This window comes from Comamonas humi (assembly GCF_054782535.1).
The window spans coordinates 54521-107680 of record NZ_BAAGSH010000017.1 but is presented as its reverse complement, the minus strand read 5'-3'; the positions used below and the strand labels follow the sequence as shown (position 1 = coordinate 107680).

Annotated in this window: 60 protein-coding genes (2 of these 60 only partly in view); 31 read left to right on the top strand and 29 right to left on the bottom strand. The window is 67.2% G+C overall.

Going from position 1 to position 53160, the window contains the following annotated elements; genetic code table 11:
- A protein-coding gene (gene mltG / locus ACYVKR_RS18030; RefSeq protein ID WP_460482335.1) for an endolytic transglycosylase MltG crosses the window boundary here: on the bottom strand, positions 1-44 show its beginning. It extends 928 nt beyond the left edge of the window; 44 of the gene's 972 nt are visible here — the first part of the coding sequence; the start codon lies at positions 42-44; the stop codon falls past the left edge of the window.
- A 61-nt stretch (positions 45-105) separates the two neighbouring features.
- Between mltG and ygfZ the strand changes: the two genes are divergently transcribed.
- The gene (ygfZ, locus tag ACYVKR_RS18025; RefSeq protein ID WP_460482334.1) at positions 106-1032 is read left to right on the top strand and encodes a YgfZ/GcvT domain-containing protein; all 927 of its coding nucleotides are present in this window, start codon (positions 106-108) and stop codon (positions 1030-1032) included.
- A 257-nt stretch (positions 1033-1289) separates the two neighbouring features.
- Here ygfZ and ACYVKR_RS18020 read toward each other — a convergent pair whose 3' ends face one another.
- Positions 1290-2147: a LysR family transcriptional regulator gene (locus ACYVKR_RS18020; RefSeq protein ID WP_460482333.1), complete on the bottom strand. Its 858-nt coding sequence runs from the start codon at positions 2145-2147 to the stop codon at positions 1290-1292.
- Between the two features lie 83 nt (positions 2148-2230).
- Here ACYVKR_RS18020 and ACYVKR_RS18015 point away from each other — a divergent pair, with 83 nt between their 5' ends.
- Positions 2231-2611, top strand: a complete 381-nt coding sequence (locus tag ACYVKR_RS18015) for a tautomerase family protein (RefSeq protein WP_460482332.1) — start codon at positions 2231-2233, stop codon at positions 2609-2611.
- Positions 2612-2630: 19 nt separating this feature from the next.
- On the opposite strand, the gene ACYVKR_RS18010 is transcribed toward ACYVKR_RS18015, so the two are convergent.
- The 7 genes from ACYVKR_RS18010 to ACYVKR_RS17980 form a co-directional block, all read right to left on the bottom strand.
- Complete coding sequence (locus tag ACYVKR_RS18010) at positions 2631-3506, bottom strand: YbgC/FadM family acyl-CoA thioesterase (protein ID WP_460482331.1); 876 nt, start codon at positions 3504-3506, stop codon at positions 2631-2633.
- Between the two features lie 7 nt (positions 3507-3513).
- Complete coding sequence (locus tag ACYVKR_RS18005; protein ID WP_460482330.1) at positions 3514-4491, bottom strand: alpha/beta hydrolase; 978 nt, start codon at positions 4489-4491, stop codon at positions 3514-3516.
- A 127-nt stretch (positions 4492-4618) separates the two neighbouring features.
- The gene (locus ACYVKR_RS18000) at positions 4619-5482 is read right to left on the bottom strand and encodes a 2-keto-4-pentenoate hydratase (RefSeq protein ID WP_460482329.1); all 864 of its coding nucleotides are present in this window, start codon (positions 5480-5482) and stop codon (positions 4619-4621) included.
- A 55-nt stretch (positions 5483-5537) separates the two neighbouring features.
- On the bottom strand, positions 5538-6659 hold the full coding sequence (locus ACYVKR_RS17995; RefSeq protein ID WP_460482328.1) for a CaiB/BaiF CoA transferase family protein: 1122 nt from the start codon (positions 6657-6659) through the stop codon (positions 5538-5540).
- Between the two features lie 71 nt (positions 6660-6730).
- Positions 6731-7735 (bottom strand): tripartite tricarboxylate transporter substrate binding protein, encoded by a 1005-nt coding sequence (locus ACYVKR_RS17990; RefSeq protein ID WP_460482327.1) that lies wholly within the window; start codon positions 7733-7735, stop codon positions 6731-6733.
- Positions 7736-7780: 45 nt separating this feature from the next.
- A complete protein-coding gene (locus tag ACYVKR_RS17985) occupies positions 7781-8773 on the bottom strand; it encodes a Bug family tripartite tricarboxylate transporter substrate binding protein (protein WP_460482326.1) in 993 nt (330 codons plus the stop codon).
- Between the two features lie 85 nt (positions 8774-8858).
- Entirely contained in the window at positions 8859-10568 is a 1710-nt protein-coding gene (locus tag ACYVKR_RS17980) for an acyl-CoA dehydrogenase family protein (protein ID WP_460482325.1), read from the bottom strand.
- Positions 10569-10677: 109 nt separating this feature from the next.
- On the opposite strand from ACYVKR_RS17980, the gene ACYVKR_RS17975 reads away from it, so the two are divergent.
- Entirely contained in the window at positions 10678-11568 is an 891-nt protein-coding gene (locus tag ACYVKR_RS17975; RefSeq protein WP_460482324.1) for a LysR family transcriptional regulator, read from the top strand.
- A gap of 22 nt (positions 11569-11590) precedes the next feature.
- Here ACYVKR_RS17975 and ACYVKR_RS17970 read toward each other — a convergent pair whose 3' ends face one another.
- Positions 11591-12100 carry a MarR family winged helix-turn-helix transcriptional regulator gene (locus tag ACYVKR_RS17970; protein WP_460482323.1) on the bottom strand — a complete coding sequence of 170 codons (510 nt, stop codon included), beginning with the start codon at positions 12098-12100 and terminating at the stop codon, positions 11591-11593.
- Complete coding sequence (locus ACYVKR_RS17965; protein ID WP_460482350.1) at positions 12006-12236, bottom strand: hypothetical protein; 231 nt, start codon at positions 12234-12236, stop codon at positions 12006-12008. The genes ACYVKR_RS17970 and ACYVKR_RS17965 overlap by 95 nt, the downstream gene beginning before the upstream one ends.
- Here ACYVKR_RS17965 and badH point away from each other — a divergent pair.
- From badH to bfr, 5 genes are all read left to right on the top strand, one after another.
- Positions 12235-13002 (top strand): Rossmann-fold NAD(P)-binding domain-containing protein, encoded by a 768-nt coding sequence (badH, locus tag ACYVKR_RS17960; RefSeq protein ID WP_460482322.1) that lies wholly within the window; start codon positions 12235-12237, stop codon positions 13000-13002. The two genes, ACYVKR_RS17965 and badH, sit on opposite strands and share 2 nt — an antisense overlap.
- A 37-nt stretch (positions 13003-13039) precedes the next feature.
- Positions 13040-13822, top strand: a complete 783-nt coding sequence (gene badI / locus ACYVKR_RS17955; protein WP_460482321.1) for a Clp protease/crotonase-like domain-containing protein — start codon at positions 13040-13042, stop codon at positions 13820-13822.
- Between the two features lie 18 nt (positions 13823-13840).
- On the top strand, positions 13841-14998 hold the full coding sequence (aliB, locus tag ACYVKR_RS17950) for a cyclohexanecarboxyl-CoA dehydrogenase (RefSeq protein WP_460482320.1): 1158 nt from the start codon (positions 13841-13843) through the stop codon (positions 14996-14998).
- 130 nt (positions 14999-15128) lie between these two features.
- Positions 15129-16772 carry a cyclohexanecarboxylate-CoA ligase gene (gene aliA / locus ACYVKR_RS17945; protein ID WP_460482319.1) on the top strand — a complete coding sequence of 548 codons (1644 nt, stop codon included), beginning with the start codon at positions 15129-15131 and terminating at the stop codon, positions 16770-16772.
- Between the two features lie 141 nt (positions 16773-16913).
- Positions 16914-17378 (top strand): bacterioferritin, encoded by a 465-nt coding sequence (bfr, locus tag ACYVKR_RS17940; protein ID WP_460482318.1) that lies wholly within the window; start codon positions 16914-16916, stop codon positions 17376-17378.
- 52 nt (positions 17379-17430) lie between these two features.
- Here bfr and ACYVKR_RS17935 read toward each other — a convergent pair whose 3' ends face one another.
- Both ACYVKR_RS17935 and ACYVKR_RS17930 read right to left on the bottom strand, forming a co-directional pair.
- Positions 17431-18105, bottom strand: coding sequence for a 7-cyano-7-deazaguanine/7-aminomethyl-7-deazaguanine transporter (locus tag ACYVKR_RS17935; protein WP_460482317.1), 675 nt, complete (start codon positions 18103-18105; stop codon positions 17431-17433).
- A 227-nt stretch (positions 18106-18332) separates the two neighbouring features.
- Positions 18333-18755 (bottom strand): hypothetical protein, encoded by a 423-nt coding sequence (locus ACYVKR_RS17930; RefSeq protein ID WP_460482316.1) that lies wholly within the window; start codon positions 18753-18755, stop codon positions 18333-18335.
- Between the two features lie 134 nt (positions 18756-18889).
- Here ACYVKR_RS17930 and ACYVKR_RS17925 point away from each other — a divergent pair, with 134 nt between their 5' ends.
- Positions 18890-19720 carry a helix-turn-helix domain-containing protein gene (locus tag ACYVKR_RS17925; RefSeq protein ID WP_460482315.1) on the top strand — a complete coding sequence of 277 codons (831 nt, stop codon included), beginning with the start codon at positions 18890-18892 and terminating at the stop codon, positions 19718-19720.
- A gap of 65 nt (positions 19721-19785) precedes the next feature.
- On the opposite strand, the gene acnB is transcribed toward ACYVKR_RS17925, so the two are convergent.
- The 5 genes from acnB to ACYVKR_RS17900 form a co-directional block, all read right to left on the bottom strand.
- A complete protein-coding gene (gene acnB / locus ACYVKR_RS17920; protein ID WP_460482314.1) occupies positions 19786-22377 on the bottom strand; it encodes a bifunctional aconitate hydratase 2/2-methylisocitrate dehydratase in 2592 nt (863 codons plus the stop codon).
- A gap of 96 nt (positions 22378-22473) precedes the next feature.
- On the bottom strand, positions 22474-23070 hold the full coding sequence (locus tag ACYVKR_RS17915; protein WP_460482313.1) for a hypothetical protein: 597 nt from the start codon (positions 23068-23070) through the stop codon (positions 22474-22476).
- Positions 23071-23107: 37 nt separating this feature from the next.
- Positions 23108-24103 carry an HpcH/HpaI aldolase/citrate lyase family protein gene (locus ACYVKR_RS17910; protein WP_460482312.1) on the bottom strand — a complete coding sequence of 332 codons (996 nt, stop codon included), beginning with the start codon at positions 24101-24103 and terminating at the stop codon, positions 23108-23110.
- Positions 24103-24897, bottom strand: a complete 795-nt coding sequence (tam, locus tag ACYVKR_RS17905) for a trans-aconitate 2-methyltransferase (protein WP_460482311.1) — start codon at positions 24895-24897, stop codon at positions 24103-24105. Before tam ends, ACYVKR_RS17910 begins: the two co-directional genes overlap by 1 nt.
- A 9-nt stretch (positions 24898-24906) precedes the next feature.
- Positions 24907-25893 carry a malate dehydrogenase gene (locus tag ACYVKR_RS17900; RefSeq protein ID WP_460482310.1) on the bottom strand — a complete coding sequence of 329 codons (987 nt, stop codon included), beginning with the start codon at positions 25891-25893 and terminating at the stop codon, positions 24907-24909.
- 188 nt (positions 25894-26081) lie between these two features.
- Here ACYVKR_RS17900 and ACYVKR_RS17895 point away from each other — a divergent pair, with 188 nt between their 5' ends.
- The 12 genes from ACYVKR_RS17895 (at position 26082) to ACYVKR_RS17840 (ending at position 36641) form a co-directional block, all read left to right on the top strand.
- Positions 26082-26876 carry a GntR family transcriptional regulator gene (locus ACYVKR_RS17895; protein ID WP_460482309.1) on the top strand — a complete coding sequence of 265 codons (795 nt, stop codon included), beginning with the start codon at positions 26082-26084 and terminating at the stop codon, positions 26874-26876.
- Positions 26877-27008: 132 nt separating this feature from the next.
- Positions 27009-27443, top strand: coding sequence for a succinate dehydrogenase, cytochrome b556 subunit (gene sdhC / locus ACYVKR_RS17890; protein ID WP_460482308.1), 435 nt, complete (start codon positions 27009-27011; stop codon positions 27441-27443).
- A 31-nt stretch (positions 27444-27474) separates the two neighbouring features.
- Positions 27475-27840 (top strand): succinate dehydrogenase, hydrophobic membrane anchor protein, encoded by a 366-nt coding sequence (sdhD, locus tag ACYVKR_RS17885; protein ID WP_460482307.1) that lies wholly within the window; start codon positions 27475-27477, stop codon positions 27838-27840.
- 22 nt (positions 27841-27862) lie between these two features.
- Positions 27863-29668 (top strand): succinate dehydrogenase flavoprotein subunit, encoded by a 1806-nt coding sequence (gene sdhA / locus ACYVKR_RS17880; RefSeq protein ID WP_460482306.1) that lies wholly within the window; start codon positions 27863-27865, stop codon positions 29666-29668.
- A gap of 27 nt (positions 29669-29695) precedes the next feature.
- On the top strand, positions 29696-30397 hold the full coding sequence (locus tag ACYVKR_RS17875) for a succinate dehydrogenase iron-sulfur subunit (protein ID WP_460482305.1): 702 nt from the start codon (positions 29696-29698) through the stop codon (positions 30395-30397).
- Between the two features lie 21 nt (positions 30398-30418).
- Entirely contained in the window at positions 30419-30715 is a 297-nt protein-coding gene (locus ACYVKR_RS17870) for an FAD assembly factor SdhE (protein ID WP_460482304.1), read from the top strand.
- Between the two features lie 11 nt (positions 30716-30726).
- Positions 30727-32037, top strand: coding sequence for a type II citrate synthase (locus ACYVKR_RS17865; RefSeq protein WP_460482303.1), 1311 nt, complete (start codon positions 30727-30729; stop codon positions 32035-32037).
- A gap of 214 nt (positions 32038-32251) precedes the next feature.
- Positions 32252-33079 (top strand): type 2 periplasmic-binding domain-containing protein, encoded by an 828-nt coding sequence (locus ACYVKR_RS17860; protein ID WP_460482302.1) that lies wholly within the window; start codon positions 32252-32254, stop codon positions 33077-33079.
- Between the two features lie 67 nt (positions 33080-33146).
- Positions 33147-33842: an amino acid ABC transporter permease gene (locus tag ACYVKR_RS17855; RefSeq protein WP_460482301.1), complete on the top strand. Its 696-nt coding sequence runs from the start codon at positions 33147-33149 to the stop codon at positions 33840-33842.
- 9 nt (positions 33843-33851) lie between these two features.
- Positions 33852-34565: an amino acid ABC transporter permease gene (locus ACYVKR_RS17850; RefSeq protein WP_460482300.1), complete on the top strand. Its 714-nt coding sequence runs from the start codon at positions 33852-33854 to the stop codon at positions 34563-34565.
- Positions 34562-35308, top strand: coding sequence for an amino acid ABC transporter ATP-binding protein (locus ACYVKR_RS17845; RefSeq protein WP_460482299.1), 747 nt, complete (start codon positions 34562-34564; stop codon positions 35306-35308). The genes ACYVKR_RS17850 and ACYVKR_RS17845 overlap by 4 nt, the downstream gene beginning before the upstream one ends.
- A 31-nt stretch (positions 35309-35339) precedes the next feature.
- Complete coding sequence (locus ACYVKR_RS17840) at positions 35340-36641, top strand: DEAD/DEAH box helicase (RefSeq protein WP_460482298.1); 1302 nt, start codon at positions 35340-35342, stop codon at positions 36639-36641.
- 8 nt (positions 36642-36649) lie between these two features.
- Here the strand turns inward: ACYVKR_RS17840 and ACYVKR_RS17835 are convergent, their stop codons facing one another.
- Positions 36650-37675, bottom strand: coding sequence for a GlxA family transcriptional regulator (locus ACYVKR_RS17835; RefSeq protein ID WP_460482348.1), 1026 nt, complete (start codon positions 37673-37675; stop codon positions 36650-36652).
- 64 nt (positions 37676-37739) lie between these two features.
- Here ACYVKR_RS17835 and ACYVKR_RS17830 point away from each other — a divergent pair, with 64 nt between their 5' ends.
- From ACYVKR_RS17830 to fghA, 6 genes are all read left to right on the top strand, one after another.
- Positions 37740-38666 carry a LysR family transcriptional regulator gene (locus ACYVKR_RS17830; protein ID WP_460482297.1) on the top strand — a complete coding sequence of 309 codons (927 nt, stop codon included), beginning with the start codon at positions 37740-37742 and terminating at the stop codon, positions 38664-38666.
- 90 nt (positions 38667-38756) lie between these two features.
- Entirely contained in the window at positions 38757-39743 is a 987-nt protein-coding gene (locus ACYVKR_RS17825) for a PDR/VanB family oxidoreductase (RefSeq protein WP_460482296.1), read from the top strand.
- A gap of 32 nt (positions 39744-39775) precedes the next feature.
- The gene (locus ACYVKR_RS17820) at positions 39776-40846 is read left to right on the top strand and encodes an aromatic ring-hydroxylating dioxygenase subunit alpha (protein ID WP_460482295.1); all 1071 of its coding nucleotides are present in this window, start codon (positions 39776-39778) and stop codon (positions 40844-40846) included.
- A 30-nt stretch (positions 40847-40876) separates the two neighbouring features.
- Complete coding sequence (locus ACYVKR_RS17815) at positions 40877-41875, top strand: xylose isomerase (RefSeq protein WP_460482294.1); 999 nt, start codon at positions 40877-40879, stop codon at positions 41873-41875.
- Between the two features lie 160 nt (positions 41876-42035).
- Positions 42036-43154: an S-(hydroxymethyl)glutathione dehydrogenase/class III alcohol dehydrogenase gene (locus ACYVKR_RS17810; RefSeq protein WP_460482293.1), complete on the top strand. Its 1119-nt coding sequence runs from the start codon at positions 42036-42038 to the stop codon at positions 43152-43154.
- Between the two features lie 126 nt (positions 43155-43280).
- Positions 43281-44150: an alpha/beta hydrolase family protein gene (fghA, locus tag ACYVKR_RS17805; RefSeq protein WP_460482292.1), complete on the top strand. Its 870-nt coding sequence runs from the start codon at positions 43281-43283 to the stop codon at positions 44148-44150.
- 21 nt (positions 44151-44171) lie between these two features.
- On the opposite strand, the gene ACYVKR_RS17800 is transcribed toward fghA, so the two are convergent.
- The 3 genes from ACYVKR_RS17800 to ACYVKR_RS17790 are packed head-to-tail and all read right to left on the bottom strand — an operon-like array spanning position 44172 to position 45642.
- Positions 44172-44603, bottom strand: coding sequence for a VOC family protein (locus ACYVKR_RS17800; RefSeq protein ID WP_460482291.1), 432 nt, complete (start codon positions 44601-44603; stop codon positions 44172-44174).
- Between the two features lie 2 nt (positions 44604-44605).
- Positions 44606-45079 carry a helix-turn-helix transcriptional regulator gene (locus tag ACYVKR_RS17795; RefSeq protein ID WP_460482290.1) on the bottom strand — a complete coding sequence of 158 codons (474 nt, stop codon included), beginning with the start codon at positions 45077-45079 and terminating at the stop codon, positions 44606-44608.
- Entirely contained in the window at positions 45076-45642 is a 567-nt protein-coding gene (locus ACYVKR_RS17790) for a dihydrofolate reductase family protein (protein WP_460482289.1), read from the bottom strand. The genes ACYVKR_RS17795 and ACYVKR_RS17790 overlap by 4 nt, the downstream gene beginning before the upstream one ends.
- 146 nt (positions 45643-45788) lie before the next feature.
- On the opposite strand from ACYVKR_RS17790, the gene ACYVKR_RS17785 reads away from it, so the two are divergent.
- The 3 genes from ACYVKR_RS17785 to ACYVKR_RS17775 are packed head-to-tail and all read left to right on the top strand — an operon-like array spanning position 45789 to position 48158.
- Positions 45789-46433, top strand: coding sequence for a DUF1326 domain-containing protein (locus ACYVKR_RS17785; protein ID WP_460482288.1), 645 nt, complete (start codon positions 45789-45791; stop codon positions 46431-46433).
- Positions 46430-47221 carry a DUF2182 domain-containing protein gene (locus tag ACYVKR_RS17780; protein ID WP_460482287.1) on the top strand — a complete coding sequence of 264 codons (792 nt, stop codon included), beginning with the start codon at positions 46430-46432 and terminating at the stop codon, positions 47219-47221. The genes ACYVKR_RS17785 and ACYVKR_RS17780 overlap by 4 nt, the downstream gene beginning before the upstream one ends.
- Before the next feature lie 37 nt (positions 47222-47258).
- The gene (locus ACYVKR_RS17775) at positions 47259-48158 is read left to right on the top strand and encodes an alpha/beta hydrolase (protein ID WP_460482286.1); all 900 of its coding nucleotides are present in this window, start codon (positions 47259-47261) and stop codon (positions 48156-48158) included.
- A gap of 65 nt (positions 48159-48223) precedes the next feature.
- Here ACYVKR_RS17775 and ACYVKR_RS17770 read toward each other — a convergent pair whose 3' ends face one another.
- The 5 genes from ACYVKR_RS17770 to ACYVKR_RS17750 form a co-directional block, all read right to left on the bottom strand.
- Positions 48224-48841: a YdeI/OmpD-associated family protein gene (locus tag ACYVKR_RS17770; RefSeq protein WP_460482285.1), complete on the bottom strand. Its 618-nt coding sequence runs from the start codon at positions 48839-48841 to the stop codon at positions 48224-48226.
- A gap of 69 nt (positions 48842-48910) precedes the next feature.
- Positions 48911-49330, bottom strand: coding sequence for a VOC family protein (locus tag ACYVKR_RS17765; protein WP_460482284.1), 420 nt, complete (start codon positions 49328-49330; stop codon positions 48911-48913).
- A 259-nt stretch (positions 49331-49589) separates the two neighbouring features.
- Positions 49590-50072: an SAM-dependent methyltransferase gene (gene tsaA, locus ACYVKR_RS17760; protein ID WP_460482283.1), complete on the bottom strand. Its 483-nt coding sequence runs from the start codon at positions 50070-50072 to the stop codon at positions 49590-49592.
- 24 nt (positions 50073-50096) lie between these two features.
- Entirely contained in the window at positions 50097-50378 is a 282-nt protein-coding gene (locus ACYVKR_RS17755) for a hypothetical protein (protein WP_460482282.1), read from the bottom strand.
- A gap of 91 nt (positions 50379-50469) precedes the next feature.
- Positions 50470-50898, bottom strand: coding sequence for a TOBE domain-containing protein (locus ACYVKR_RS17750; protein WP_460482281.1), 429 nt, complete (start codon positions 50896-50898; stop codon positions 50470-50472).
- Between the two features lie 375 nt (positions 50899-51273).
- Between ACYVKR_RS17750 and ACYVKR_RS17745 the strand changes: the two genes are divergently transcribed.
- On the top strand, positions 51274-52440 hold the full coding sequence (locus tag ACYVKR_RS17745) for a DUF2325 domain-containing protein (protein WP_460482280.1): 1167 nt from the start codon (positions 51274-51276) through the stop codon (positions 52438-52440).
- Here ACYVKR_RS17745 and ACYVKR_RS17740 read toward each other — a convergent pair.
- A complete protein-coding gene (locus ACYVKR_RS17740) occupies positions 52437-52763 on the bottom strand; it encodes a winged helix-turn-helix domain-containing protein (RefSeq protein ID WP_460482347.1) in 327 nt (108 codons plus the stop codon). The two genes, ACYVKR_RS17745 and ACYVKR_RS17740, sit on opposite strands and share 4 nt — an antisense overlap.
- A 188-nt stretch (positions 52764-52951) precedes the next feature.
- A protein-coding gene (locus ACYVKR_RS17735; protein ID WP_460482279.1) for an IclR family transcriptional regulator crosses the window boundary here: on the bottom strand, positions 52952-53160 show its 3' portion. Its footprint extends 586 nt past the window's final position; 209 of the gene's 795 nt are visible here — the last part of the coding sequence; the start codon falls outside the window, past its right edge — the gene reads right to left on this strand; it ends in the stop codon at positions 52952-52954.

Below are 53160 nucleotides of genomic sequence, written 5' to 3'. Positions count from 1 at the left end.
TAGGCACCGCCGGCCGCGGCCAGTGCCAACAAGACCAATGCCATCAGAAAACGCTTCACAACCCCACCAACTCCAAGCCAAGCAGCGCGCATCATAATTCACGCCATGATTGAAGCGCTCCAAGGACATGTAACGCTGACGCATCTGGGCGTCATCCGCGTCGAAGGCGAAGACGCCGCCACTTTTCTGCAAGGCCAGCTCACCAACGATGTGCAGCTGCTGCCCGCCGGCCAGGCCCGGCTGGCGGGCTTTCTGTCGGCCAAGGGGCGCATGCAGGCCAGCTTCATCGTGGTCAAGCGCTCGGCCAGCGAGTTCTGGCTCGTCACCAGCCGCGACCTGCTGGCGCCCACGCTCAAGCGCCTGTCCATGTTCGTGCTGCGCGCCAAGGCCAAGCTGAGCGACGCCGGCGACGCCATCCGCCTCGTGGGCCTGGCGGGCGCCATCGCCGAGCGCTGCGCGCCCGATGCCGCGCCCTGGCAGACCAGCGCCGAGGGCGAGGCCTCGGTGGTGCGCCTGTACCCGGCCGACGGCCAGGCCCGCGCGCTGTGGGCAGCGCCCGCCGCCGCAGCGCTGCCTGCGGCCATCGCCGACAGCCCCGTGCTCGCCCCGGCCGCCTGGCTGCTGGGCGAGGTGCGCAGCGCCGTGCCCACCATCACCACGCCCGTCGTCGATGCCTTCGTGCCGCAGATGGTCAACTTCGAATCGATTGGCGGCGTGAGCTTCAAGAAGGGCTGCTACCCCGGCCAGGAGGTGGTGGCGCGCAGCCAGTTCCGCGGCACGCTCAAGCGGCGCCTGTACCTGGTGCAGTCCGCCGCCGGTGATTTGCAGCCAGGCCAGGAGGTCTATGCGGCCGCCGATGCCGAGCAGCCCGTGGGCACGGTCGTGCAAGCCGCGCCGCGTGCCCAGGGTGGCAGCGACGCCCTGGTCTCGATGCAGATGGCCGCCGCCGCGCAAGAGCTGCGCGCAGGCTCGGCCGCCGGGCCGGCGTTGCAGGTGCAGCCGCTGCCCTATGCGCTGCTCGAAGACATTTAGTGCAGCGTAATTACCACAGTTTTTGGCGCACGCCGGCCGCCGCCGACACAAAGATTGCACAAAAAATGCGCACAAGCCCTCTGCCCATTGGTACACTTAAGGGGTTTGTGAACAAGTGCAAGACTCTGTCATCATTTGCACGGTTCGCACCGCGACAACAAACAAGCGCATCTTGACCATCACTTCTCACCGGGTCCTGGCGGTTTTGCAAAAAGCCTCCAGACCCGGTTTTTTATTGCCCGCGCAATCCCTCTAACCTAGCTGCGCACGGCGCTGCGGAAGGCCGCCGACAGCGCGGCCAGCGCATCGCGCGAGCGGCCGTCGCCCACCCGGGTGTGCAGCAGCACCGGCACGCGCGGCAGCCCGGGCAGGCCCAGCCGGGCGCCCACGTCCACCGCGCCCCAGGGCAGCATGCGCGGCGCTAGGGCCGCCATGCCCAGGCCCGCCATCACCGCGGCGGCCACGGCAGCCACGCCGCCGCCGACGAAAGCCTCCGTCCAGCGCACCCCGGCCGCGTCCAGCAGTTGCCCGGCCAGCGCCCGCACACCGCAGGGCTCGGCCAGCGTGGCCAGCGGCAGCGGCTCGCCCGCACGGTGCTGCCAGCCGGGCGCGGCGAACCAGCCCAGCGGCTCCTCGGCGATCAGCTCCCCGTCGTCGCGCCCCGCGTGCAGGCGCACGATCACCGTGTCCAGCTCGCGCCGGTCGAAGCGCTGCAGCAGCTCGCCCGACGAGCCGATGCGGATCTCGATCAGCAATTGCGGGTCCTGCGCGTTCATGCGCGCGATCAGCGCGGGCAGCTCCGGCCCCGCCACGTGGTCGCTGATGCCGATGGTCAGGCGCTGGCGGGCCTCGGCCAGCGCGGCCAGCGCGCGGTCGTGCGCCGCCAGCAGCTCGCGCGCATGGCCGAGAAAGGCGCTGCCGCGCGCCGATAGCTCCACATAGCGCGGCGTGCGCTCGATGAGCCGGCAGCCGAGCCGCTCCTCGAGCCGCTTGAGCTTGAGGCTCGCGCCGGCCTGCGTGGTGCGCATGGCATCGGCCGCCAGCGTGAAGCTGCCCAGCTCGGCGATGCGAACGAAGGCCTCGACGGCATCCAGGTCCAGGGGGCGTTCAGCCATTTCAGATCGTTATCTATGAAATAAATATGCATAGCATACCGAAATAGCTATCCTACAGCCAGGCCCATCACGAAAGGAAAACCATGCCCCTGGTCCACATCTCCATGCGCGCCGGCAAGCCCGAACCCTACCGCCAGGCGATCTTCGACAGCGTGTACCGCGCGCTGCGCGAGACCTTCAACGTGCCCGAGGACGACCAGTTCATGGTCATCACCGAGCACGACGCGGCGAGCTTCCGCTATGGCGCGACCTACATGGGCGTGCAGCGCAGCGACGAGCTGGTGTTCATCCAGATCACCGCCAACAACACCCGCACGCTGGAGCAGAAGAAGGCCCTGTTCGCGCGAGCGGCGCAGCTGCTCGTCGAGAGCCCGGGGCTGCGCCCGGAGGACGTGTTCGTGAGCCTGGTCGAGGTGCAGAAGGAGAACTGGTCCTTCGGCCACGGGCTGGCGCAGTACGCCTAGCCCAGGCCCCAGCGCCGGCTCACAGGTCCTTGTACATGCTGACGTGCGGGATGCCGGCCTCCTCGTAGCGCTCGCCCTCCACCAGGAAGCCGGCGCGGCGGTAGAAGTTCTCGGCCGTGCACTGGGCGTGCAGCTCGACGCGGCGCATGCCCTTGCGGCGCGCGTCGTCGACCAGCGCCTCCAGCACCAGCCGGCCCCACTGCTGGCCGCGCACCGCGCGGTGCACCGCCATGCGGCCGATGCGCATCACGCCGCTGTCGCCCGCCGGCAGCATGCGGCCGGTGGCCACGCACATGCCCAGGCCGTTGGTGGCCACCGCATGCAGCGCGGTGGCGTCGTACTCGTCGGCCTCGATCTCGGCCGGGATGCCCTGCTCGCGCACGAACACCTCCATGCGCAGCCGCATGGCCTCGCGGCCCAGCTCGTTCCAGTGGCCGGTGCGCACCTGCACCACCGGCTCACCGGCCTCGAAGCGCTGCACCATGGTGCGGTAGGCCTCGGGCAGCGGCGTGGGCTTCTGCGCGGCATCGGCAAACACATACACTAGGCGCGCCGTCACCAGCAGCCGGTCGCCGCAGAAGATGGCAGCCTCGAAGGTGGCCGAGGTATTGCCCAGCTTGGCGCAGCGCACGCCCACGTCGAGCACGTCGTCGAGCCGCGCCGAGGCGTGGTATTCCAGCGAGGTGGCCTTCAGGTAGGGCTCGCAGCCCAGGCGCTGCACGCCTTCCTCGTAGGGCACGGCCAGCACGCGCCAGTATTCGGACGAGGCCACGTCCACGTAGCTCAGGTAGTGGGCGTTGAAGACCACCTTCTGCATGTCCACCTCGGCCCAGCGCACGCGCAGGCGGGTCTTGCAGCGGAAGTCGGCGGGGCGGGGAAGCGTGGTGTCGGTCATGGCTGGTTCACAGGTCGAAGGCGGCGCGCAGCGCGGCGGCGGCAAAGGCATGGGCCTGGCGCGCTTCCTTCAGCGCGCGGCCCATCTTGATGAATTCGTGGCTCACGCCGCGGTAGATCTCCAGATCCACCGCCACGCCGGCCATGCGCAGGCGGTCGGCGTACATCACGCCCTCGTCCACCAGCGCGTCGCATTCGGCCAGCAGCACGCAGGCCGGCGCCACGCCCTGCAGCTCGTCGGCCAGCAGCGGCGCGAAGCGCCAGTCGTCGCGGTCGGCCGGCGTGCGCACATAGTTGGCGAACATCCACGAGATCATGGCCTCGGTCAGCACCGGGCCCTGGGCGTAGGTGGCGTGCGAGGGCGTGTCCTGGTGCGCGGCGCAGCCGGGGTAGATCAGCAATTGCAGCGCCAGCGGCAGGCCGGCATCGCGCGCCAGCACCGCGTTCACCGCCGCCAGCGTGCCGCCGGCGCTGTCGCCGCCCACGGCGATGCGGGCCGGGTCGGCGCCGATGGCGGCGGCGTTGCCGGCCAGCCATTGCAGCGCGTCCCAGGCGTCGTTGCTGGCGGTGGGAAACTTGTGCGCGGGCGCGAGCCGGTAGTCCAGCGACACCACCATGCAGCCGGCCTGGCGTGCCAGCTCGCGGCACAGGATGTCGTGCGTGCCCACGCTGCCGATGGTAAAGCCGCCGCCGTGCGTGAACAGCAGCACCGGCTGGTGCGGATCGTGGCTGGTGGCATAGAGCCTGGCGGGCAGCAGGTGACCGTCGCGCGCGGGAATGGCCAGCGCCTCGACCCGCTCCAGTTCAGGCTTGGGGATTTCGAGCACGCCGGCGCCCAGTTCGTAGGCGGCGCGGGCCTGCTCCACCGTCTGCTCCTGCAGCGGCACATGCTGGGCACGCGCCATGCGCTCGACCACGCTGCGCATGGTGGGGGTGAGTTGCGCCAGCACGGCGGGCGGAAGGTTCGAGGGCGACGAATCAGGCATTGAAGCAAAAACAGGCTTCAGCGCTTATGCAGCAAGCGCTGATAGCTATCATATAAGTAGCAAAACCACCAGCAGCGAAGCTGCCGGCGGCCGTGGCGATTATCCCCGAGCGCGGGGCATCACCCCATCACTCGAACGACACCTGCACCGGCTGCGCGCCCGGCAGGCCGTGGAACTGCAGCGTCACCGCCAGGCCGGCCTTGGGCGGCAGCAGCGCCGAGAACGAGCCCAGGCTCACCCAGTCGCCCACCTGCAGCGCCCGGCCCTCGCGGGCCAGCGCGCCGCTGAGCCACAGCACGGCGTTCAACGGCTGCTCCATCAGGTCGCTGCCTTTGCCGCCGCCCAGGCGCGCGCCGCCGGCGTCGGTCAGCGTCACCTCCATGCGCTGCAGCGCGTCGAGCAGCGCATGGCGCTCGGCGCGGTAGCGTGGCACGGGGATGGGCTCGCCCATCACGCCCAGGCGCGCGCCCACGTTGATGGCCTCGACGCCCGCGCCATTGAGCTTGCCCGGCTCGGCCACGACCAGATCGGGCAGCTCGATGAAGGGCACGATGCGGTCGATGGCGTCCAGCACCTCGGCGGGCGTGGCGGCCTGGTTGATCGCGGTGCTGGAGACACGCACCAGCATGTCGGCCTCGAACAGCGGCCGCGCGCCGAAGGCCGCGGGCAGCTTGGCGCCGCTTTGCAGCAGCATGCCGTCGTACAGCACGCCCCACACGGGGTGGTCGGTGCCGAAGCGCTTTTGCACCGCCGGGTTGGTCAGCCCGGCCTTGTAGCCCACGGGCTTGCGGCCGGCCTGCTGCAGCGCGGCGTTGAACTTGGCGCGGGTGCAGCGCCCGTCCTCGTCGCTGAGCGCGGGCGGGTTGGCGGCCGGCTGTTTGGCGCCGTAGGCCGCCACCATGGCGGCCACCTGGGCGTCGTCCAGGCAGGCGGCCTGGGCCGCTGCGGTGCCCAGGGCGGCCAGCGCCAAGGCGGCAAGTTTTTTCTTCATCGATGTCTCCTCGTTTGGTGATGCCCAGGCAGCATGCACCAAGCCGCAGGCGGCATCAAGCCATGAAATCCTTGCCCTCGGTCAGCGGCACATGGCGGTAGGTGGCGGGCGTGCGGCTGAGCTTGACCGGCGCGCCTATGCCGGTGTATTCGCCCATCTTCACCACCATCTCGCGGTGCACGGTGTGCGGCGCGGTCAGCGCCTGCTCCACGTTCAGCACCGCGGCGGCAGGCACGCCGATGGCCATCAGCTCGTCGGCGAGCTGCACGCCGTCCATCGAAGCAAACGCCTGCTCCAGCAGCGGCTTGAGCGTGGCGCGGTGCACCGAGCGCTGGCCGGCGGTGGCAAAGCGCTCGTCATCGGCCAGCGCGTCCTGGCCGATGTGGCCGCACAGCAGGCGGAACTGGCGGTCATTGCCCACGGCCAGGAAGATCGGCGAGCCGCCGGTGTTCACCACGTCGTAGGGGTAGATGTTGGGATGGGCGTTGCCCGAGCGGCCGGGGATCTTGCCGTTCATGAACCAGTTGGCGCCGTGCGGGTGCAGCAGCGAGATGCCCGAGTCGTACAGCGAGGCGTCGACCAGTTGGCCCTGGCCGCTCTTGGCGCGCTCGTGCAGCGCCAGCAGCACGCCGATCACCGCGTTCAGGCCGGTCACCATGTCCACCACCGGCAGGCCCACGCGCAGCGGGTCGCGTTCGGCCTCGCCGTTGATGCTCATCAGCCCGGCCAGCGCCTGGATGGCGGCGTCGTAGCCCGGCAGGCTGCCCAGCGGGCCGTCGGCGCCGAAGCCCGTCACGCGGCACCAGACCAGGTGCGGGAACTGCTCGCGCATCTGCTCGTAGCCTATGCCCCATTTCTCCATGGTGCCGATCTTGAAGTTCTCGACCACCACGTCGGCCTCGGCCATCAGTTCGCGCACGCGCTGCTGGCCCTCGGCCGCGCCGAGGTCCAGGAACTGGATGCGCTTGTTGCGGTTCAGCCCGAAGTAGTACGAGGCCACGCCATCGCGGAACGGAGGGCCCCAGGTGCGCGTGTCGTCGCCCTGCGGCGGCTCGACCTTGAGCACGTCGGCGCCGTGGTCGCCCAGGATCTGGCCGCACAGCGGCCCGCCCAGGATGCGCGACAGATCCAGCACCTTGACGCCCTGCAGGGCGCCGGCCATGGCGGGAATGGGCATACCGTCTCTCCTCGTGAATTCTTCAAAATAGATAGCTGGTGGCGCTCGCCACGTATGGCTTGGAGCCGATTTCAAGCCAAGGGTTTACGGCCCACGCTCTCGACCAGGCCGCGGATGCGCTGGTAGGTCTCGGCGAAGCGCTGGTCGGACTGCTGCTGGTTGATCACCGGCTGCGGAATGTACTTGCCTTCCTGCTCCAGCCGGGCGCGGATGGCGGGGTCGCGCAGCGCCTGGGTGATGGCGCCGCGCAGCACGGCGACGCGCTCGGGCGGCGTGCCCTTCTTGACGAAGTGGCCCGAGCCTATGGTGTGCTCGAAGTCGGGGCTGATCTTGCTCTGCGAGATCAGCGGGATGTGCTTGAGCGGCTCGGGCAGCACCTTGGAGAAGCTGGTCAGGATCTTGAGGCGCCCCTGCTTGGCCATGGCGTCGAAGCTGGTCTGGTACGGCAGGATGGCGCAGTCCACCTGGCCGCCGGCCAGGTCCTGCAGCGCCGGCGCGCCGCCCTTGTAGGGCACGTGCAGGAAGGGGAACTTGAGCTGCGCCGCCAGCGCGTCGCCGATCAGGTGGTACATGGAGTCGATGCCCACCGTGCCGTAGCCCAGCGGCTTGTCCTTGCGGGTGCGCGCGTACTCGACGAACTCGTCGTAGCTGTTCACCGGCAGATTGCTCTTGACCATGAGCACGATGGGCGCCTCGGTCAGCGGCGCCGCCAGCGTGAAGTCCGCCGGCTTGTAGCGCGCCGAGGGGTTGAGCATGGGCGCGAGGAAGCTCTCGTTGGCCGAGCCGTGGAAGAACATGTAGCCGTCGGCCGGCGCGGCCAGCACCTTGTTCGCGGCGATCAGGCCGGTGCCGCCGCCCAGGTTCTCGACCACCACCTGCTGCTGCAGGCTGCGGGCGATGAATTCGGAGTAGATGCGCGCGGCCACGTCGCTGGCGCCGCCGGCCGGGTACGGCACCATCAGCACCAGCGGCTTGGTCGGGAAGGCGTCGGCGGCCCAGGCGCTGCGCCCGGCGGCGGCGGTGGCGGCCAGCGCCGCGGTATGCTGCAGGAAGTGGCGGCGGTTGAATGCGTTCATTTTTGGTAGGTCCTTGGATGGGGATCGCGCGATGGTGCCAGAGTGTCAGTCCAGCTGCACGCCCGACTGCTTGACCACCTTGGCCCAGCGGTCGACTTCGCTCTTGATGAACTGGCCCAGGTAGGCCGGTGAGCGGTCGGGCGAGGCCTCCAGCCCCTGCGCGCTGAACGCCTTCTTCACCGCATCGGCGTCGAGCGCGCGCGAGAAGGCCTGGTTCAGCAGCTTGATGCGGTCGGCCGGCGTGCCCTTGGGGGCGACCACGCCAAAGAACACGCTCACGTCGTAGCCTCCCAGCACCTTCTTGTCCTGCTCGGCGATGGTGGGCACGTCGGGCAGCGCGCTCGAACGCTTGGCCGTGGCCACGCCCAGCGGCTTGACCTTGCCCGACTTGATATAGGGCATGGCGGTGAGGATGTCGGTGAAGGTCATGTCCACCTGGCCGGCCAGCAGGTCGGTGAGCGCCGGGCCCGTGCCCTTGTAGGGCACGTGGACCAGCTTGGTGCCGGCAATGCCGTTGAACATCACGCCCGCGAGGTGCGACGAGGCGCCGTTGCCCGACGAGGCGAAGTTGAGCTTGCCCGGATCGGCCTTGTCCTTGGCGATCAGCGCCTGGACGTTGTCCACGCCCAGGTTGGGCCGCACCACCAGGATGTTGGGCAGGTAGCCCACGTAGATCACCGGCTCGAAGCTGGTGCGCGGGTCGTACTTGCTCGCCTTGTACAGGCTGTGGTTGATGGCCAGCGGCCCCGAGGTGCCGAACATGATGGTGTAGCCGTCGGGCTTGGCGCGCGTGAGGTACTCGGCGCCGATGTTGCCGCCGGCGCCGGCGCGGTTTTCCACCACCACGCTCTGGCCCAGCTCCTTGGTCAGCTCGGTGGCCAGGATGCGCGCCATGGCATCGGTGGGGCCGCCGGGCGGGAACGGCACCTGGAACATGATCGGGCGGTCGGGGAACTTGTCCTGCGCCACGGCGGGCAGCGCGGCGGCCAGTGCCGCACCCGCGGCCAGGCCCAGCACCAGGCGTTTGCTGATCAACATAGGGAGGTCTCCTGAACTATGGTTTTGATAGCTGCTTGCGCTTGCTATATAAGCGCCAGCAGCCTTTTTTGCTTGAAATCGGGGCTCAGGCCAGCCAGGCGGCGGGCACGGCGGACGCATCTTCCAGCGGGTCGCGCGGCAGCACGCGGTGCAGCAGCACCAGTTGCGACAGGCGCAGGCGCTCGTTGGATCCGGTCTGCGCGGCCTCCCAGGCCATGGCGATGGCCGTGGTGCAGTTGTACAGGCCCGTGGCGGCCTGGCGGGCGAGCACATCGCCGCCGTCCTGCGCGGCCTTCTCGGCCAGCGCGCTGGCGCGGGCCAGGGTGGCTTCCAGCGCCTGGCGGTAGCCGGGCACCAGCCTGGCCTGGTCCAGCAGGCCATGCAGGTACTGCTGCAGCACCGGCAGCGAGCCTTCGCGCTTGATGGCGCGGATCACGTCCAGCGCCACGATGTTGCTCGTGCCTTCCCAGATCGAGCCCAGGTGGGCGTCGCGCACCAGGCGCGGGTCGCTCCATTCCTCGATGTAGCCGCAGCCGCCGCGCACTTCCATCGCGTCGCCGGTCACCTTGCGCGCATCGCGGCAGGCGCGGAACTTGATCATGGGCGTGAGGATGCGCAGCAGCGGGTAGGCGCCCTCCTCGCCGGCGTCCGAGCGCATCAGCGTCTGCGCGGTCTGGAACACCATGGTGCGCGCCTGCTCGGCGGGCACGCGCAGCTTGTCGAGCTGGCGCTGCATCAGCGGCATCTGCTCCAGGCGCTTGCCGAAGGCGATGCGCTCGTGGGCGATGAACTCGGCCTCGGCCACGGCGCGGCGCATCATGCCGGACGAGCGCACGCCGTTGGACAGGCGCGAGTTGTTGACCATGTCGGCCATCTGCACGAAGCCGCGGCCCTGCTCGCCCACCAGGTAGGCCACGGCGCCGTCCATGCGGATCTCGCCGCTGGCCATGGACTTGGTGCCCAGCTTGTCCTTGAGGCGGATGATGCGGTAATGGTTGGCGCTGCCGTCGTCCAGCGTGCGCGGCAGCAGGAACAGCGAGATGCCCTTCATGCCCGGCTGGCCGCCGTCCACGCGGGCCAGCACCATGGCGAACTCGGCGTCGGGGTTGGAGCAGAACCACTTGTCGCCCGTCAGGCGCCACGAGCCGTCGGCCTGAGCGTAGGCCATGGTCAGCGTGTTGGCGATGTCGGAGCCGGCAGCCTGCTCGGTCATGAACATGGCGCCCTGCGCCTGCTCGTCCCAGTCCAGCGACAGCAGCTGCGGCAGGTACTTGTTCACCAGCTCGGGCGCGCCGAACTTCTTGAGCGTGCGCGTCAGCGAATCGGTCATCGACAGCGGGCAGCACAGGCCGAACTCGGACTGCACGAACATATAGGTGAGCGCGTACTTGACGGCCGGCGGCATCTTGCCCTGCCAGCCCAGCATGTCGTCGCGGTGCGAAATGGCCTGCAGGCCGAACTCGCCGTAGGCGATGCGCTCCAGCTCCTCGTAGGCCGGGTGCTTGATGATGCGCTGCTGGTCCACGCCGGCGCGGGTGCGGTATTCCAGCGTGGGCGGGTTCTTGTCGGCAATGCCGGCCAGCTCGTCGATGCGCCCGCCGGCCAGCTCGCCCATGCGCTGCAGGTAGGGCTGCAGGTGGGCCAGCAGGTCGGCCGGCAGGTAGAGCTTGAGCAGCGACTGCAGCTCGGTGTCGGTGGTGTAGAAGTTGGCGCCCTGGCGGTCGGGCACGGGGTGGGCGGCAACGGTGGCGGCCTGGGCCACGGCGTGCATCTGGGTCTGGTCGTTGGCGGACATGCGGGCGTCTCCTGCGGGTATGGGCTTGCCGCAATTTTCAGCACCAGGCAGTATTCGCGTCAAATATTATTAAAATCTGAATCGATATTTTTTCGATATAGATATCACCATGGAACTGCGCCTGCTGCACTACTTCGTCACCCTGGCCGAGGAACTCCACTTCAGCCGGGCGGCCCAGCGCCTGTCGATCTCGCAGCCGCCGCTGTCGGTGGCGATCAAGCAGCTGGAGCAGGAGCTGCAGGCCCAGCTCTTCGAGCGCAGCAGCAAGGGCGTGCGCCTGACGGCCGCCGGCGAGCACCTGCTGGGCAAGGCACGCCAGCTGCTGGCGCTGAGCCGCCAGGCCGCGCAAGAGACGCGCGACGTGGCCGAGGGCACGCGCGGCCACCTGCGCCTGGGCTTCGTCGGATCGAGCCTGTACCGCGGCCTGCCGCAGGCGCTGGAGCGGCTGCAGCAGTCGCACCCCCAGGTGCGCGTGGACATGCTCGAGGCCAACAGCGGCGAGCAGATCCTGGGCCTGCAGCAGATGCGGCTGGACGTGGCCCTGGTCCACTCCATCCAGCCGCCCGAGGGCATGGAGAGCCGGCTGATCGTGGAGGAGCCCTTCGTCGTCTGCCTGCCCGAGCAGCATGCGCTGCGCGGCCGCGCCAGCATCGACCTGGCCGACCTGCGGCACGACCGGCTGATCCTGTTCTCCAGCCTGGTCTCGCCCGCCTACCACCAGCGCATCTACGACATGTGCCTGGCCCATGGCTTCGCGCCCGAGGTGCGGCACGAGGTGCGGCACTGGCTGTCGGTGATCTCGCTGGTCTCGCTGGGCCAGGGCGTGGCCCTGGTGCCCGCGGCGCTGGAGCGCGTGGGCATGCCGCACCTGGTGTTCCGCCCGCTGCAGGGCGCGCACCCCTCGTCCGAGATGCTGGCCATGTGGCGCCGCTCGCCCGCCAACCCGCTGGTGCAGGTGCTGCTTGAGTGCCTGCGGCAGGCGGCGGCCGAGCTGCAGTAGCCGGGCCGCCACACCGGGCCGGTCAGCCCTCGCCTTCTTCCTCTTCCGGCGCGCCCTGCGCCGCGTCGATGCGCTGCATGTTGTCCAGCAGCTTGAGCAGGTAGTGCAGCGCGTGCACCTGGTCGCTGACCGAGAAGCCCTCCAGCGCCTGCCCGTAGTACGCCTGGATGCGGGCCTTGGCGCCCACCTCCCAGGTCTGTCGGCCGGCCTCGGTCATCGCCACCAGGCGCGAGCGCCGGTCGCGGCCGTCGGGCGCGCTCTGCACGTGGCCCTCGCGCTCCATGCGGCCGATCAGCCCGGCCAGGTTCTGCCGGCTCACCATCAGGTAGCGCGCCAGCGCGCCGATGCTCATGCCCGCCGGCTCGCGCGACAGCGCGCCCATCACCGCCCACTGCTGCGTGGTCAGCCCCTGGTCCTCCACCGCCCGCGAACCGGTTTTATGCAACATATTTGCACATTGATAAAGCTTGAAGAACAAGCGATTCGCCAGCTCCGCCTGCAAAATCTTGGCATTCTTCTCTTTTTCTTCCATAACTCATCCCCAAAAAAAGCACTTGACGATTCTCGCCGTACCGCTCAATATATGCAACATATTTACCAAATAGCGATGCAGCATCTGCGCCATCGCCCAGCATAGCAATCCCAGCAGCCCAGGAGACCCGATCCATGCGAAACCTCAAGGACCAGACCATCATCGTCACCGGCGGCGGCGGCGGCATCGGCGGCGCCACCTGCCGGCGGCTGGCGCACGAAGGCGCGCGCGTCGCCGTGCTCGACCGCAACCTCGATGCCGCCGCCCAGGTGGCGGCGGGCATCGCGGCCGAGGGCGGCCAGGCCGCGGCCTTCGCCTGCGACATCACCGACCGCGCCTCGGTCGACGCCGCGCTGGCCGCCACCGAGGCCCGCTTCGGCCCCGTCGATGTGCTGGTCAACAACGCGGGCTGGGACATCTTCAAGCCCTTCGCCAAGACCGTGCCGAGCGAATGGCAGCAGCTGATCGCCATCAACCTCGTCGGCGCGCTGCACATGCACCACGCGGTGCTGCCCGGCATGGCGGCGCGCGGCAAGGGCCGCATCGTCAACATCGCCTCGGACGCGGCCCGCGTCGGCTCGTCGGGCGAGGCGGTGTACGCGGCCTGCAAGGGCGGGCTGGTGGCGCTGTCGAAGACGCTGGCGCGCGAGCATGCGCGCCACGGCATCACGGTGAACGTGGTCTGCCCCGGCCCGACCGACACCGCACTGCTGGCCGGCTTTGCCGAGGGCGCGGCCCACCCCGAGAAGCTGCTCGAAGCCTTCACCCGCGCGATCCCACTCGGCCGCCTGGGCCAGCCCGACGACCTGGCCGGCGCCATCGCCTTCTTCGCCAGCGACGACGCGGGCTTCATCACCGGCCAGGTGCTGAGCGTCTCGGGCGGCCTGACGATGAACGGCTGATTCCCATCCTCCCCTCTTTTTAACCGGAGCAAGCACCATGCAATTCGAAGACATCCTGTACGAGGTGAAAAACGGCGTGGCCTGGATCACCATCAACCGGCCCGAGAAGATGAACGCCTTCCGCGGCACCACCTGCGACGAGCTGATCCGCGCGCTGAACAAGGCCGGCTACGACCGCGAGGTCGGCTGCATCGTGCTGGCCGGCGCCGGCGACCGGGCCTTCTGCACCGGCGGCGACCAGTCGGCCCACGACGGCAACTACGACGGGCGCGGCACCATCGGCCTGCCGATGGAGGAGCTGCACACCGCCATCCGCGACGTGCCCAAGCCGGTGATCGCCCGCGTGCAGGGCTATGCGATCGGCGGCGGCAACGTGCTGGCCACCATCTGTGACCTGACGATCTGCTCCGAGAACGCCGTCTTCGGCCAGGTCGGCCCCAAGATGGGCTCGGTGGACCCGGGCTACGGCACCGCCTTCCTGGCCCGCGTGGTGGGCGAGAAAAAGGCCCGCGAGATCTGGTATTTGAACAAGCGCTACTCGGGCGCCGAGGCCGTGGCCATGGGCCTGGCCAATATCTGCGTGCCGCCCGACCAGCTCGACGCCACGGTGCAGGAATGGGCCGAGACCATCTGCGAGCGCAGCCCCACGGCCATCGCCATCGCCAAGCGCAGCTTCAACATGGACACGGCGCACCAGGCGGGCATTGCCGGCATGGGCATGTACGCGCTCAAGCTCTACTACGACACCGACGAGTCGCGCGAGGGCGTGGCCGCGCTGCGCGACAAGCGCAAGCCCGACTTCCGCAAGTACACCAAGTAAAGAGCCCAGGAGCGCGCCGTGCAAGCCAACCCCTACATCACCGAAGACCTGCAGGCGCTGGCCGATGCCGCCCGCCGCTTTGCCCAAGAGCGCGTGGCACCGGGCTTTCTGGAGCGCGACCGCAGCCGCACGCTCGACCGCGCGCTGCTGCGCGAGATGGGCGCGCTGGGCCTGATCCTGCCCGAGCTGCCCGAGGCCTTCGGCGGCCTGGGCCTGGGGTGCCTGGCCGCCGGCGTGATCCACGAGGAGATCGCCCGCGCCGACCTGAGCTTCTCGTACCTGAACCTGCTGGCTTCGCTGAACGGCCAAATCCTCGCGCGCTACGGCGAGCCCGCCGTGGTGCGGCCCTGGCTGGACAAGCTGCTCGCCGGCGAGGCCATCTGCGCCATCGCGCTCACCGAGCCGCGCGGCGGCTCGGATGCGGCACGGCTGGGCCTGCGCGTGGAGCGCGACGGCGACAGCTACATCATCAACGGCGAAAAGACCTCGATTTCGGCCGCCGACCAGGCCGACATCTGCGTGGTGTTCGGGCGCACCGGCACACCCGAGTCCGGCGCGCACGGCGTGACCGCGCTGCTCGTGCCCATGCATGCTTCCGGCATCACCACCAGCCGCTTCGACTGCCACGGCCAGCGCGCCATCGGCCGCGGCTCCATCTTCTTCGAGAACGTGCGCGTGCCCGTCAGCCACCGCCTGGGCGACGAGAACCAGGGCTTCGTGCAGGTGATGCAGGGCTTCGACTTCTCGCGCTCGCTGATCGGCCTGCAATGCCTGGCCGTGGCGCGCGCGGCGCTGGACGAGACCTGGAGCTACATCACCGAGCGCCAGGCATTCGGCCAGCCGCTGGCGGCCTTCCAGGGCGTGACCCACCCGCTGGCGGCGTACGACACCGAGGTCGAGGGCGCGCGCCTGCTGTGCCTGCAGGGCCTGTGGCTCAAGGACCGCGGCCTGCCCCACAGCGCCGAGGCCGGCATGGCCAAGTGGTGGGGCCCCAAGCTTGCCTACGACGTGATCCACCAGTGCCTGCTGAGCCACGGCCACGGTGGCTACGACCGCGGCCCCATGGAGCAGCGCCTGCGCGACGTGCTGGGCTTCCAGATCGGCGACGGCACGGCGCAGATCATGAAAACCATCATCGCCCGCACGCGCGCCGGCCGCCGCTTCGTGCCGGCCTGATCGTCAAAAAACAGAGCTGCTAGCGCTTGTCCGTCAATCCATTCAATGCAAAAACACTTTGAATCCATTACTGGAGAGCGCCAGCAGCTCACTTATTCATAGCCCCAGAAGAACCACCAGGAGACCTCCCATGCCCTTCGACGCCATCCTGCTGCCTCCGCGCCGCGCACGCCTGGTCGCCCAGGGCCTGTGGCACGACCGCACCATCAACGACTACCTCGACGCCGCCGCCGTCGCCTGCCCCGAACGGCAGGCGCTCACCGCGCTGCGCGTCGAGACCGGCGAGGAGCGCCGCTTCAGCTACCGCGAACTGGCGCGGATGGCCGACCGCATCGCCGTGGGCCTGGCGCGGCTGGGCGTGGGCCCGGGCGACGTGGTGGCCTGCCAGTTGCCGAACTGGTGGCAGTTCAGCCTCAGCTACCTGGCCTGCTCGCGCATCGGCGCGGTGATGAGCCCGCTGATGCACATCTTCCGCGAGCGCGAGCTGTCCTTCATGCTGCAGCACGCCGAGGCCAAGGTGCTGATCGCACCCCGAACTTTTCGCGGCTTCGACTTCGAGGCCATGGCCACCGGGCTGCAGGCCAGCCTGCCCGCGCTGCGCCAGGTCGTCATCGTGGACGGCCAGGGCGCGAACAGCTTCGAGGCCCTGCTGAGCGGCCCCGCGTGGGAGGACGAGCCCGACGCGCAGGCCATCCTCAGCCATCACCGCCCCGGACCCGACGACGTGACCCAGCTCATCTACACCTCGGGCACCACCGGCGAACCCAAGGGCGTGATGCACTCGGCCAACACGCTGTTCGCCAACATCCTGCCCTACGCGCAGCGCCTGGGGCTGGGCGCCGATGACGTGGTGCTCATGGCCTCGCCCATGGCGCACCAGACCGGCTTCATGTACGGGCTGATGATGCCCATCGCGCTGCAGGCCGGCGCGGTGCTGCAGGACATCTGGGAGCCCAGGCAGGCCATCGCACTCATGCAGCGCGAGCGCGCGAGCTTCACCATGGCCTCGACGCCCTTCCTCACCGACCTGGCCCGCACCGTGGCCGAGACCGGCCAGGCCGTGCCCACGCTGCGCACTTTTCTGTGCGCAGGCGCGCCCATTCCCGGGCCGCTGGTGGAGCAGGCGCGCGCCGCGCTGGGCGCCAAGATCATCTCTGCCTGGGGCATGACGGAGAACGGCGCCGTCGCCACCACGCTGCCGGGCGACGACGACGAGCGCGCCGTCCACACCGACGGCCGCCCGCTGCCCGGCGTGGAGCTGAAGGTGGTGGACGCGGACGGCCAGCCGCTGCCCGCGGGCGCATCGGGCCGGCTGCTGCTGCGCTCGTGCTCCAACTTCGGCGGCTACCTCAAGCGCCCGCAGCTCAACGCCACCGATGCGAACGACTGGTTCGACACCGGCGACCTCGCCCGCCTGGACGAGCGCGGCTACGTGCGCATCACCGGCCGCAGCAAGGATGTGATCATCCGCGGCGGCGAGAACATCCCGGTGGTCGAGATCGAAACCCTGCTCTACCAGCACCCCGCCATCGCCATGGCCGCCATCGTCGCCTACCCCGACGAACGCCTGGGCGAGCGCGCCTGCGCCGTGGTCGTGCCCAGGCCGGGGCAGCAGGTCGACCTGGCGTCCATCACCGACTTCCTCAAGGCCCGCAAGGTGGCGCTGCAGTACATCCCCGAGCGTTTGCTGGTGCGCGACGCCCTGCCCACCACGCCGGCCGGCAAGCTGCAGAAATTCCGCCTGCGCGAGCTGCTGCTGCAGGAGGCTGGCTAGCGCAGGCCGCGCCGCAATGCGAATGCATCTGCTTACCGGCCGCATCCACACCGCGGCTGCTCGGGAATCGATAGCGGTTTGGGCTCGCCGGCGGCGCACGGGCGATACTCCAGGCTTCGCAATCTTCCCGAGAACAACAACATGCAAGGCCATCCGGACGTCATCGACTACCTCAAGGACCTGCTGCGCGGCGAGCTGGCCGCCCGCGACCAGTACTTCGCGCACTCGCGCATCTACGAAGACCAGGGCTTCACCAAGCTCTACACCCGCCTGGACCACGAGATGCAGGAAGAGACCCAGCACGCCGACGCGCTGCTGCGCCGCATCCTGATGCTGGGCGGCCGCCCCGACATGCGGCCCAAGGAATTCACGCCCGGCGAGACCGTGCCCGAGATGCTGCGCAAGGACCTGGACACCGAGTACGAGGTGCGCGCCGGCCTGCGCCAGGGCATGACGCTGTGCGAGCAGCACCACGACTACGTGAGCCGCGACATCCTGCTCGCCCAGCTGCGCGACACCGAGGAAGACCACGCCTACTGGCTCGAAAAGCAGCTCGGCCTGATCGACCGGGTGGGCCTGGAGAACTACCTGCAGAGCCAGACCTGAGGCTGCCCGGGCTCCAAAGACCAAGGCCGCCTTCCAGGGCGGCCTTTTCCGTTCAAGCGACAGTCGCCGGCGCGGCCGGCACGCGCATGCCGCGCACGATGGCGGCCAGCACCACGCCGTAGGCGGGCACGAAGAGCAGCAGGCTCACCGCCAGCTTGATCACGTAGTCGACCATGGCGATCTCCACCCAGTTCGCCGCCATGAAGGCGTCGCTGCTGCGCCAGAAGGCGATGGAGAAGAAGGCCGCCGTGTCGAGCACCTGGCCGAACACCGAGGCCGCCGCCGGCGCCAGCCACCAGGCGCGGCCCTGCTGGCGGATGCGGTCGAAGACCTGGATGTCCAGCAGCTGCCCCAGCACATAGGCCGCGAAACTCGCCAGCGCGATGCGGAACACGAAGCTGTTGAAGCTCTGCAGTGCCTCCCAACCGTTGAAACGCCCTTCGTGGAAGAGCACACCCACCACATAGGACACCAGCAGCGCCGGCAGCATCGCCCGCGTGATCACGCGCCGCGCCTCGGCCTTGCCGATGAGGCGCACCGTCAGGTCGGTGGCCAGGAAGATGAACGGAAAGCTGAACGCGCCCCAGGTGCTGTGGAAGCCCAGCAGGTTGATGGGTAGCTGCACCAGGTAGTTGCTGGCGATGACGATGGCGATGTGGAACGCCACCAGAAGCGAGAGATAAAGCGGCACGCGCGACGAGGCCTGCGCGGCGGAAACGGCTGACATGGCAGTCCTTTTTGGTCGATGGGGGCGAGGGAACCCATGGTTGCGGAAAACGCCGGTGCCCGGCGCTGCCGCATTGTCCCCGCCCCACCGGGCCGCCTCATCCGCCAAAGCGCATGGCGGGTATAACGAAAAGCATAGCTGCCCGCGCTTGCCCATCAATGGTTCTGGTATCGAAACCATCTAAATCCATTGAACAGCAATCGCAAGCAGCTCTTTTTTCAATAGCATCAAGCCACCGCCTGGCGCGCACCCTGCCCCGCGCGGCGCGTGGCGCGCAGCCCGGCGACCTGCAGGTCGGCCAGCACTAGGACGACCACCGCCTGCGCCGCCAGCCAGGCCATGCCCCAGCCGGTCAGCGACAGGCGGCCGGCCAGCATCAGCGCCACGCAGCCCAGCGCCCAGCCCAGGTTGCCCAGCGCCACCAGGCCGATCAGCGTGCGCGGCGCGGGCTGGCGGCGCGCCATCCACGCGGCGGCCAGCGCATAGGCCAGCAGGAAGATGCCCGTGCCGACCAGCAAGGGCGCCGGCAGGCCCGTGAGCGCCGCCAGCGGCTGCGTGGCGGCCAGCTGCAGCGCGCCGGTGGCGGCGCATGAGGCGGCGTCGGCAGCCATCACACGGGGAAGAAAGCGGGGAGAAGCGAAGAGGGACATGGTGGACTCCTGTGGGAAGGGGGGCGGCCGGCCCGGTGCCGGCTGCTGGGCTCCATGATTGCGGCGCGGCTGCAGCGCGTCGATAACCTCGCAGGTCATGGCCGCGCATCCCGGCCTGCCGCTACGATGCCGCCATGAGCCTGAGCACCGCCGCCTCCCCCCACCATGCGCCGCCCGGCGCGCGCGCCCCGTTCGGCGAGCACCTGCGCCACTGGCGCCAGCACCGGCGCCTGAGCCAGCAGAACCTGGCGTTCGAGGCCGAGGTCTCGGCCCGCCACCTGAGCTATGTGGAAACCGGCCGCGCCCAACCCAGCCGCGAGATGGTGCTGCGCCTGGCCGAGCGCCTGTCGGTGCCGCTGCGCGAGCGCAACGCGCTGCTGGTGGCCGCGGGCTTCGCGCCCATGTACCAGGCGCGGCCGCTGGACCACCCCGAGCTCGCGGCCGCGCGCCAGGCCGTGGACCTGGTGCTCCAGGGCCACGAGCCCAATCCCGCGCTGGCCGTGGACCGGCACTGGAACCTGGTGGCCGCCAACGCCATCGTGCCGTTGCTGCTCGATGGCGTGGCGCCGCACCTGCTGGCGCCGCCCGTGAACGTGCTGCGCCTGAGCCTGCACCCCGAGGGCCTGGGCCCGCGCCTGGCCAACGCCGCGCAGTGGCGTGCCCACCTGCTGCACCGATTGCAGCAGCAGATCGCCGCCACGGCCGATGGCCAGTTGCAGGCGCTGCACGACGAGATCGCGGCCTACCCATTCGCCGAAGACAGGCATGCCCCGCCGCCCAGCCCCATCGCCGTGCCCTTCGAGCTGCATACCAAGCTGGGCAAGCTGAGCTTCATCAGCACCATCACCATCTTCGGCACGCCGGTGGACGTGACGCTGCAGGAGCTGGCCGTCGAATCCTTTTTCCCGGCGAATGCCGAGACCCAGGCGGCGCTGCAGCAACTGCGGCAAGCGGCCGCAGCATGAAAAAAAGCCCACGGGACTCGCATCCCGCGGGCTTTCGGCAGCCGGCCCCGAAGGGCCCTGGCAGCTTAGGCGGTCACGCCCTTGGCCACGTCCGCATATTCCTCGATCTGGTCGAAGTTCATGTAGCGGTACACGCTGGCCTTGTCGGCGTCGATGATGCCCATTTCCTTGAGGTATTCCTCCTTGGTGGGCAGCTTGCCGATGCGCGAGGCAATGGCGGCCAGCTCGGCCGAGCCCAGGAACACGTTGGTGTTCTTGCCCAGGCGGTTGGGGAAGTTGCGGGTCGAGGTGGAGATCACCGTCGCGCCTTCATGCACCTGCGCCTGGTTGCCCATGCACAACGAGCAGCCCGGCATTTCGGTGCGCGCACCGGCCGTACCGAAGGCAGCGTAGTGGCCTTCCTTGATCAGCTCGTTCTGGTCCATCTTGGTGGGCGGAGCCACCCACAGCTTGACCGGAATGTCGCGCTGGCCGCCCAGCAGCTTGGCGGCTGCGCGGAAGTGGCCGATGTTGGTCATGCACGAGCCGATGAAGGCTTCGTCGATCTTGGTGCCGGCCACTTCGGACAGGAACTTGGCGTCGTCCGGGTCGTTCGGGCAGCAGACGATGGGCTCCTTGATGTCGGCCAGGTCGATCTCGAACACGGCGGCGTACTCGGCGTCCTTGTCGGCTTCGAGCAGGTCGGGCTTGGCCAGCCAGGCCTCGACCTTCTCGATGCGGCGCTGCAGCGTCTTGGCATCGGCGTAGCCGTCGGCGATCATGTTCTTCATCAGAACGATGTTCGAGGTCAGGTACTCCTTGATCGGCTCGGGGTTGAGCTTGATCGTGCAGCCGGCGGCCGAGCGCTCGGCCGAGGCGTCCGAGAGTTCAAACGCCTGCTCCACCTTCAGGTCCGGCAGGCCTTCGATTTCGAGGATGCGGCCGGAGAAGATGTTCTTCTTGCCAGCCTTGGCCACGGTCAGGGCGCCGGCCTTGATGGCGTACAGCGGAATCGCGTGCACCAGGTCGCGCAGCGTCACGCCGGGCTGCATCTCGCCCTTGAAGCGCACCAGCACCGATTCGGGCATGTCCAGCGGCATCACGCCGGTGGCGGCGCCGAAGGCCACGAGGCCGGAACCCGCGGGGAAGGAGATGCCGATCGGGAAGCGTGTGTGCGAGTCGCCGCCGGTGCCCACGGTGTCGGGCAGCAGCAGGCGGTTCAGCCAGCTGTGGATCACGCCGTCGCCAGGACGCAGGGCCACGCCGCCGCGGTTGGAGATGAAGGCGGGCAGCTCGCGGTGGGTCTTCACGTCCACCGTCTTGGGATAGGCGGCGGTGTGGCAGAAGGACTGCATCACCATGTCGGCCGAGAAGCCCAGGCAGGCCAGGTCCTTCAGCTCATCGCGGGTCATGGGGCCGGTGGTGTCCTGCGAACCCACGGTGGTCATGCGCGGCTCGCAGTAGGTACCGGGGCGCACGCCCTGGCCTTCCGGCAGGCCGACGGCGCGGCCGACCATCTTCTGTGCCAGCGTGAAGCCGGCCTTGGATTCGGCAGGCGCCTGGGGCAGGCGGAAGGCGGTCGATGCGGGCAGGCCCAGGGCTTCGCGGGCCTTGGCGGTCAGCGAGCGGCCGATGATCAGGTTGATGCGGCCGCCGGCGCGCACTTCGTCCAGCAGCACGTCGCTCTTGAGCGCGAAGTCGGCGATCTTAGCGCCGTTCTTCTCGATCTTGCCGTCGTAGGGGAAGATGTCGAGCACGTCGCCCATTTCCATCTTCGACACATCGACTTCGATAGGCAGCGAGCCCGAGTCTTCCTGCGTGTTGAAGAAGATCGGGGCGATCTTGCCGCCCAGCGTCACGCCGCCGAAGCGCTTGTTCGGCACGAAGGGAATGTCCGCGCCCGTGGCCCAGATCACGCTGTTGGTGGCCGACTTGCGGCTGGAACCGGTGCCCACCACGTCGCCCACGTAGGCCACCAGGTGGCCCTTCTTCTTCAGGTCGTCGATGAACTGCATCGGGCCGCGCTTGCCGTCTTCCTCGGGCTTGAAGGCCGCGTCGGGACGGGTGTTCTTCAGCATTGCCAGGTAGTGCAGCGGGATGTCGGGACGGCTCCAGGCATCGGGTGCGGGCGAGAGGTCGTCGGTGTTGGTCTCGCCGGGCACCTTGAACACGGTGACGGTGATCTTCTTCTCGACTTCGGGACGCGAGGTGAACCACTCGGCATCGGCCCACGACTGCATCACATCCTTGGCCTTGGCATTGCCGGCCTTGGCCTTGGCAGCCACGTCGTTGAAGAAGTCGAACATCAGCAGCGTCTTCTTCAGCGCCTCGGCGGCCACGCCGGCGACTTCGGCGTCGTCCAGCAGTTCGATCAGCGGATGCACGTTGTAGCCACCCACCATGGTGCCCAGCAGCTCGGTGGCCTTGGCCTTGGAGACCAGGCCGACCTGGATATCGCCGTGCGCCACGGCGGCCAGGAACGAGGCCTTGACCTTGGCCGCGTCGTCCACGCCCGGGGGCACGCGGTGGGTCAGCAGGTCGAGCAGGAAGGCATCCTCGCCGGCGGGCGGGTTCTTGATCAGCTCGATCAGCTCGGCCACCTGCTTGGCGTCGAGCGGCAGCGGGGGAATGCCCAGTGCGGCGCGTTCGGCCACATGGTCACGGTAGGCTTTCAACATGGTTTTCTCCGGTTTTTGATTTCGATACGGGATACGGTTTACCCACGGCCCGCCTGCGCCGGCGAGCCGTCATTCCAACAAGGCGGCGGGCCAGGCTTACTTCGAGCCGCCCAGCAGGTCGGTGGCGGGCTGGTTCTTCATGGCCTCGGCAAACTGAGACTGCTCGGGGCTCTTGCATTCGTCAGCCATGCGCTGGCCCTGCTTGCGGTTGATCAGCATGGACTTGTTCGCCACCTGCAGCCACATTGCGCCCTGCTTGGCGTCTTCCAGGCGCACGGCGCCCGTGGACGTGGCCACCGGCGACATGTGGTAGCGGAAGCCCTTGCCTTCGACGAAGAAGTAGCCGGGGTTCACGCTGTCCTTGCTGATGTTGACCGTGGCGCCCAGCTCGCACTGGATGTGGCCCTGGTACACGCCTTCGGCAATGGCCAGCTCGGCCGGGGTCAGCGCCGCCTCGGCGGCCGCCATGCCGCTGGCCACCTGGCTGGTAGCGCTGCGCAGCTGCGTGCGGCTGCTGGCGGGGTTGCTCTTGGCCTTGGTCGACACCTTCTTGGCGGGCTTGGCCGGCGCCTTCTTCGCGGTGGCCTGCTTGGCTGCCGGCTTGGCCGCAGCCTTGGAGGCGGTCTTGCCATCCGTCTGGGCCATCACCATCGCAGGCACCAGAATCAGCAAAGAGATCAAGCTTTTTTTCATCACAACTCCTGCGACAACACGGTCAGAAAATCAATACTTACAACCACTCCCGCACCGCCTGCGGCAGTGCGCGGCCGGTCTGGGCGGCGCGCTCCAGCACCTGCCAGAAATAGCGGTAGCTGGCGCGGTCGTGCAGCACGCCATCGTCGCTGATGGGTGCCCACTGCGCATCGGCGGCGGCGCGCACGATGCGCGCGGCCTGCTCGATCAGTGCATCGGTCGGGGCAAAGGCACGCAGGATCGGGCGGATCTGCGCGGGGTGGATGCTCCACATCCGCGTGTAGCCGAACTCGTCGGCTGCCTGGCCGGCGGCGCGCTGCAGCGCCTCGGCGTCCTTGAACTCGGTAACCACGCAATGCGATGGCACCTTGCCATGGGCATGGCAGGCGCTGGCGATCTCGAGCTTGGCCCGAACCACCAGCGGGTGGCTGAACTGGCCGGCCACGCCCATGGCGCTGGCCGGAATCGCGCCGCCATGGGCCGAGACAAAGTCCATCAGCCCGAAGCTGATGCTCTGCACCCGCGGGTGCGCCGCGATCTCGTGCGCATGGTGCACCGCCAGCGGCGACTCTATCAAAACATGTAGCGGCACACGCACGCTGCAAGCGCGGTCCAGCAGTTTTTCGGCCTGAATCACGTCGTCGACGGATTCGACCTTGGGCACCATGATGTGGCTCAGGTGCTCGCCCGCCTCGCCGGCGATGGCGGCGATGTCGTCGGCAAAGGCCGGGTGGTCGACCGCGTGCACGCGCGCGGCGACGCGGTTCGCCGGGTCGCTGGCCTGGAGCAGCGCCACCACGAGGCGCGCATGCTCGCGTTCCTCGCCGACGGCAGCACCGTCCTCGCAGTCCAGCGTCACGTCGAAGACGCAGCGGCCGAACTCCTGCGTCATCTGCTGCTGCAGTTGCAGGCTTTTGCGCATGCGCTCTTCGACACCGCTGTAGTGGTCGCAGACCGGCAGCACGGCATGGCCGGCCTGGGCACCCAGCAGGACCTGGGCGGGATGGAGGGACGAAGCGGTCATGGCGGTCATCAGGCGCCCTCGCCGACGCGCTGGGCAACAATGAACATCCGGGGGAAGGCCAGCAGCCTGCGCCCGTCGGCACGCACCGGATAGGCGGCATCGACGCGCCGCGTGTATTCAGCGACGAAGCTGTCCGCCAGCGCGGGGCTGAGCGGCTGCAGGAAGGGCCGCAGGCCCGTGCCGCGCACCCAGTCGACGATGGCCTTGGCGTCCGCCATCGGGTGCTGGTAGATGGTGTGCCACACGTCCATGCGGGCATGCGGCGACAGCAGATCGTAATAAGGCCCGATCTTCAGCAGATCGGTGCGCATCTTGTGGGGGTCGCCAATCGCATTGACCCAGGGCGCCTCGCCGCCCACTTCGCGCATCAGGCGGTGGGTGGGTTCGTCGCGGTTGTCGGGCATCTGCACTGCCAGCACGCCACCGGGCGCCAGCATGGCCAGCAGGCGCGGCAGCAGCACCTCATGGTCGGGCACCCACTGCAGCGCGGCGTTGGCATAGATCAGGTCGGGCTGGCGGCCCTGCCACAGCGGGGCCTGCCACTGGGCGATGTCGCCCCATTCGAAGCGGGCCGCCGGCAGGCGCTCGCGCGCATCGGCCAGCATGGACTCGGAGTTGTCCACGCCCAGCACATGCGCCTTGGGAAAGCGTGCCGCCAGCAGCTCGGTGGAATTGCCCGGGCCGCAGCCCAGATCGACGACATAGGCCGCGTCGGCCAGCGGCACCCGCGCCAGCAACTCGGCGGCTGGACGGGTGCGCTCGTCCTCAAACTGGCGATAGAGTCCGGGATTCCACTGCAGCATAGGCAGATATCAGAGCAGGTGCTTGACGCCGTCCTGCTCGCCTTGCAGCTCGGCCAGGGTCTTGTCGATGCATTCCTGCGAGAAGGCATCGATGGACAGACCTTCGACAATCTTGTACTCGCCGTTCTCGGTGGTTACCGGGAAGCCGAACACGATGTCCTTGGGAATGCCGTATTCGCCATTCGAAGGCACGCCCATCGTGACCCACTCGCCGCCGGAGCCCAGGGCCCAGTCGCGCATGTGGTCGATGGCGGCGTTGGCAGCCGAGGCAGCCGACGACAGGCCACGGGCCGCGATGATGGCGGCACCGCGCTTGCCCACGGTGGGCAGGAACACGTCCTTGTTCCAGGCCTGGTCGTTGATGGCGTCCTTCACGGACTTGCCGTCCACGGTGGCGAAGCGGTAGTCGGCGTACATCGTGGGCGAGTGGTTGCCCCAGACGGTCAGGTGCTTCAGATCACCGACCTTGAAGCCGGCCTTGGCAGCCAGTTGCGAAGCGGCGCGGTTGTGGTCCAGGCGCAGCATGGCGGTGAAGTTCTTGCGCGGCAGGTCGGGAGCCGACTTCATCGCGATGTAGGCGTTGGTGTTGGCGGGGTTGCCCACGACCAGCACCTTCACGTTGCGCGAGGCCACGGCGTTCAGCGCCTTGCCCTGGGCCGTGAAGATCTGTGCGTTGGCGGCCAGCAGGTCGGCGCGCTCCATGCCGGGGCCGCGGGGACGGGCACCCACCAGCAGGGCATAGTCGGTATCCTTGAAGGCGGTCATCGGATCGCTGTGGGCTTCGATGCCGGCCAGCAGCGGGAAGGCGCAATCTTCCAGCTCCATGATCACGCCCTTGAGCGCGTTCTGGGCCTTTTCGTCGGGAATCTCGAGCAATTGCAGAATGACGGGCTGGTCCTTGCCCAGCATTTCGCCGGAGGCGATGCGGAACAACAGGGCGTAACCGATTTGGCCAGCGGCGCCGGTGACGGCAACACGGACGGGCTTTTTGCTCATGGGGAAAACTCCAGAAAAGGAAAGAAAAGAGGGATCCACCCAAGCCGCTGCCCGCTGCCGCACTACCGGGAAAACTCCACTTGCAGGGCCTGAGCACCAGCTTGTCAAACCGGGCGCAAGTGTACTCCTGATTTCTTCGCTCGGTCAATTTGTCTTATGTCTTATATAAGATATGATTGCGGTCTGAGATGGCAGTCACACTTTCCAACACTCAAGAGCCCGGCCTGCCGCTTGCAGGCGACGGAACGAGTGCGCCCACGCCCGCTTTCAGCCCGCTGTACCAGCAGATCAAGGGACTGATCCTGCAGAGCCTGCAGGGCGGCATCTGGAAGCCCGGCGAGATGATCCCCAGCGAGATGGAACTGGCCTCGCGCTACCGCGTCAGCCAGGGCACGGTGCGCAAGGCCATCGACGAACTGGCCGCCGAAAACCTGCTGATGCGCCGCCAGGGCAAGGGCACCTTCGTGGCCACGCATGCCGAGCGCCACGTGCAGTACCGCTTCCTGCGCCTGCTGCCCGACAAGGGCGACGTCAACGAGGAAGGCCCCGCGCAGCGCCATATCATCCAGTGCCGCTCCGTGAAGGGCAGCAGCGAGATCTGCAAGCTGCTGGCCGTGCCCACCGGCGAATCGCTGCTCCATGTGCGCCGTGTACTGGCCTTTTCGGGCACGCCCACCATTCTCGAAGACATCTGGCTGCCGGGCGCGAACTTCAAGTCGCTCACTGCCGACCAGATGCGTGACTATGCCGGCCCGACCTACGCCATGTTCGAGCTCGAATACGGCGTGCGCATGGTGCGGGCCGAAGAGAAGCTGCGCGCCGTGATGCCCGACGCCACGCAGAGCGAACTGCTCCAAGTCACCGACCGGACACCGCTGCTCAGCGTCGAGCGCATTGCTTACACCTATAACGATCTTCCCATGGAGTTACGAAGAGGCCTCTACCGCACCGATACCCATTACTACAGCAATACGCTCAGCTAGCGCGTCCACGATCATGCAATTCTCATGCGATATAGTGTGAAACCCTTAGACGTTCTCGCTGCATTGCAATAAAATTTTCCCGGTTTTTGCCACCGAGTTACCAAGCAGTTACATCCACGAAAGAAGCACCCCATGACCGAAATCACCAAGAAGCGGCCGGAGTTCCGGAACATCAATGCGCTCTCGGACCTTCCGGGCTACCGCATGCCCCTGGCAGCCATCCTGTCGATCCTGCACCGTGCCAGCGGCGCCCTGATGTTCCTCCTGCTGCCCTTCGTGATCTGGCTGTTCGACACCTCGCTGAGCTCGGAGTTCTCGTACGCGCGCTTCACGGCTGCCTTCAACACCGGCGCCGGCATCTTCCCCGGCTGGTTCATCAAGCTGGTGACCCTGGCCCTGATCTGGTCCTACCTGCACCACTTCTGCGCCGGCCTGCGCCACATCTGGATGGACGTGTCGCACCACGCCGTGACCAAGGAGTTCGGCAAGTCCTCCGCCATCGCCTGCTTCGCGATCAGCCTGGTGCTGACCGCGGCCCTGGCCGCCAAGCTGTTTGGCGTGTACTGATCCCACAGAACCACGAAAAAAAGGAAACCCCATGTCCGTCAATTACGGCTCCAAGCGCACCGTGGTCGGTGCCCACTACGGCCTGCGCGACTGGCTGGCGCAGCGCGTCACCGGTCTGCTGATGGCCCTGTTCACCGTCGTGCTGCTGGTGCAGGTGCTGCTGATCAAGGGCCCCATCGGCTACGAGCAATGGGCCGGCATCTTCGCCCAGCAGTGGATGAAGTTCATCACCTTCGGCGTGCTGGTGGCGCTCGCCTACCACGCCTGGGTCGGCATGCGCGAAATCTTCATGGACTACATCAAGCCCGTGGGCCTGCGCCTGGTGCTGCAGGTCGGCGTGCTGGTGTGGTTGGTGGGCTGCCTGGGCTGGGGCCTGCAGGTTCTGTGGCGTCTGTGATACCCGCGATTGAAAGAAAACAATGAGCTATACAAAAGAGAACATCAGCAAGCGCAAGTTCGACGTGGTCATCGTCGGCGCCGGTGGCTCCGGCATGCGCGCGGCCCTGGAGCTGTCTCGCGCGGGCCTGAACGTGGCCTGCCTGTCCAAGGTCTTCCCCACCCGCTCGCACACCGTGGCGGCGCAGGGCGGCGTGTCGGCGTCGCTGGGCAACATGTCCGAGGACAACTGGGAATGGCACTTCTACGACACCATCAAGGGCTCGGACTGGCTGGGTGACCAGGACGCCATCGAGTTCATGTGCCGCGAGGCACCGAAGGTGGTGTACGAGCTGGAGCACTTCGGCATGCCGTTCGATCGCAACCCCGACGGCACCATCTACCAGCGCCCCTTCGGCGGCCACACCGCCAACCACGGCGAGAAGCCCGTGCAGCGCGCCTGCGCCGCGGCCGACCGCACCGGCCACGCCATGCTGCACACGCTGTACCAGCAGAACGTCAAGGCCAAGACCAACTTCTTCGTCGAGTGGATGGCGCTGGACCTGATCCGCAATGATGCCGGCGACGTGGTCGGTGTCACTGCCCTCGAGCTGGAAACCGGCGACCTGTATGAGCTGCAGGCCAAGGCCGTGCTGCTGGCCACCGGCGGCGCAGGCCGCATCTTCGCCGCCTCGACCAATGCCTTCATCAACACCGGCGACGGCCTGGGCATGGCTGCGCGCGCCGGCATTCCGCTGCAGGACATGGAGTTCTGGCAGTTCCACCCCACCGGCGTGGCCGGCGCGGGCGTGCTGCTGACCGAAGGCTGCCGCGGCGAAGGCGCCATCCTGCTGAACAGCGAAGGCGAGCGCTTCATGGAACGCTACGCACCCACGCTGAAGGACCTGGCGCCGCGCGACTTCGTCTCGCGTTCGATGGACCAGGAGATCAAGGAAGGCCGTGGCTGCGGTCCGAACAAGGACTACATCCTGATGAAGCTCAGCCACCTGGGCGCGGACACCATCCGCAAGCGCCTGCCGTCGGTGGAAGAGATCGGCCACAACTTCGCCAACGTGGACATCACCAAGGAAGACATTCCCGTGGTGCCCACCATCCACTACCAGATGGGTGGCATCCCCACCAACATCAATGGCCAGGTCGTGGTGCACGACGGCCAGCAGAACCAGGTCGTGGGCGGTCTGTATGCGGTGGGTGAATGCTCCTGCGTGTCGGTGCACGGCGCCAACCGCCTGGGTACGAACTCGCTGCTCGACCTGCTGGTGTTCGGCAAGTCGGCCGGCAAGCACATCGTCGAGTTTGTCAACGGCTACGGTGAATTCCAGCCGGTGCCCGCCAACGGCAGCGAGCGCACGCTGGCCCGCCTGAACGAGCTGGACAACTCCTCGGAAGGCATCTACGCCCAGGACATCGCGGGCGAGATCCGCTCCTCGATGCAGTTGCATGCCGGCGTGTTCCGCACGCAGCAAAGCATGAACGAAGGCGTGGTCAAGATCAATGCCATCCGCGACAAGGTCGGCAAGGTCACGCTCAAGGACAAGTCCAAGGTGTGGAACACCGCCCGCATGGAAGCGCTGGAAGTCGACAACCTGATCGAAGTGGCCCAGGCCACGATGACCTCGGCCGCCGCCCGCCACGAATGCCGCGGCGCCCACACGGTGTACGACTACGAGCACCCGGCCGACCATGCGGAATTCCCGCTGGGCCGCAACGACAAGGAATGGCTCAAGCACACGCTGTGGCACAGCGCGAACAACAGCCTGACCTACAAGCCTGTCAACCTGAAGCCGCTGACGGTGGACTCGATTCCGCCCAAGGTCCGCACGTTCTAACCATCAGCCGCCTCACGAGAGAAGAACATGAAACGCACTTTCCAAATCTACCGCTACGACCCGGACAAGGATGCCAAGCCCTACATGCAGACCGTGGAGGTCGAACTGGACGGCCACGAACGCATGCTGCTGGACGCGCTGGTCAAGCTGAAGGAGCAGGACCCGTCGATCTCGTTCCGCCGCTCGTGCCGCGAAGGCGTGTGCGGCTCGGACGCGATGAACATCAACGGCAAGAACGGCCTGGCCTGCCTGACGAACATGAACACCCTCAAGGGCACCATCGTTCTCAAGCCCCTGCCCGGCCTGCCGGTGATCCGCGACCTGATCGTGGACATGACGCAGTTCTTCAAGCAGTACCACTCGATCAAGCCCTACCTGATGGTGGATACGCCCGCGCCCGAGCGCGAGCGCCTGCAGTCGCCCGAAGAGCGCGAAGAGCTCAACGGCCTGTATGAGTGCATCCTGTGCGCGAGCTGCTCGACGAGCTGCCCGAGCTTCTGGTGGAACCCCGACAAGTTCGTGGGCCCGGCCGGTTTGCTGCAGGCCTACCGCTTCATCGCCGACAGCCGCGACGAGCACACCAGCGAACGCCTGGACAACCTCGAAGACCCCTATCGCCTGTTCCGCTGCCACACCATCATGAACTGCGTGGACGTGTGCCCCAAGCACCTGAACCCCACGCGCGCGATCGGCAAGATCAAGGAACTGATGGTGCGTCGCGCCATCTGACGGATGGTGCAGGACACAGCGATGGACAACGAACTGCTCGACGAACGTGAACGCAACCTGCTCCAGTGGCGCTGCCGCCGGGGCCTGGTGGAGAACGACATCTTCATCGAGCAGTTCTTCCACACCTATGGAGCAAGCCTGACTGTCCGCCAGGCGCAAGGGCTGACCGCTTTGATGGACCTCTCCGACAACGACCTGCTCGACTTGCTGCTCAGGCGCAAGGAGGCCACGGCCGAACTCGACACCCCCGAGGTCCAGGAAGTACTCGGGATGCTGCGCAGCCGCAAAACCAACGCATCCCCGCGGACCAACTCGTGAAGGAATCAGTGATGAAACTAGCAGACAACAAAGCCACGCTATCGTTTAGCAACGGCGCCGCCAGCGTTGACCTCCCGGTCTACCAGGGCACGATCGGCCCGGACGTCATCGACATCCGCAAGCTGTATGCGCAAACGGGCATGTTCACGTACGACCCGGGCTTCCTCTCCACCGCAGCCTGCCAGTCGGCCATCACCTACATCGATGGCGACAAGGGCGAGCTGCTGTACCGCGGCTACCCCATCGAACAACTGGCCAAGAACTGCAACTTCCTGGAAACCTGCTACCTGCTGCTGTACGGTGAACTGCCCAACGAAAAGCAGAAGGCCGACTTCGAGCACGTCGTGACCCAGCACACGATGGTCAACGAGCAGATGCAGTTCTTCCTGCGTGGCTTCCGCCGCGATGCGCACCCCATGGCCGTGCTGACCGGCCTGGTGGGCGGCATGTCGGCCTTCTACCACGACAGCACCGACATCAATAACCCCGAGCACCGCAACATCGCCGCGATCCGCCTGATCGCCAAGATGCCCACGCTGGTCGCCATGGCCTACAAGTACGGCGTCGGCCAGCCCTACATGTACCCGAAGAACGACCTGTCGTACGCCGGCAACTTCATGCGCATGATGTTCGGCAATCCCTGCGAGGAGTACAAGGTCAACCCCGTGGTCGAGCGCGCGCTGGACCGCATCTTCATCCTGCACGCAGACCACGAGCAGAACGCCTCGACCTCCACCGTGCGCCTGTGCGGCTCGTCGGGCACCAACCCCTTCGCCGCCATCTCCGCCGGCGTGGCCTGCCTGTGGGGCCCTGCCCACGGCGGCGCCAACGAAGCCTGCCTGAACATGCTGGAAGACATCCAGCGCAACGGCGGCATCGCCAAGGTCGGCGAGTTCATGGAACAGGTCAAGGACAAGAACAGCGGCGTCAAGCTGATGGGCTTTGGCCACCGCGTCTACAAGAACTACGACCCGCGCGCCAAGCTGATGCAGGAAACCTGCAACGAGATCCTGGCCGAGCTGGGCCTGGAGAACGACCCCCTGTTCGCCCTGGCCAAGAAGCTGGAAAAGATCGCTCTGGAAGACGACTACTTCGTGCAGCGCAAGCTCTACCCGAACGTGGACTTCTACTCCGGCATCGTGCAGCGCGCTATCGGCATTCCGGTGAACCTGTTCACCGGCATCTTCGCGCTGGCCCGCACCGTGGGTTGGATCGCCCAGCTCAACGAGCAGATGGGTGACCCCGAGTACAAGATCGGCCGTCCCCGCCAGCTGTTCACCGGCTCCGTCGCCCGCGACGTCAAGCCCATCGCCCAGCGCTGATCGAGGCGACCCAGGTTTTGCGTGGGCCTGCACACAAAGCCCGCAGGCCCTGCCTGCGGGCTTTTTTCATGCGCCCGCCCCCGATCCGCCGAGCGTCGGGTTTATGATGCTTGGCCCACAGGGACGCGCGGATACAGTCGCCCGATCCCGGGACTGGCGGCTGCAGTACCCTGCACCCCGCTGGCAAACATAACCAAGCAAGGAGAAGAACCCCATGAAGTTTCATTGGTTGGCAACCGTGGTCGCTGGTGCAGCGATGTTCGGCAGCGCCGTGCACGCGGATCAGCTGGATGACATCAAGAAGAAGGGCGAGCTGGTCGTGGGCGTGCTGGGCACGGACGAGCCCAACAGCTACATCGATCCCAAGACGCGCGAACTGGTGGGCTACGAGGTAGACCTGGGCCGCGCCGTGGCGCAGAAGCTGGGCGTGAAGCCGGTGTTCAAGCAGATCACGCTGGCCGCGCGCATCCCCGAGCTGCAGCAGGGCCATATCGACCTGCTGGCCGCCTCGCTCACGCACAACAAGGAGCGTGAGGCGCAGATCGACTTCTCGGTCACCACCTACGTGACCAGCCAGCAGGTGATGGTGAAGGCCAGCAGCCCGGTGAAGGACGTGCCCGAGCTCGCCGGCAAGCGTGTGGCTACGGCCAAGGGCAGCTCCATGGAAGTGAATATCCGCAAGGCCGTGCCCACGGTCAACGTGATCTCGTTCGACACCTCGCCGCAGGCGCTGATCGCCATGCAGCAGGGCAAGGCCGTGGCCTTCGTTAACGAAGACATGAGCCTGGCACGCGCCCTGGTGGAAATGGGCAGCCAGCGCAAGGACTACCGCCTGCTGCCCTCCACCATCAGCACCGAATCGATCGCGCTGGGCATCAAGAAGGGCGAGGCCGGCTTCAAGAAGGCCGTGGACGACACGCTGCGCGAGCTGGAGTCCAACGGCAAGGCACAGGGCCTGTACGAGCAGTACTTCGGCAGCAAGAGCGCGCTGAAGATGGGCGCCCGCCGTTTCAAGATGGACAGCGACCAGATCACCGAGTGATCCTTCCCGGCATCGGGCCGCAGGCACCCCTCCATCGGGTCCGCGGCCCTTTTTCGTTCATGCACCCATGACCAGCTTTGACCCGCAGATGCTTCTCTCTGGCCAGTACCACGACATGCTTGTGGCCGGCCTCAAGATGTCGCTGCAGTACCTGTTCTTCGGCCTGTGCCTGTCGCTGCCGCTGGGGCTGCTGATCGCGCTGTGCCGGCTGTCGCCGTTCAAGGCGCTGCGTGCCCTGGGCGCCAGCTATGTGGAGGTGGTGCGCAGCATTCCGCTGCTGGCGCACATGCTGTTCTGGTACTTCGGCGTGCCCGAGCTGCTGCCCACGGCGCTCAAAGAGGCGCTGTACGAAGGCCCCGTCGAATCGATCTGCGCCGTGCTGGCCATCGGCTTCTACACCGCGGCCTACATGGCGGAAGACATCCGCAGCGGCATCCGCGCCGTGCCGCAGGTGCAGCTCGAGGCGGCCCGCGCCATCGGCCTGCCCTACCTGAGTGCCATGCGCCTGGTGATCCTGCCGCAGGCCTTCCGGCTCACGGTGCCGCCGCTGATCTCGCAGACGCTGAACCTGTGGAAGGGCACCTCGATCGCCACGGTGATCGGCGCCGCCGAGATGATGTACCAGGCCGGCCAGGTCGAGAGCCAGTCGTTCCGCAGCTTCGAGGCCTTCGCCTTCGCCAGCGTCGCCTACCTCGCCGTGTCGCTCGCCATCACCGGCCTGGCGAGCTGGTTCCAGCACCGCTTCCCGGTGCGCACCATGTAAGGCACAAGCATGCTGGAGCTGATTCAACAATACTGGCTGTACTTCCTGATCGGGCAGTACCCCAACGGGCCGCTCGGCGGGCTGGCGCTCACGTTGGTCCTGGCAGCGCTGGGCCTGCTGCTGTCGCTGCCACTGGGCCTGGTCTTCGGGCTGATGCGCGTGTCGCCCTATGGCTGGCTGCGCCGGCCGGTCACCGCCTTCATCTACGTGGTGCGCGGCATGCCGCTGCTGATGGTGGTGTTCTGGGCCTATTTCTTCCTGCCCAGCGTCACCGGCGTGAAGACCGACCAGTTCTGGACCATGCTGATCGCGCTGGTGGTGTTCGATGCCGCCTACCTGGCCGAGATCGTGCGCGCGGGCATCCTGGGCCTGCCCAAGGGGCAGATGGAATGCGCGCGCTCGCTGGGCCTGCCCTACCTCAAGGCCATGCGCAGCGTGGTGCTGCCGCAGGCGCTGCGCAATTCGCTGCCCTCGCTGGTCAACCAGTTCATCTCCACCATCAAGGAGACCTCGCTGGGCTACATCATCGGACTGACCGAGGTGAGCTTCATCGCCAACCAGATCAACACCCTGGTGTTCACCAAGCCGGCCGAGGTCTTCGGCATCCTTGGGCTCACCTACTTCGTGCTGTGCTTCGGCCTGTCGCGCTTCGCGCACTGGATGGAAAAGCGGCTCGCACGCCAAGGCCTGGGCAGCCACATCGCCCCTAAGGTTGCAGCATGATCGAACTCCAAAACGTGAACAAGTGGTATGGCGACTACCACGCGCTGGTCGATGTGAATGAACACATCGCCAGCGGCGAAGTCGTCGTGGTCTGCGGGCCCTCGGGCTCCGGCAAGTCCACGCTGATCCGCACCATCAACCGCCTCGAGGACATCCAGGGCGGCCAGATCCTGCTCAATGGGCAGAACGTGCACGACCCCAAGCTGGATGTGAACACGCTGCGTGCCGGCATCGGCTTCGTCTTCCAGCAGTTCAACCTGTTCCCGCACCTGACCGTGCTCGAGAACTGCACGCTGGCCGCGGTGCAGCTCAAGAAGCTTACGGTGTCGGAAGCCCGTGAGCGCGCCATGGCGCTGCTCGAGCGCGTGGGCCTGGCGCACAAGGCGCAGGCGATTCCCAGCCAGCTCTCGGGCGGTCAGCAGCAACGCGTGGCGATCGCGCGCGCGCTCACGCTCAAGCCGCCGGTCATCCTGTTCGACGAGCCCACCAGCGCGCTCGACCCCGAGATGGTCGGCGAAGTGCTGCTGGTGATGCGCGACCTCGCCAAGGACGGCATGACCATGGTCTGCGTGACACACGAAATGGGCTTTGCCCGCGAGGTTGCCGACCGCGTGGTCTTCATGGACCAGGGCGCCGTGCTCGAGCGCGCCACGCCGCACGACTTCTTCAACCACCCGCAGCACCCGCGCACGCAGAAATTCCTGGCCGATATCCGCTCGCCCTTCGAAAAGAGCGCGGCCTGATCCCATTCATCCTCTCCATCCCTTGCCCACCATGTCCTTTTCCTCCCTCGGCCTGCGCCCCGCGCTGGTGAATGCAGCCCTCGACCTGGGGCTGGCCGAGCCCACGCCCATCCAGCAGCAGTCCGTACCGGCCGTGCTCGCAGGGCGCGACCTCTGGGCCTGCGCGCCCACGGGCTCGGGCAAGACCGCTGCCTACCTGCTGCCGCTGCTGCAGCAATGGCAAGCCTCCGGGGCCGCACGCGCCAACACCGGCTTCGTCCGCACCCTGGGCACCCTGATCGTGGTGCCCACGCGCGAGCTGGCCCTGCAGGTGCACGAGATGCTGAGCGACCTGGTGCAGCCCCTGCAGCAGCCCCCGCGCTGCCGCGTGGTGTATGGCGGCGTGTCCATCAACCCGCAGATGATGCAGCTGCGCGGCAGCGCCGATTTCCTGGTGGCCACGCCCGGCCGCCTGCTCGACCTGGTAGAGCACAACGCCGTGCGCCTGGGCAGCGTGCAGCACCTGGTGCTGGACGAGGCCGACCGCCTGCTGGAGCCCGGCTTTGCCGACGAGTTGAACCGCCTGCTGGCCCTTCTGCCCGCGCAGCGCCAGACCCTGCTGTTCTCGGCCACCTTTCCGCAGAACGTGGAGGCCCTGGCCGACCAGCTGCTGCACGAGCCGGTGCGCGTGCAGGTGGATTCCGATGCGGGCGCCGAGCACGCCAGCAGCCCCGAGAACATCGTCCAGCGCGCCATCGCCGTGGACAGCACCCGTCGCACGCAGCTGCTGCGCCAACTATTGCAGGACGGCCAGGGCAGCCCCGACTGGGAGCGCGCGCTGGTCTTCGTCGCCAAGCGGCACACGGCCGAGATGCTGGCCGACAAGCTGTACCGCGCCGGCATCTACGCCACCACCTTCCACGGCGACATGAGCCAGGGCGCGCGCCGCGAGGTGCTGGAACAGTTCAAGGACAAGCGCTGGCAGCTGCTCATCACCACCGACCTGGCCGCGCGCGGCATCGACATTGCGCAACTACCCGTGGTCGTCAACTACGACCTGCCGCGTTCGCCCGCCGACTATATTCACCGAATTGGCCGTACAGGCCGCGCCGGACATACGGGAGCAGCTATTACTTTTGTAACACCCGGCGACACCGGGCACTGGCAGCTGATCTGCAAACGCAACCAGATCGACCCGGCGCTGGAGCAGGTGCCCGGCTTCGAGCCCACCGAAACCCCGCCGCCCCCACCCGTGGCCCAGGACGGCAATGGCGGCATCAAGGGCCGGCGCATGAGCAAGAAAGACAAGCTGCGCGCCGCGGCAGCGGCAGAGGCCGCCAAGAAGTCGGACTGAGCCGGCGCTCAGTCCCCGAACCGCTCGCGGTAGGCCACGGGCGTGATGCCCAGCTTTCTGACGAACAGATGCCGCAGCGCCTGCTCCGAGCCCAGGCCTACGTGCGCGGCCACGGTCTTGAGCGGCCACTGGCTGCGGTTTTCCAGCAGCTGCTTGGCGGCTTCGAGCCGCGCGTGCTCCACAAAGGCCGAGGGACTCTGGCCCGTCTCCTGCTGGAAGACGCGGCGCAAGTGCCGCTCGCTCATCGCCGCCTGCTCAGCCATCTGGGCCAGCGTCACCGGTTCGGCCAGATGCGCCAGCACCCATTGCTGCACGGCCTGCACGCCGCTGTGCCGCGTGGACTGGGCCGCCAACGGCACGCTGAACTGGGACTGGCCGCCGGGCCGCTTGAGGTACATGACCAGGTCGCGCGCCACCTCCAGCGCCAGCGCGTGGCCGAAGTCCTGCTCCACCACGGCCAGCGCCAGATCGATACCGGCCGTCACGCCGGCCGAGGTCCAGAGCTGGCGAACTCCGGTATCGCCGTCCTGGATGTCGTCGCGCACGTAAATGGCGTCGGCATCCACCTGCACGCGCGGATAGCGCTGGGCCAGCACGCCGGCCACGCTCCAGTGCGTGGCCGCACGGCGGCCGTCGAGCAGGCCGGCCTCGGCCAGGAAGAAGCTGCCCGAGCACAGCGCGATCAGCCGCGCCACTGAGGGCGCCACGGCCTGCAGCCACTGCACCAGCTCCTGCGAGGTGCCCAGCACCTGCTCGATATGGCGCGAGCCAACGACGATCACCGTGCAGCCTATGCCCTGCTCGCGCAGCCCGGCCAGCGACTGCGTGGCCTCCAGCGCCATCAGCGTGTCCGACTGCACCAGGCCCTTGCGCGCGGCCGCGATGCGCACCGCGTAGCCATCGCTTTGCCCTCGTGCGCGCAGGTGCACATTGGCGTAGTCGAACACGGACATGGGGCCCACGGCTTCGAGCGACTTGAAGCCTGGATAGACGATGAGATCGATCAGGTGGGGCAGGGAATGGCGGTGTTCCATCGGGCAGGCCAGCAGGCGGGCGAAAGTGCCGACTATACGTGCCGCAGCACGCACAATAGGCGCCATGCATATCCACGCCCGCGGCCTGCTCTACTTCGACGCCATCCGCCGCAACGGCTCGATACGCGGCGCCGCGCGCCAGCTGTTCATCGATGCCTCGGCCGTCAACCGCCAGCTGATACAGCTGGAGCAGGAGCTGGGCTTTGCGCTGTTCGAGCGCCTGAGCAGCGGCCTGCAGCTCACGCCGGCCGGCGAGCTGTTCGCCCGCCACGCCACCCATGTACTGCAGGATGCCGAATGGCTGGAGAACGAGCTGGACATGCTGCGCGGCCTGCAGCGCGGCAAGGTGCATGTGGTGGGCGTGGAGAGCCTGCACAGCGCGCTGCTGCCCGAGGTGATCGGCACCATGCTGGAGCGCCACCCGGGCATCTCGCTGCATGTCAGTTCCGCCAGCTCGGGCCACATCGCCGAATACGTGGCCAACGGCCGCGCGGACGTGGGCATGGCATTCGACATGCCGCAGCACGAAGACGTGGCGCATGCGGCCAGCGGGCGCTTTCGCCTGGGCGCGCTGGTCACCGCCGGGCATCCGCTCGCCCGCAAACGCAGCGTGACGCTGGCGCAATGCACGCCCTGGCCCTTCATCCTCGGCACCGAGGACCTGGCCTCGTATGCCCTCATCCAGGGCGAGCTGGGCGCCCTGCCCGAGCCGCCCAAGGCCGTGGTGCGCGCCACCTCGGTCGAGCTGATGAAGCGGCTGGCCGCCGCCGGGCACGGCATCGCCTTCCAGACCCGGCTGGGGCTGGAGGCCATGGATGCGACCCGGTTCATTCCGCTGGAATCCGCGCAGGGCGCGCCCATCCTGGGCACGCTGGGCATCCATGTGCGCAACGGGCGCAGCCTGCCGCCGGCCACGGCGGCCTTCGTCGAGTGCGCGAGCCAGGTCATCCAGCGCCTGGCGGCGCAGGAAGCGCGGCCGAAGCGGCGGTAGTGCCTTTGCGCGAGGCCGCTGCATTTTCGACCACGGCTTGGTGCAAATTTGGCCATTTTCAACAACGGCAACGGGACCTAGCATGGACCCATGCCATCCTCTACATCCCCCTCCCCCACGACCGGCACCCTGGTGCTGGAGCTGGTTTCGGCCGAAGCGCTGACGCCCGAAGTACGCCGCCTGCGCCTGCGCAGCCCGGACGGCCAGCAACTCCCGGCTTTCTCTGCCGGCGCCCATATCCGCGTCCACACGCCGGGCACCGGCGGCGAGCCCACGCGCTGCTATTCGCTGGTCAATAGCGATGGCGATGGCCGGGCCTACGAGATTGCCGTCAAGCTCGAAGCCACCGGCCGCGGCGGCTCGCGCTTCATGCACCAGCTGGCGGTGGGCGAGCGCATTGAGGCCGAGCCGCCGAAGAACGACTTTGCGCTGCACGCCGAGCCGCACGAGGCCTTGCTGGTCGCCGGCGGCATCGGCATCACGCCCATCCTGTCCATGGCGCGGCAATTGCAGGCGGCGGGCAGGCCCTACGCTCTGCACTATGGCGCGCGCGGCCCGGAACTCATGCCCTACCGAACGGAGATCGAAGCCGTGGCCGGCGCCAGCGCCCGGCTGTACTTCGACGGCGGCGATCCCGCCCACGGCATGCAACTGGCCAGCGTGCTCGGCGCGCCGCAGGCTTCGCGCCATGTCTATGTCTGCGGCCCGCGCGCCCTGATCGATGCCACGCTGGCCGAGGCCCAGCGGCTGGGCTGGCCGCGCAGCCACATCCACTTCGAGCTTTTCGCGGCGCCAGCCGCCACGGCGGCGGACCGCGGCGTCACCGTCCACCTGGCGCGCAGCGGCCGCCAGCTCGACGTGCCTGCCGGCACCTCCATCCTGGACGCGCTGATCGCCGCCGGCTGCGATCCCCTGTTCGACTGCCGGCGCGGCGAATGCGGCATGTGCGCGGTACGCATGCTGGACGGCGAGGCCGAGCACCGCGACTACGCGCTCTCCGACGAGGAACACCGCGAAGGCATGGTCTGCCTCTGCGTCTCGCGCGCCCGCAGCCCCGGCATCACGCTCGACCTGTGAGCCATCCCACCCAGAACCAGAAGGAGAACCCCATGAGCAGCTTTGTCAAGAATGCCTGGTACGTGGCCGCATGGAGCCGCGAGATCGGCCGCCAGCTGACCGCCCGCACCATCCTCGGCGAGAACCTCGTGTTCTGGCGCCGCCAGGACGGCACGCCGGCCGTGCTCGTCGACCGCTGCCCGCACAAGCTGGCGCCGCTGTCCCTCGGCACGCTGGTGGGCGACGACCTGCAGTGCGGCTACCACGGCATGACCTTCAGCGGCAGCGGCCAGTGCGTGCGCATCCCCGGCCAGGCGGCCATTCCGCCGTCGGCCTGCGCGCGCTCCTTTCCGCTGGTCGAGCGCTATGGTGCGGTCTGGATCTGGATGGGCGAGCCGGCCCTGGCCGATGCCACGCACATCGTCGAAGTGCGCCGCCATGGCGAACCCGGCTGGGCGCTGGTGGACGGGCAGTACCTGCACTTTGATTGCAACTACCTCAACATCACCGACAACCTGGTCGATCCCGCGCATACCACCTACGTGCACAAGAGCACCATCGGCAACGCGGCGGCCGAGGACGTGGGCGTGAAGGTGGAACAAGGCGACAACCATGTGCTGGCCTACCGCTGGGTGAACGACTCCGAGCCCGTGCCGCTGGTCAAGGCCATGGGCAATTTCGCAGGGCCGGTGGACCGCTGGCAGTACTACTACCTCCATCTGCCCTCCGTGTCCTGCGTGGATTTCGGCAGCATCGCCGCGGGCCGCGAGCACAGCGAGCAGGAAATGGACGCGGGCCTGCGCTCGTTCTCGTACAACTTCCTCACGCCCGAGACCGAGACCACGACCCACTATTTCTGGCTGCACCTGCGCAACTACCACGCGGACAGCGCCGAGGCCAGCACCCAGGTCGCACGGCTGATGACGGACACCTTTCTCGAGGACGCCGCCATCCTGGCCCTGGTTCAGCGCGAGCAGGAGCGTACCGGCGTGCGCGAGTTCGTGCGCCTGGGCATAGACAACGCGCCCGCCCGCATCCGCCGTCTGATTGCACGCCGGCAGGAAGCCGAGCAAGCCGCCGCAACGGCTGCATCGCCCGCCGCCAGTCAGACCGCCGTCGCCTGATTTTTCACCCTCACTACAGCAAGCTTACCCATGCAAGATTTTTCCCTGGGCTGCAACGGCCGCGGCATACGCCACTGCGAGGCGCTGCCGCTCGAAGACCAATTCAGGATGCTGCGCGACAGCCAGGTCTTCGACCATTTCGACCGCATGCCCCAGCCGGGCGAGGAGCGCGAGTACATCCGGCTGGCCAACAAATACGGCATGCCGCTGCGCACCGGCCTGTGGTCGTACACGGCGGGGCGCGACGAAGCCGCGCTCGAGCAGAACCTGCGTGCGTGCAAGGAGGCCGGCGCCGAGTTCCACAACATCATGCTGTACACACGCCACGCCGCCGGCCACGTGGTGACCGACGACGACATCGTGGCCTTCTCCCTGCAGGCCTGGGAGCTGGGCCAGCGCATCGGCATGGAGATCGGCATGGAGAACCACATCTACATGTGGAGCGAAGACCCGCGCCGCATCACGCCGATCGCGCAGCGCGTGCGCGCGCAGGGCCTGCCGTTCCAGTTCGTGCTCGACCACAGCCATGTGCTGCTCAAGCTGGACAACCCCGAGGAGCAGGACGTGGTCGGCATGCGCGCGCAGGTCGAATCGGGCGAGGTCGTCATCGATCCCTACGAGAGCGGCAACCTTATCGACGCCTGGATCGCCCAGAACATGGTGCACTGGCTGCAGATCCGCCCGGTCTCGCCCAACGGCCCGCGCAACATCTGGCAGCTCACCGACAACGGCCACTACGGCCGCGCCTGCCAGTACCCGTTCACGCGCCCGGCCCCGGGCCAATGGCATGCCACCTGGACGGCCTGGCGCGTCGAGCCCTGCAAGGAAATCGTGCGGCGCGCGCTGCGCCACCACTACCGCACGCCGGGCAGCCCGCTGCGCTACATCACCACCGACATGATCGACATGCCCGACTACGGCGGCGGCACCCGGTACTCGCTGTTCGAGCAGAACGTGGCCATTGCCCGGTGGTTCCGCGACACCGCGGCGCAGATCCGCGCCGAATCCCTGGCCACGGCCCCTGGCTGAAGTACATTCATGGCCGAAGCACTCGATTGCATCGATATTCGGCCAAAGCCCTTCCGGCAGCGGCCATACCCGGCCGCCGTGCCGCCCGCGTGGCCTACATTCAAGGCTTCGCACCGCGCAGGCTGCGGCCTCGCTCCCCCATCCGCTCAGAAAGACCCTCATGAAATCACGCGCCGCCGTGGCCTTCAAGGCCGGAGAACCCCTGCAGATCGTCGAGATCGACGTGGCACCGCCCAAGAAGGGCGAAGTGCTGATCAAGATCACCCACACCGGCGTGTGCCACACCGACGCCTTCACCCTCTCGGGCGACGACCCGGAAGGCATCTTCCCCGCCGTGCTCGGCCATGAAGGCGCGGGCATCGTCGTGGAATGCGGCGAAGGCGTGACCAGCGTCCAACCCGGCGACCATGTGATCCCGCTGTACACCGCCGAATGCGGCGAATGCCTGTTCTGCAAGAGCGGCAAGACCAACCTGTGCGTGGCCGTGCGCGCCACCCAGGGCAAGGGCGTGATGCCCGACGGCACGACCCGCTTCAGCTACAACGGCCAGCCCATCTACCACTACATGGGCTGCTCCACCTTCAGCGAATACACCGTGGTGGCCGAGGTCTCGCTGGCCAAGATCAGCCCCGACGCCAACCCCGAGCAGGTCTGCCTGCTGGGCTGCGGCGTGACCACGGGCCTGGGCGCCGTCAAGAACACCGCCAAGGTGCAGGAAGGCGACACCGTCGCCGTGTTCGGCCTGGGCGGCATCGGCCTCGCCGTGCTGCAAGGCGCCAAACTGGCCAAGGCCGGCCGCATCATCGCCATCGACACCAACCCGAGCAAGTTCGACCTGGCCCGCACCTTCGGCGCCACCGACTGCGTGAACCCCAAGGACTTCGACAAGCCCATCCAGCAGGTCATCGTCGAGATGACGGGCTGGGGCGTGGACCACAGCTTCGAGTGCATCGGCAATGTCAACGTCATGCGCGCGGCGCTGGAATGCGCGCACCGCGGCTGGGGCCAGAGCGTGATCATCGGCGTGGCCGGCGCGGGCCAGGAGATCTCCACCCGCCCCTTCCAGCTGGTGACCGGCCGCAAGTGGCTGGGCACGGCCTTCGGCGGCGTCAAGGGCCGCAGCGAATTGCCCGGCATGGTGGAAGACGCCATGGCCGGCCGCATCCAGCTCGAACCCTTCGTGACCCACACCATGGGCCTGAAGGACATCAACGAAGCCTTCGACCTGATGCACGAAGGCAAGTCCATTCGCAGCGTGGTGAACTACGCCGAGGCCTGAAACGGCGCCGTTGAATGCTCTCAATAAGAGAGCTTATGGCGCTCGCTGAGCGCCATTCTTGATATGAAACATGCTGCAAGTGCCTGAAAAACAAGCGCTGGCAGCTCTTCTTTTGGGAGCAACCATATGTCCCCCCAACCCACCCTCGAACTCAAGAACGCCCACGCCTGCTTTGGCGGCGCGCAGCGCTACTACGAGCACTTCTCCAGCGAGATCGGCCTGGCCATGAAGTTCTCGGTCTACCTGCCGCCGAAGGCCGTCGCCGGCGAAAAAGTGCCGGCCCTGCTCTACCTGGCGGGCCTGACCTGCACCGAGGAAACCTTCATGGTCAAGGCCGGCGCCCAGCGCCTGGCGGCCGAGCTGGGCATCGCCCTCATCTGCCCCGACACCAGCCCGCGCGGCGCCAACCTGCCCGGCGAGGCCGATGCCTGGGATTTCGGCGTGGGCGCGGGCTTTTACCTGGACGCAATGGCCAAGCCCTGGGCCCTGCACTGGCGCATGGAAAGCTACCTGCTGAACGACCTGCTGCCGCAGATCGGCGCCCGGCTGCCCGTGGACCTGGAGCGCCTCGGCATCTTCGGCCACAGCATGGGCGGCCACGGCGCGCTCACGCTGGCGCTGCGCCATCCGGGCCGCTTCAAGAGCCTCTCGGCCTTTGCGCCCATTGCCAACCCCGTCAACTGCCCCTGGGGCCAGAAGGCCTTCGCCGGCTACCTGGGCGACGACCGGGCCGCCTGGTCACAACACGATGCCAGCGAATTGATGGCCGCGCAGAAGCAGGCACCCTACCCCGCCGGCATCCTCGTCGACCAGGGCCTGGCCGACAAGTTCCTGCTCGAAAAGCAGTTGCTGCCCGAGGCCTTCGAGGCCGCCTGCGACAAGGCCGGCCAGCCGCTCACACTGCGCCGCCACGCGGGCTACGACCACGGCTACTACTTCATCCAGAGCTTTGTCGACGACCACCTGCGCTGGCATGCGCAGCAGCTGCGGGGTTAAGACGGATCGTGGCCCCCTGGTTCATTGCGAACCCTGGGCTGGCGGCGCCGTCTTGGATTCGATCAACTTCCATCCATTGCCGTCCGGGTCACGAAAGCCCGCGTCCACGGCGCCGTAACGGTCCACCGGCTCCTGCGTGAACTCGACACCGTTGCTGCTGAAGCGCTCGTAGGCCGCGCGGCAGTCGTCCACCACCAGCACCAGGGGCGGCATGGCGCCCTTGGCCACCATTTCGGACAGGGTCCGCGCCGTCGCCTCGTCATGCACCGGCGGCCCCGGCTTGAACAGCCCCAGCTGGAACGAGGGCTGCTCGGGGTGTTGCACGGTGAGCCAGCGGTAGTTGCCATTGCGGACATCCGTGTGGACGCGGAACCCCAAGCGCTCGACGTAGAACTCCAGCGCCTTGTCCTGGTCCCGAACGTACAAACCCACTACGCCAATACCTTGCGTCATCTTCAAACCTCCTTTAGTGGAGGCGCCATTCTCTCAACGAGCTTCTCGCGGCGCTTCTCCGAAACTGCCATCTTCAGGTCAGGGCGGTTGGTGGCGCGCACGATGCACTCGGGCACGTGCTCCCATGCGGGGGCCAGCGGCCGCTCACGTATCCGCAGATTTCCCGGGTTCTCGCCGGTGATGTCATGGAAGACGCGGCCAAAGGTGCCCAGGCTTTTCCAGCCCGTCTGGAACGCGATCTCGGTAATGGGCAGATCCGTGTCGCGCAGCAGTGCGACGGCCCGCTCGATGCGGCGCGACAGCAGGTAGCGGTGCGGCGGCATGCCGAAGGCCGCCTTGAACGAGCGCGCGAAATGCGAGGCCGAGACAGCGCTCACCTGCGCCAATTGGTGGATCGGCCATTCCTCATGGAATGCGTGGTCCATGCGATCCTTGGAGCGCAGCAGTCGCCGCAGCAGCTCGGGACTCTGGTTCATGGCTTTGCGGGCGCGCGCCGGTAATGCATGGCGACCGCGCCGCTGCGCAGCGGCTTCGCCGAGATCAACTCGAGCCGCCGCGTGCGGGGCAGCCCGCTCTCGTACAGGGTAGGTCCGTGGCCGGCGATCCGGGGGTGGACGAGCAACCGGTACTCGTCGATCAGGTCCAGGCGGTCCAGCTCGGCCGCGAGCTTGCCGCTGCCAAGCAGCACGCCGTCCGGGGTGGCATCCTTGAGCTGCTGTATGCCCGTGCGCAGGTCGCCGGCGATGTGGTGGCTGTGGGTCCAGGGAAAATCCCTTCGCGTCGCGGACACCACGTACTTCGGCTTGGCCTCCAGCTTGAGCGCCCACTCGCGCATGGCCGGCGGTGCCTCCACGTCGCCGCGCGCCACCGCCGGCCAGTAGCCCTCCATCATCTCGTAGGTGACGCGGCCCCACAGCATCGCCCCGCCCTCGTCCATGAGGCGGGTGAAGAAGGCGTGCGTCTCGTCGTCGGCGATCCCTTCCCGGTGGTCGACGCAGCCGTCCAGGGTGAGGTTGATGCTGAAGGTCAAGAGTCCCATGCTGTCCTCCGTTCGAGATAGGCGGCAAGCCGCCCGCCCTGCGGCCAGGATCTGCCTGCTGGCCTCGTGGTTTGCCCAGGCCCAATATTGACATGCGCGAGCGCCGGTACTACCCTTTAATCCTTGCAGCTACTTGGGAGCGCGCCATGATTCCGTGGGACATTCAGGGCACCGAGTTGATCAACTGCAACTGCTCATACGGCTGTCCGTGCCAGTTCAATGCATTGCCCACCAAGGGCTACTGCGAGGCCATGGGGGCCATCTCCATCGACCAGGGCCACTTCGCGGATGTGCCGCTCGACGGCCTGAAGATCGGCGTGGTGTTCAGCTGGCCCGGCCCCATCCACGAAGGCAAGGGCAAATGCCAGCCCATCGTCGACGCCCAGGCCTCGCCGCAGCAGCGCGAGGCGCTCCTGAAGATCATGTCGGGCCAGGAAACCGAGCCCTTCGCGACCATGTTCGCGGTGTTCGCCTCCACCTTGGAAACAGTCTACGAACCCATCTTCACCAGGATCGACTACGAGGTGGATGTCGACGGCCGTCGGGGTGAGGTGCATGCCCAGGGCGTGTTCGACCTCGTCGGCGAGCCGATCCGCAACCCCGTCACCGGCCAGGAGCACCGCGCCCGCATCGACCTGCCGAACGGCTTTGAATACGAGATTGCGGAAATCGGCTCGGCGACCAGCCGCTCGCAAGGCAAGCTGGAGGTCGACCTGAAGGACAGCTACGCCCAGTTCGCGCGGCTGCACATGAACAACCAGGGGATCGTTCGCCATCGCGCAGCCGTGTGATGGACCTGCAAGCCCTGCTGCGGCACGAGCGCGCGGTCATCCTCTGCGGGATCGTGGCGGTTGTCGCGCTATCGTGGGCGTACCTCTGGCAAGGCGCGGGCATGGGCATGACCGCGCTCGACATGACCACTCTCAGCCTGTTCCCCCACCGCCAGCCGGGCATGGAAGGCAGCATGGAGGCAAGCTGGTGGATCGTCGCCGCCATGTGGTGGGTCATGATGGTCGCCATGATGGTGCCCAGCGCGACGCCGCTGGTGCTGCTTTACGCGAAGGTGCTGGAGCGGCAGCCGGTATCCCTGGCCGGCCGCTACGCGGCCACTTCGCTGCTGCTGGTCGGCTATCTGGCGGTATGGCTGGCCTTTGCAGTTGCGGCTGCAACGCTGCAGAAAATGCTGGAGCCCACCGGGCTCATCTCGACCATGATGCTCTGGTCGCGCAGCGCTGTCCTGTCGGCAGCGGTGCTGGCGGCTGCGGGGCTGTACCAGTTTTCCGGCCCCAAGCGTGCCTGCCTGACCCAGTGCCGCTCGCCGGTGCATTTCCTGACCCGGTACGCACGCCCCGGCATCGGGGCGGGCTTCATGCTCGGCATGCGCCATGGCGCCTTCTGCGTGGGATGCTGCTGGCTGCTGATGGCCTTGCTGTTCGTCGGCGGGATCATGAACCTGGTCTGGATTGCCGCACTGATGCTCCTCGTGCTGGTCGAGAAACTGATGCCGGCCGGAGCGGCTTTCGGCAAGGTATCGGGGGCGCTCCTGCTGGTCTGGGCGGTAGCGACCCTGTTGGTCTGAAGCTTGGTCATATTTGCGTAGCCGCAGGACGATTCAGATGAATGAACTCGAACAACTGGAAGCCATGCTTCGTGCGCGGCCGGCGACCCTCTCCCATGACCAGCGCCGGGCGGCGTACGACGCTCTCGGCGACCGCTTTCCGCTGGCCGCGGATGTCCATGTGGAACCGGTACAAGCGCATGGCGTACCGGCTGAATGGACATCCACGCCCGTCGCGGGCACCAGCGAAGTCATCCTCTATCTGCATGGCGGAGGGTATGCGTGGGGCTCATTGAAGAGCCACCGGCACCTCGTGAGCGAGCTGGGCCGTGCAGCGCGGATGCGAACACTCGCTCTTGACTACCGGCTGGCTCCCGAGTGCCCGTTTCCACAGGCTCTGGAAGATGCGGTGAGCGGATTCCAATTCCTTCTGGATGTCGGCTTCCATCCTCGCCAGATCATGGTCGCAGGCGATAGTGCAGGAGCCGGCCTGGCCGTGGCCTTGCTCGTGCGGCTGAAAGAACTGGGAATGCGGCAGCCAGCGTGCGCATTGCTTTTCTCGCCCTGGGCCGACATGACGGCGACCGCGGATAGCTACCATCGCAATGCGAAGCGCGATCCGGTCCTCAACCGCTCGATCATGCAGTTCCTGGCGGAGCAGTATCTGGGAAAACGGCCGCGAGAAACGCCTCTCGCGTCACCGGTTTTCGCGGATCTGAGCGGCATAGCGCCCCTGACGATTTTCGTGGGTTCCACGGAGGCGCTGCTGGATGACGCGATCGCACTCACCCGCGCGGCGGGTCTGGCCGATGTGAGCGTGCGGCTGGAAATCTGGCCGAAGATGTTCCACATCTGGCCCAACTACCACCCGGTGCTGGCGCAAGGCAGGCAAGGCATCGCCAGGGCGGGAAGACTGCTGCGTGAAGCTGCGCAAACGGCTTCGGGCAGCGAGGCCTGACGCATTGGCGCAGTGCGTGGGACGCCCCTCCGGCTACGGGCCGCGGTTCCTTGTCCCGCTGCCGGTCAGGCCTTGGCCCGGGGCTTGAAGATATGGATGGTTTCGCCGCGCGCGAGCATCTCCACCAGTTGGGCGATGCGCCTGGCACGCGTCTCGGCTTTCACCGCCGTCTGGATGCGCCACAGCACCGCGTAGCGATTGGTCGCGTTGAGCGTTGCAAAGAAGGCCTTGGCCTTCGGCTCGGCTTCCAGCGCGGCCTGCAGATCCTCGGGCACCGTGGACGTGCGCGCGCCGTCATAGGCCCGGGCCCAGCGCCCGTCGGCCTTAGCGGCCTCGATCTGCACGTGGCCGGGCGCCTGCATGCGGCCTGTCTCGATAAGTGCCGCAACCTTGTCGACGTTGATCTTCGACCAGACGCTGCGCGCGCGCCGCGGCGTGAAGCGCTGGAGAAAATGCTGGTCGTCGAGCCCCTTCTTCTGGCCGTCGATCCAACCCCAGCAAAGCGCGATCTCCACTGCCTCGGGGTAGGTGACGCTGGGCTCACTGGCGCCCCGCTTGGCGATCTTGAGCCAAAGGCCGTCGGACGTGGCGTGGTGCTTCTTCAGCCAGGCCTCGAAAGCCTTGGCGCTCTTGAACAAGGCCGGTGCGGGGTCGGCTTGAACGTTGGGTTGGATGGCGGGCATCGCCGGAGTGTGCCGCAAAAGCGCCCATGCGGGCGTTCTGCGCGGCTCAACAACGGCCGCATTCCCCTTTCAAGCGGGAAGCATCTCGGGATTGAAAACCACTTCCCACAGATGTCCATCGGGGTCCATGAAGTAGCCGGCAAAACCGCCATAGAAGGTATCTGCAGCGGGTTTGACGATGCGGGCACCCGCCTGCATCGCCTGCGCCATGACGGCGTGAACTTCATCCCTGGAGGAGACGTTGTGCCCGATGGTCAGCTCACACACTCCGCCAACCTGCAGCGGCAGGCCGGTATCTGCAGCCACACTCCGGCGAGGCCACAGGGCGAGCTTGACGCCATCCTGCAGGTCGAAAAACGCCACGGCGCCGTTTTCAAACTCGGTGCCGATGATGCCTTTTGTGGGCAAGCCCAGGCCATCTCGGTAGAACTCGACAGAGCTCTCAAGGTTGTCTACGCCAAGGGTAAGGACAGTGATTCTGGGATGCATGACGTTCTCCATGGAAAGGGTAGAACATCACCCGACAGGAAAGGCGAAGCGGCAGCCACACGACCACCACCCTGAACCCGTGGAGTCAGGTGAAGGTCGTGGGGTTGGTGCCATGCCAACGCAGAATTCCCGGAGGGGAATGACCGGACTAACCATACCGGCCCGTCTTTTTCGACTGGCAGATGGTACTGCAGACCGTGGCACTTCAGCAAACCATCCCTGCGCATGGGGCGGGGCGAAAGCGCCACGCCGGCCTTCGCTATTTCATGCGGTCGTCCGAGACTGCGGAAGGCAGTCGCTGCAGGCCGTGGCCAAACCAGCCTATGCGCTCGGTGGCACGCGCGTCCAGTTGCGGCACATAGGGCTTGATGTCCAGCACCGGGGTGCCGTCGAGCATGTCGTTGCCGCGAAAGCGCAGCACGCGGCCCTGCACCTGCACCAGTTGCACGATGGACAGGCCGATGCGGTTGGGCCGCGCCGGCGCACGGGTGGCAAACACGCCGTGGCTCACGGTGTCCATGAAGGGCACGACCTCCAGCTTTTCCGTCGCCTGGTGCAGGTGGGTGAGCAGCATCAGGTATTCGAAGCCCTCGATGTCGCGCAGCCCCGCCGCAAATTCCTCAAACACCTCCAACTCGCCTTCCACGTCGGCCGCGGCGACGGTCTGAATGGGCATGCCCTGCGTGGTACGGAAGGGACTGTGGATAGCGCCGATGGGGCGCAGAGTGATATGGTCGGTCATGGCTGGTCCGGTGCAATTGCTCGCTCAGTCAGTCGCACGGGACCGCACCAGGGGCCGCAGCATGGGCTTGAGCGCATCGGGCATGTTGTCCAGCTCGGACAGCGCATCGGCCTGCTCGTACAAGGCCGCAATGACGCCGGGGGAATATGCCTGGTGCAGCCTGGCCACTTCGAGCCGGGTATACAGCGCAGACGCAATGGCCTTGCGGTGCTCCGGCCGGTCCAGGTAAGGCCCCCACAGGGATTCCTCCATCAGCACCTCCAGCACCTGCAAGCGCTCTTCCACATTGAGCTTTTCACTTCCCATATCGATCATCCGTTCACCAGGGTTCGAGGATTCATGAGGCTGAAAACCGGCAGTTGCCATGGCGGCGGGAGGCTTGCAGGCGGTAGATAGCCTAGGCCTTGACCGCCAGGATCGCGCTGCCGGCCTTGAACATGGCCAGCGCCTTCTGGCCCGCGGCCATTTCCAGGCCTTCGGCGCTTTCATTGGTGACGATCGCCACCAGCTGCTCGCCACCCGGCAGGGTCAGCAGCACTTCGCTGTTGACCGCGCCCTTGTTCACCCGCGCCACCACGCCTTCAAACTGGTTTCTGGCAGAGAACCGCATGCCGTCGGCATCCGTCACCAGCGTCACGGCCGATGCCTTGATGAGCGCCATGGCCGCCGTCCCGACCTTCAGGCCCATCGCTTCGCGGCTGGCGCGGGTGACCGTGGCCACGACACGCAGGCCGGATGCCGTTTGCAGTTCGATCTCGTCGTTGACGCTGCCGTCGCGGATGCTGGCCACCAGGCCAACCAACTGGTTTCGTGCACTTGCTTTCATCTTGCTGCTCCTGGGGATGGTTACGTCTTTCGGGCGCTTGTCCGATCGAGCGCCTTGCGGGCGATGGCAGTGTATTTCACAGGTGGGACAGCAATAGTGGCGGTGCATTCCACCGGTTAGATGGAATTCGTTATGTTGGTCTTCGTTATGTTTGATCGTATATTACGATGCCATGTGGTTTCCATCAAGCGAGGTGTGAAGATGCTGGTTCCCCCGTTCAAGCGCAGCCTGGAAGGTCTGGGTGTTTCTGCTGCTTTCGGCAACCTGGGCATGGGGCATCCCGCCGCCGATGGTTGCGGCAGGCGCGAAGAACCTGGAGCAGGAGACGTCAACGCGCAGGCCCCATGCGCCCGCCTGAGGCTCCACGAGCTGGATATGCCCCTGCACTGCTCCATCGTGGGCAACTGCCTAAGTCCCGGGGAGTTGCGCCGGCTCATGGCCAGGCACATCGCCGTCAAGGGACTCAGCGATCTCGAGATCCACCACACCGCCGTGCGCCTGGCCGGGCAGAAGGGCGAGGCCTCCAAGGCCCTGCACAAGGCCCTGGACCTGCGGCATGCCGGAGCCATCCGCAGCTTCGCGGCGGCCAGGGACGAAGCCGCGCTGCAGGAGCGCTGGAAACAGGCCTGGTCCCAGGGCGAGATACCCGGCGCCTACTGGGCCATGCTCACGCACAAGGCGGTCACCGCCGAACTGCGCCAGGCGGTCTTTGGCGAGGTGCATATGCTCTCCCACCTCATGGGGACGGCCAACCGCCATGAGCTGCAGCGCTTTGTGGCGCTGGAAAAGGAGCATGCCGAACTCCACGAGCGCCTGGATCGCGAGCAATTCCGGCGGCAGGAGGCCATCCACGAACGCGACCGGATGGCCGGGCAGTTGCGGCAGCAGGCGCTCGACTTCGAGCAGCGCCTGGCGCAGGTCCGGGCGGAGTGGAACGAGCGCAGCGCTCCAGTGGAAACCAGCGGGCTAGTGGCCCTGCAGGCCCAGCGGCGCGAGCGCGCGGAGCGGCTGGCGCAGGAGGCCCAGGAACAGCTCTTGCTGGTGCGGGAGCAACTGCAGCACCTCCAGGAGCATGGCCGACAGCTTTCCGAGGAACTGGCGGCCGCCGAAGCGGAATTGCAGCACCTGAGCGCGCTGGAGCGCAGCATCGGCAACCGTGCCGACGGGCCATCGGACAGCGAGGTGCTGCTGAATGCCCGCCGGGTGCTCTATGTGGGCGGGCGGCCCAGTTCGACGCCAGCGATCCGGGATTATGTCCGCCGCCACGGCGGAGAGTTCCTGCACCACGACGGCGGATTCGAGGACCGCAAGGGACGGCTGGACAGCCTGCTGCCGCGCGCAAGCCTGGTGGTGTTTCCGGTCGACTGCGTGGACCACGATTCGGTGGCCAGGCTCAAGCACCTGAGCGAACGCCACCAGGTGCCTTTCCTGCCGCTGCGCAGTGCCAGCCTGGCCTGCTTTGCCGCAACGCTCCGGCGCGAGTTCGTGAAGAACGCCAGGGATGCGATGGCATCCCCGCACTTATGCCCGAGGCACGGCTAGGCGCAGCGGACCAGTTCCACCAGTTGGTCGATATCGGCTTGGCAGGCCTTGAGGGCACGCTGTTCGATGCGCCGGTACAGTGCAACCACCATGCGCCCCGTTTCGGTGAGTTCCGTGCCGCCGCCGCCGGCCCCGCCGGTTGCCGTGGCCACTGCCGGAGCGTGCAGCGCATGGTTGATGGCATCCACCAGCATCCAGGCCCGGCGGTAGGACATACCCAGGGATTTGGCTGCCGCGGCGATGGACCTGGTAGCGTCAATGGCCTCCAGGAGATCGATCTTGCCGGGGCCGATGGCAATGACGTCGCCGGCCATGACACGCATGCGCAGCTTCATGGCCGGTGCGGCTGGATGGGGGCATGGAGGGGTGTCGGGCATGCGGACTGCAATCGCGGAAAGTGGCGTTGTCGGATACAGGGCGCTGCTGTGGCATCGTCCTGGCGCGGGTCATTCTGGCACATTGCCGGGCGGCGACGAGTGCCCGGGACTTGCCGGCGATCTAGCAGCCGGCTCTAGTCTTGGCCCCTGCAGACTTCGGCGATTTCGGCGGCGCTGTGCATCAGCGCGAGGGCCATCTCCCGCATGCGATCCAGCTCCATCCGTTCCGAAGGGCCGCTGATACCAATGCTGGCGATGGACACGCCGCCACTGTTCGTGATCGGCACCGCGACGGAATTCACGCCCGTGCGCCAGCCGCTCTGGCTGATGGCGTAACCCTGCT

Coding starts and splice junctions, on each gene's coding strand:
- ygfZ (WP_460482334.1), top strand. CDS start 106: ATGATTGAAGCGCTCCAAGGACATGTAACGCTGACGCATCTGGGCGTC.
- ACYVKR_RS18020 (WP_460482333.1), bottom strand. CDS start 2,147: ATGGCTGAACGCCCCCTGGACCTGGATGCCGTCGAGGCCTTCGTTCGC.
- ACYVKR_RS18015 (WP_460482332.1), top strand. CDS start 2,231: ATGCCCCTGGTCCACATCTCCATGCGCGCCGGCAAGCCCGAACCCTAC.
- ACYVKR_RS18010 (WP_460482331.1), bottom strand. CDS start 3,506: ATGACCGACACCACGCTTCCCCGCCCCGCCGACTTCCGCTGCAAGACC.
- ACYVKR_RS18005 (WP_460482330.1), bottom strand. CDS start 4,491: ATGCCTGATTCGTCGCCCTCGAACCTTCCGCCCGCCGTGCTGGCGCAA.
- ACYVKR_RS18000 (WP_460482329.1), bottom strand. CDS start 5,482: ATGAAGAAAAAACTTGCCGCCTTGGCGCTGGCCGCCCTGGGCACCGCA.
- ACYVKR_RS17995 (WP_460482328.1), bottom strand. CDS start 6,659: ATGCCCATTCCCGCCATGGCCGGCGCCCTGCAGGGCGTCAAGGTGCTG.
- ACYVKR_RS17990 (WP_460482327.1), bottom strand. CDS start 7,735: ATGAACGCATTCAACCGCCGCCACTTCCTGCAGCATACCGCGGCGCTG.
- ACYVKR_RS17985 (WP_460482326.1), bottom strand. CDS start 8,773: ATGTTGATCAGCAAACGCCTGGTGCTGGGCCTGGCCGCGGGTGCGGCA.
- ACYVKR_RS17980 (WP_460482325.1), bottom strand. CDS start 10,568: ATGTCCGCCAACGACCAGACCCAGATGCACGCCGTGGCCCAGGCCGCC.
- ACYVKR_RS17975 (WP_460482324.1), top strand. CDS start 10,678: ATGGAACTGCGCCTGCTGCACTACTTCGTCACCCTGGCCGAGGAACTC.
- ACYVKR_RS17970 (WP_460482323.1), bottom strand. CDS start 12,100: ATGGAAGAAAAAGAGAAGAATGCCAAGATTTTGCAGGCGGAGCTGGCG.
- badH (WP_460482322.1), top strand. CDS start 12,235: ATGCGAAACCTCAAGGACCAGACCATCATCGTCACCGGCGGCGGCGGC.
- ACYVKR_RS17965 (WP_460482350.1), bottom strand. CDS start 12,236: ATGGATCGGGTCTCCTGGGCTGCTGGGATTGCTATGCTGGGCGATGGC.
- badI (WP_460482321.1), top strand. CDS start 13,040: ATGCAATTCGAAGACATCCTGTACGAGGTGAAAAACGGCGTGGCCTGG.
- aliA (WP_460482319.1), top strand. CDS start 15,129: ATGCCCTTCGACGCCATCCTGCTGCCTCCGCGCCGCGCACGCCTGGTC.
- bfr (WP_460482318.1), top strand. CDS start 16,914: ATGCAAGGCCATCCGGACGTCATCGACTACCTCAAGGACCTGCTGCGC.
- ACYVKR_RS17935 (WP_460482317.1), bottom strand. CDS start 18,105: ATGTCAGCCGTTTCCGCCGCGCAGGCCTCGTCGCGCGTGCCGCTTTAT.
- ACYVKR_RS17930 (WP_460482316.1), bottom strand. CDS start 18,755: ATGTCCCTCTTCGCTTCTCCCCGCTTTCTTCCCCGTGTGATGGCTGCC.
- ACYVKR_RS17925 (WP_460482315.1), top strand. CDS start 18,890: ATGAGCCTGAGCACCGCCGCCTCCCCCCACCATGCGCCGCCCGGCGCG.
- acnB (WP_460482314.1), bottom strand. CDS start 22,377: ATGTTGAAAGCCTACCGTGACCATGTGGCCGAACGCGCCGCACTGGGC.
- ACYVKR_RS17915 (WP_460482313.1), bottom strand. CDS start 23,070: ATGAAAAAAAGCTTGATCTCTTTGCTGATTCTGGTGCCTGCGATGGTG.
- ACYVKR_RS17910 (WP_460482312.1), bottom strand. CDS start 24,103: ATGACCGCCATGACCGCTTCGTCCCTCCATCCCGCCCAGGTCCTGCTG.
- tam (WP_460482311.1), bottom strand. CDS start 24,897: ATGCTGCAGTGGAATCCCGGACTCTATCGCCAGTTTGAGGACGAGCGC.
- ACYVKR_RS17900 (WP_460482310.1), bottom strand. CDS start 25,893: ATGAGCAAAAAGCCCGTCCGTGTTGCCGTCACCGGCGCCGCTGGCCAA.
- ACYVKR_RS17895 (WP_460482309.1), top strand. CDS start 26,082: ATGGCAGTCACACTTTCCAACACTCAAGAGCCCGGCCTGCCGCTTGCA.
- sdhC (WP_460482308.1), top strand. CDS start 27,009: ATGACCGAAATCACCAAGAAGCGGCCGGAGTTCCGGAACATCAATGCG.
- sdhD (WP_460482307.1), top strand. CDS start 27,475: ATGTCCGTCAATTACGGCTCCAAGCGCACCGTGGTCGGTGCCCACTAC.
- sdhA (WP_460482306.1), top strand. CDS start 27,863: ATGAGCTATACAAAAGAGAACATCAGCAAGCGCAAGTTCGACGTGGTC.
- ACYVKR_RS17875 (WP_460482305.1), top strand. CDS start 29,696: ATGAAACGCACTTTCCAAATCTACCGCTACGACCCGGACAAGGATGCC.
- ACYVKR_RS17870 (WP_460482304.1), top strand. CDS start 30,419: ATGGACAACGAACTGCTCGACGAACGTGAACGCAACCTGCTCCAGTGG.
- ACYVKR_RS17865 (WP_460482303.1), top strand. CDS start 30,727: ATGAAACTAGCAGACAACAAAGCCACGCTATCGTTTAGCAACGGCGCC.
- ACYVKR_RS17860 (WP_460482302.1), top strand. CDS start 32,252: ATGAAGTTTCATTGGTTGGCAACCGTGGTCGCTGGTGCAGCGATGTTC.
- ACYVKR_RS17855 (WP_460482301.1), top strand. CDS start 33,147: ATGACCAGCTTTGACCCGCAGATGCTTCTCTCTGGCCAGTACCACGAC.
- ACYVKR_RS17850 (WP_460482300.1), top strand. CDS start 33,852: ATGCTGGAGCTGATTCAACAATACTGGCTGTACTTCCTGATCGGGCAG.
- ACYVKR_RS17845 (WP_460482299.1), top strand. CDS start 34,562: ATGATCGAACTCCAAAACGTGAACAAGTGGTATGGCGACTACCACGCG.
- ACYVKR_RS17840 (WP_460482298.1), top strand. CDS start 35,340: ATGTCCTTTTCCTCCCTCGGCCTGCGCCCCGCGCTGGTGAATGCAGCC.
- ACYVKR_RS17835 (WP_460482348.1), bottom strand. CDS start 37,675: ATGGAACACCGCCATTCCCTGCCCCACCTGATCGATCTCATCGTCTAT.
- ACYVKR_RS17830 (WP_460482297.1), top strand. CDS start 37,740: ATGCATATCCACGCCCGCGGCCTGCTCTACTTCGACGCCATCCGCCGC.
- ACYVKR_RS17825 (WP_460482296.1), top strand. CDS start 38,757: ATGCCATCCTCTACATCCCCCTCCCCCACGACCGGCACCCTGGTGCTG.
- ACYVKR_RS17820 (WP_460482295.1), top strand. CDS start 39,776: ATGAGCAGCTTTGTCAAGAATGCCTGGTACGTGGCCGCATGGAGCCGC.
- ACYVKR_RS17815 (WP_460482294.1), top strand. CDS start 40,877: ATGCAAGATTTTTCCCTGGGCTGCAACGGCCGCGGCATACGCCACTGC.
- ACYVKR_RS17810 (WP_460482293.1), top strand. CDS start 42,036: ATGAAATCACGCGCCGCCGTGGCCTTCAAGGCCGGAGAACCCCTGCAG.
- fghA (WP_460482292.1), top strand. CDS start 43,281: ATGTCCCCCCAACCCACCCTCGAACTCAAGAACGCCCACGCCTGCTTT.
- ACYVKR_RS17800 (WP_460482291.1), bottom strand. CDS start 44,603: ATGACGCAAGGTATTGGCGTAGTGGGTTTGTACGTTCGGGACCAGGAC.
- ACYVKR_RS17795 (WP_460482290.1), bottom strand. CDS start 45,079: ATGAACCAGAGTCCCGAGCTGCTGCGGCGACTGCTGCGCTCCAAGGAT.
- ACYVKR_RS17790 (WP_460482289.1), bottom strand. CDS start 45,642: ATGGGACTCTTGACCTTCAGCATCAACCTCACCCTGGACGGCTGCGTC.
- ACYVKR_RS17785 (WP_460482288.1), top strand. CDS start 45,789: ATGATTCCGTGGGACATTCAGGGCACCGAGTTGATCAACTGCAACTGC.
- ACYVKR_RS17775 (WP_460482286.1), top strand. CDS start 47,259: ATGAATGAACTCGAACAACTGGAAGCCATGCTTCGTGCGCGGCCGGCG.
- ACYVKR_RS17770 (WP_460482285.1), bottom strand. CDS start 48,841: ATGCCCGCCATCCAACCCAACGTTCAAGCCGACCCCGCACCGGCCTTG.
- ACYVKR_RS17765 (WP_460482284.1), bottom strand. CDS start 49,330: ATGCATCCCAGAATCACTGTCCTTACCCTTGGCGTAGACAACCTTGAG.
- tsaA (WP_460482283.1), bottom strand. CDS start 50,072: ATGACCGACCATATCACTCTGCGCCCCATCGGCGCTATCCACAGTCCC.
- ACYVKR_RS17755 (WP_460482282.1), bottom strand. CDS start 50,378: ATGGGAAGTGAAAAGCTCAATGTGGAAGAGCGCTTGCAGGTGCTGGAG.
- ACYVKR_RS17750 (WP_460482281.1), bottom strand. CDS start 50,898: ATGAAAGCAAGTGCACGAAACCAGTTGGTTGGCCTGGTGGCCAGCATC.
- ACYVKR_RS17745 (WP_460482280.1), top strand. CDS start 51,274: ATGCCCCTGCACTGCTCCATCGTGGGCAACTGCCTAAGTCCCGGGGAG.
- ACYVKR_RS17740 (WP_460482347.1), bottom strand. CDS start 52,763: ATGCGTGTCATGGCCGGCGACGTCATTGCCATCGGCCCCGGCAAGATC.